At 66.5% G+C, this 57671-nt stretch carries 52 protein-coding genes (1 of these 52 running past the window's edge); 32 read left to right on the top strand and 20 right to left on the bottom strand.

The genetic code is table 11. The features are described from left to right. Positions 1-175: the end of a nuclear transport factor 2 family protein gene (locus tag M1L58_RS08210; RefSeq protein ID WP_248658514.1), read on the top strand. It extends 215 nt beyond the left edge of the window; 175 of the gene's 390 nt are visible here — the last part of the coding sequence; its start codon lies beyond the left edge, outside the window; its stop codon occupies positions 173-175. A 124-nt stretch (positions 176-299) separates the two neighbouring features. On the opposite strand, the gene M1L58_RS08205 is transcribed toward M1L58_RS08210, so the two are convergent. Next, positions 300-980, bottom strand: coding sequence for an SDR family oxidoreductase (locus tag M1L58_RS08205; RefSeq protein ID WP_248658513.1), 681 nt, complete (start codon positions 978-980; stop codon positions 300-302). 97 nt (positions 981-1077) lie between these two features. On the opposite strand from M1L58_RS08205, the gene ggh reads away from it, so the two are divergent. From ggh to M1L58_RS08130, 15 genes are all read left to right on the top strand, one after another. Then, on the top strand, positions 1078-2418 hold the full coding sequence (gene ggh / locus M1L58_RS08200) for a glucosylglycerate hydrolase (protein ID WP_248658512.1): 1341 nt from the start codon (positions 1078-1080) through the stop codon (positions 2416-2418). A gap of 90 nt (positions 2419-2508) precedes the next feature. Further along, complete coding sequence (locus M1L58_RS08195; protein ID WP_374112679.1) at positions 2509-2865, top strand: hypothetical protein; 357 nt, start codon at positions 2509-2511, stop codon at positions 2863-2865. Positions 2866-3201: 336 nt separating this feature from the next. Then, on the top strand, positions 3202-3585 hold the full coding sequence (locus tag M1L58_RS08190) for an ethanolamine utilization protein (protein ID WP_248658511.1): 384 nt from the start codon (positions 3202-3204) through the stop codon (positions 3583-3585). Positions 3586-3594: 9 nt separating this feature from the next. After that, the gene (locus M1L58_RS08185; protein WP_248658510.1) at positions 3595-4152 is read left to right on the top strand and encodes a dimethylamine monooxygenase subunit DmmA family protein; all 558 of its coding nucleotides are present in this window, start codon (positions 3595-3597) and stop codon (positions 4150-4152) included. Continuing rightward, on the top strand, positions 4149-5159 hold the full coding sequence (locus tag M1L58_RS08180) for a PDR/VanB family oxidoreductase (RefSeq protein ID WP_248658509.1): 1011 nt from the start codon (positions 4149-4151) through the stop codon (positions 5157-5159). The genes M1L58_RS08185 and M1L58_RS08180 overlap by 4 nt, the downstream gene beginning before the upstream one ends. After that, entirely contained in the window at positions 5156-6685 is a 1530-nt protein-coding gene (locus tag M1L58_RS08175) for a heme-dependent oxidative N-demethylase subunit alpha family protein (RefSeq protein WP_248658508.1), read from the top strand. Before M1L58_RS08180 ends, M1L58_RS08175 begins: the two co-directional genes overlap by 4 nt. Then, positions 6682-7671 (top strand): PDR/VanB family oxidoreductase, encoded by a 990-nt coding sequence (locus M1L58_RS08170; RefSeq protein WP_248658507.1) that lies wholly within the window; start codon positions 6682-6684, stop codon positions 7669-7671. The genes M1L58_RS08175 and M1L58_RS08170 overlap by 4 nt, the downstream gene beginning before the upstream one ends. After that, positions 7668-8693, top strand: coding sequence for a heme-dependent oxidative N-demethylase family protein (locus M1L58_RS08165; RefSeq protein WP_248658506.1), 1026 nt, complete (start codon positions 7668-7670; stop codon positions 8691-8693). The genes M1L58_RS08170 and M1L58_RS08165 overlap by 4 nt, the downstream gene beginning before the upstream one ends. Before the next feature lie 62 nt (positions 8694-8755). Further along, on the top strand, positions 8756-10117 hold the full coding sequence (locus tag M1L58_RS08160) for an ammonium transporter (protein ID WP_248658505.1): 1362 nt from the start codon (positions 8756-8758) through the stop codon (positions 10115-10117). A 216-nt stretch (positions 10118-10333) separates the two neighbouring features. Next, a complete protein-coding gene (gene glnT, locus M1L58_RS08155; protein WP_248658504.1) occupies positions 10334-11692 on the top strand; it encodes a type III glutamate--ammonia ligase in 1359 nt (452 codons plus the stop codon). A gap of 62 nt (positions 11693-11754) precedes the next feature. Then, positions 11755-12651, top strand: a complete 897-nt coding sequence (locus M1L58_RS08150) for a glutamine amidotransferase (protein WP_248658503.1) — start codon at positions 11755-11757, stop codon at positions 12649-12651. After that, the gene (locus tag M1L58_RS08145) at positions 12639-13418 is read left to right on the top strand and encodes a protein glxC (RefSeq protein ID WP_006868531.1); all 780 of its coding nucleotides are present in this window, start codon (positions 12639-12641) and stop codon (positions 13416-13418) included. Before M1L58_RS08150 ends, M1L58_RS08145 begins: the two co-directional genes overlap by 13 nt. A gap of 325 nt (positions 13419-13743) precedes the next feature. Beyond that, entirely contained in the window at positions 13744-15075 is a 1332-nt protein-coding gene (locus M1L58_RS08140; protein ID WP_006868532.1) for an FMN-binding glutamate synthase family protein, read from the top strand. Continuing rightward, on the top strand, positions 15072-16268 hold the full coding sequence (locus M1L58_RS08135; protein WP_248658502.1) for an NAD(P)/FAD-dependent oxidoreductase: 1197 nt from the start codon (positions 15072-15074) through the stop codon (positions 16266-16268). Before M1L58_RS08140 ends, M1L58_RS08135 begins: the two co-directional genes overlap by 4 nt. Before the next feature lie 51 nt (positions 16269-16319). Further along, positions 16320-17009, top strand: a complete 690-nt coding sequence (locus M1L58_RS08130; RefSeq protein WP_248658501.1) for a helix-turn-helix domain-containing protein — start codon at positions 16320-16322, stop codon at positions 17007-17009. 105 nt (positions 17010-17114) lie between these two features. On the opposite strand, the gene M1L58_RS08125 is transcribed toward M1L58_RS08130, so the two are convergent. From M1L58_RS08125 to M1L58_RS08070, 12 genes are all read right to left on the bottom strand, one after another. Next, entirely contained in the window at positions 17115-18398 is a 1284-nt protein-coding gene (locus tag M1L58_RS08125) for an MFS transporter (protein ID WP_248658500.1), read from the bottom strand. Between the two features lie 59 nt (positions 18399-18457). After that, a complete protein-coding gene (locus tag M1L58_RS08120; protein WP_248658499.1) occupies positions 18458-18943 on the bottom strand; it encodes a MarR family winged helix-turn-helix transcriptional regulator in 486 nt (161 codons plus the stop codon). Between the two features lie 165 nt (positions 18944-19108). Continuing rightward, positions 19109-21190, bottom strand: coding sequence for a PhoX family protein (locus tag M1L58_RS08115; RefSeq protein ID WP_248658498.1), 2082 nt, complete (start codon positions 21188-21190; stop codon positions 19109-19111). A 513-nt stretch (positions 21191-21703) separates the two neighbouring features. Continuing rightward, the gene (locus tag M1L58_RS08110) at positions 21704-23770 is read right to left on the bottom strand and encodes a TPM domain-containing protein (protein ID WP_248658497.1); all 2067 of its coding nucleotides are present in this window, start codon (positions 23768-23770) and stop codon (positions 21704-21706) included. A gap of 76 nt (positions 23771-23846) precedes the next feature. After that, a complete protein-coding gene (locus M1L58_RS08105; protein WP_248658496.1) occupies positions 23847-24638 on the bottom strand; it encodes an LLM class F420-dependent oxidoreductase in 792 nt (263 codons plus the stop codon). 113 nt (positions 24639-24751) lie between these two features. Then, on the bottom strand, positions 24752-26140 hold the full coding sequence (locus M1L58_RS08100) for an NAD-dependent succinate-semialdehyde dehydrogenase (RefSeq protein ID WP_248658495.1): 1389 nt from the start codon (positions 26138-26140) through the stop codon (positions 24752-24754). Between the two features lie 76 nt (positions 26141-26216). Continuing rightward, positions 26217-26822, bottom strand: a complete 606-nt coding sequence (locus M1L58_RS08095; RefSeq protein WP_248658494.1) for a helix-turn-helix domain-containing protein — start codon at positions 26820-26822, stop codon at positions 26217-26219. A 50-nt stretch (positions 26823-26872) separates the two neighbouring features. Further along, positions 26873-27859, bottom strand: coding sequence for an ABC transporter permease (locus tag M1L58_RS08090; RefSeq protein WP_248658493.1), 987 nt, complete (start codon positions 27857-27859; stop codon positions 26873-26875). Continuing rightward, positions 27856-29400, bottom strand: a complete 1545-nt coding sequence (locus M1L58_RS08085) for a sugar ABC transporter ATP-binding protein (RefSeq protein WP_248658492.1) — start codon at positions 29398-29400, stop codon at positions 27856-27858. Before M1L58_RS08085 ends, M1L58_RS08090 begins: the two co-directional genes overlap by 4 nt. Next, entirely contained in the window at positions 29397-30995 is a 1599-nt protein-coding gene (locus M1L58_RS08080; RefSeq protein ID WP_248658491.1) for an amidohydrolase, read from the bottom strand. Before M1L58_RS08080 ends, M1L58_RS08085 begins: the two co-directional genes overlap by 4 nt. 47 nt (positions 30996-31042) lie before the next feature. Then, positions 31043-32215 (bottom strand): TMAO reductase system periplasmic protein TorT, encoded by a 1173-nt coding sequence (torT, locus tag M1L58_RS08075; RefSeq protein WP_248658490.1) that lies wholly within the window; start codon positions 32213-32215, stop codon positions 31043-31045. A 106-nt stretch (positions 32216-32321) separates the two neighbouring features. Continuing rightward, positions 32322-33458, bottom strand: a complete 1137-nt coding sequence (locus M1L58_RS08070; RefSeq protein ID WP_248658489.1) for an FAD-dependent oxidoreductase — start codon at positions 33456-33458, stop codon at positions 32322-32324. Positions 33459-33823: 365 nt separating this feature from the next. On the opposite strand from M1L58_RS08070, the gene M1L58_RS08065 reads away from it, so the two are divergent. Then, a complete protein-coding gene (locus tag M1L58_RS08065) occupies positions 33824-34987 on the top strand; it encodes a MalY/PatB family protein (RefSeq protein ID WP_248658488.1) in 1164 nt (387 codons plus the stop codon). 46 nt (positions 34988-35033) lie between these two features. After that, positions 35034-35627, top strand: a complete 594-nt coding sequence (locus tag M1L58_RS08060) for a class I SAM-dependent methyltransferase (RefSeq protein WP_248658487.1) — start codon at positions 35034-35036, stop codon at positions 35625-35627. A 12-nt stretch (positions 35628-35639) separates the two neighbouring features. On the opposite strand, the gene M1L58_RS08055 is transcribed toward M1L58_RS08060, so the two are convergent. After that, complete coding sequence (locus M1L58_RS08055; RefSeq protein ID WP_248658486.1) at positions 35640-36491, bottom strand: SGNH/GDSL hydrolase family protein; 852 nt, start codon at positions 36489-36491, stop codon at positions 35640-35642. A gap of 230 nt (positions 36492-36721) precedes the next feature. On the opposite strand from M1L58_RS08055, the gene M1L58_RS08050 reads away from it, so the two are divergent. Further along, positions 36722-37306: a hypothetical protein gene (locus M1L58_RS08050; protein WP_248658584.1), complete on the top strand. Its 585-nt coding sequence runs from the start codon at positions 36722-36724 to the stop codon at positions 37304-37306. An 83-nt stretch (positions 37307-37389) separates the two neighbouring features. Here the strand turns inward: M1L58_RS08050 and M1L58_RS08045 are convergent, their stop codons facing one another. From M1L58_RS08045 to M1L58_RS08025, 5 genes are all read right to left on the bottom strand, one after another. Then, positions 37390-38739: a hypothetical protein gene (locus M1L58_RS08045; RefSeq protein WP_248658485.1), complete on the bottom strand. Its 1350-nt coding sequence runs from the start codon at positions 38737-38739 to the stop codon at positions 37390-37392. Further along, positions 38714-38953 carry a hypothetical protein gene (locus M1L58_RS08040; RefSeq protein ID WP_248658484.1) on the bottom strand — a complete coding sequence of 80 codons (240 nt, stop codon included), beginning with the start codon at positions 38951-38953 and terminating at the stop codon, positions 38714-38716. Before M1L58_RS08040 ends, M1L58_RS08045 begins: the two co-directional genes overlap by 26 nt. Further along, positions 38950-40785, bottom strand: a complete 1836-nt coding sequence (locus M1L58_RS08035) for a hypothetical protein (RefSeq protein WP_248658483.1) — start codon at positions 40783-40785, stop codon at positions 38950-38952. Before M1L58_RS08035 ends, M1L58_RS08040 begins: the two co-directional genes overlap by 4 nt. 78 nt (positions 40786-40863) lie before the next feature. Continuing rightward, entirely contained in the window at positions 40864-42579 is a 1716-nt protein-coding gene (gene ilvD, locus M1L58_RS08030; protein WP_248658482.1) for a dihydroxy-acid dehydratase, read from the bottom strand. Between the two features lie 97 nt (positions 42580-42676). Continuing rightward, entirely contained in the window at positions 42677-44185 is a 1509-nt protein-coding gene (locus tag M1L58_RS08025) for an acyl-CoA synthetase (RefSeq protein ID WP_248658481.1), read from the bottom strand. A gap of 341 nt (positions 44186-44526) precedes the next feature. On the opposite strand from M1L58_RS08025, the gene M1L58_RS08020 reads away from it, so the two are divergent. The 11 genes from M1L58_RS08020 to M1L58_RS07970 are packed head-to-tail and all read left to right on the top strand — an operon-like array spanning position 44527 to position 54308. Continuing rightward, positions 44527-45705 (top strand): thiolase family protein, encoded by a 1179-nt coding sequence (locus M1L58_RS08020; RefSeq protein ID WP_248658480.1) that lies wholly within the window; start codon positions 44527-44529, stop codon positions 45703-45705. Beyond that, entirely contained in the window at positions 45705-46451 is a 747-nt protein-coding gene (locus tag M1L58_RS08015; protein WP_248658479.1) for an SDR family oxidoreductase, read from the top strand. Before M1L58_RS08020 ends, M1L58_RS08015 begins: the two co-directional genes overlap by 1 nt. After that, on the top strand, positions 46448-47575 hold the full coding sequence (locus M1L58_RS08010; protein ID WP_248658478.1) for a hypothetical protein: 1128 nt from the start codon (positions 46448-46450) through the stop codon (positions 47573-47575). Before M1L58_RS08015 ends, M1L58_RS08010 begins: the two co-directional genes overlap by 4 nt. After that, complete coding sequence (locus tag M1L58_RS08005) at positions 47575-48753, top strand: thiolase family protein (protein ID WP_248658477.1); 1179 nt, start codon at positions 47575-47577, stop codon at positions 48751-48753. Before M1L58_RS08010 ends, M1L58_RS08005 begins: the two co-directional genes overlap by 1 nt. Next, positions 48750-49223 carry a Zn-ribbon domain-containing OB-fold protein gene (locus M1L58_RS08000; protein WP_248658476.1) on the top strand — a complete coding sequence of 158 codons (474 nt, stop codon included), beginning with the start codon at positions 48750-48752 and terminating at the stop codon, positions 49221-49223. Before M1L58_RS08005 ends, M1L58_RS08000 begins: the two co-directional genes overlap by 4 nt. Further along, positions 49223-50404, top strand: a complete 1182-nt coding sequence (locus M1L58_RS07995) for an acyl-CoA dehydrogenase family protein (protein WP_248658475.1) — start codon at positions 49223-49225, stop codon at positions 50402-50404. Before M1L58_RS08000 ends, M1L58_RS07995 begins: the two co-directional genes overlap by 1 nt. After that, a complete protein-coding gene (locus M1L58_RS07990) occupies positions 50401-51522 on the top strand; it encodes an acyl-CoA dehydrogenase family protein (RefSeq protein WP_248658474.1) in 1122 nt (373 codons plus the stop codon). The genes M1L58_RS07995 and M1L58_RS07990 overlap by 4 nt, the downstream gene beginning before the upstream one ends. Further along, positions 51522-52280: an SDR family NAD(P)-dependent oxidoreductase gene (locus M1L58_RS07985; RefSeq protein WP_248658473.1), complete on the top strand. Its 759-nt coding sequence runs from the start codon at positions 51522-51524 to the stop codon at positions 52278-52280. Before M1L58_RS07990 ends, M1L58_RS07985 begins: the two co-directional genes overlap by 1 nt. Positions 52281-52308: 28 nt before the next feature. Next, positions 52309-52797, top strand: coding sequence for a hypothetical protein (locus tag M1L58_RS07980; protein WP_248658472.1), 489 nt, complete (start codon positions 52309-52311; stop codon positions 52795-52797). Further along, entirely contained in the window at positions 52794-53222 is a 429-nt protein-coding gene (locus tag M1L58_RS07975) for a MaoC/PaaZ C-terminal domain-containing protein (protein ID WP_308221795.1), read from the top strand. The genes M1L58_RS07980 and M1L58_RS07975 overlap by 4 nt, the downstream gene beginning before the upstream one ends. A gap of 54 nt (positions 53223-53276) precedes the next feature. Continuing rightward, positions 53277-54308: an NAD(P)-dependent alcohol dehydrogenase gene (locus tag M1L58_RS07970; RefSeq protein WP_248658470.1), complete on the top strand. Its 1032-nt coding sequence runs from the start codon at positions 53277-53279 to the stop codon at positions 54306-54308. A gap of 83 nt (positions 54309-54391) precedes the next feature. Here the strand turns inward: M1L58_RS07970 and M1L58_RS07965 are convergent, their stop codons facing one another. After that, positions 54392-55246, bottom strand: coding sequence for a mycofactocin-coupled SDR family oxidoreductase (locus M1L58_RS07965; RefSeq protein WP_248658583.1), 855 nt, complete (start codon positions 55244-55246; stop codon positions 54392-54394). Between the two features lie 354 nt (positions 55247-55600). Between M1L58_RS07965 and M1L58_RS07960 the strand changes: the two genes are divergently transcribed. Beyond that, complete coding sequence (locus tag M1L58_RS07960) at positions 55601-56656, top strand: LLM class flavin-dependent oxidoreductase (RefSeq protein ID WP_248658469.1); 1056 nt, start codon at positions 55601-55603, stop codon at positions 56654-56656. A 26-nt stretch (positions 56657-56682) separates the two neighbouring features. Then, positions 56683-57588 (top strand): alpha/beta hydrolase, encoded by a 906-nt coding sequence (locus M1L58_RS07955; protein WP_248658468.1) that lies wholly within the window; start codon positions 56683-56685, stop codon positions 57586-57588. Positions 57589-57671 lie beyond the last annotated feature (83 nt).

The raw sequence follows: 57671 nt of genomic DNA, 5'->3' as shown, positions 1-57671 counted from the left end.
CCTCAAGTGGAAGAAGGTCGCCGGCGACACCGCGGTCTTCGAGTTCACCCTCGTCACCAAGACCTCTGGTCTCGCCTTCGAGATCACGCCCGTCGACATCATGGTCTTCAACTCCGACGGCAAGGTGTCGTCGATGCGCGCCGTCTGGCGTCCGGAAGACCTGACCCAGCTCTGAGCTGCACCATTTGCTGCGCTGATCTGCACCCCACTCGCTGCTCTGAGCTGCACCCCCTCGCTGCCTGAGGTGCGAGGAGCGCAAGCGACGAGCCACGAAGGCCTGGTGAGACGACTTCCGCGATTCAACCCCGGCCCGTCGGCCGCAGCACAATGTCCTGCGGGTGGGCGTCGGCCGGGGTCTGGATGGCGTGTACGACGGCGGCGGCGACCGACTCCGGGCGCAGGAACTGCGAGGCGTCGTAGTCCCGGCCTTCGATGGCAACCAGTTCGCGCTGCATGTCGGTGTCGATGCGTCCGGGGTAGACCGACGTGACCCGGAGCGTCGGCTCCTCGGCGCGTAGGGAGTCCGCGAGGGCGCGCAGGCCGAACTTGCTTGCCGCGTAGGGCGCCCAGCGTGGCTTGGCCGACCGCCCGGCGCCCGAGTTGACGAAGACGACGTGCCCTTCTGCCTGCCGTAGCGCAGGAAGAAGGAGCCGCGTCAGTTCGGCGACCGCCACGAGGTTCACCTCGAGTACGTGCTGCCATTCCTCGACCGGCGTGTCCGAGACATGCTCGAGACTGCTGCCGACACCGGCGTTGTGGACCAGCACATCCAGTTCGTTGATGGTCTCCACGGCGGCGGCGACCTCGTCGTAGTCGGTCAGTTCGACGGCGAAGGTGCTCGCACCGTCGAGTTCGGTGGCGAGGTGGTCGAGTTCGGGTGAGGGGCGTCCACCCAGCAACAGGTCATGGGTGGGGGCGAGCTGTCGGGCGATCTGGGCGCCGAGGCCGCGACTGGCCCCGGTGATCAATGCGGTGGGCACTCTGCCAACCCTACTGCGCCGGACGACATCGGCCGCGGGGTGCGCGGTGGGTCACCTCGGTGAGCACACGCGGACGTCGCGAGGCAGAATCGTCGGGGTGGCCAGGTACGGATTCACCCCAACGCAGCTGTCGGCCCGTGCCGCGTATCTGCTGCGCGGCAACGACCTGGGCACGATGACCAGTGCGGCACCCAAGCTGTACCCGCACATGTGGAGCTGGGACGCCGCGTTCGTGACCGTCGGTCTCGCACCGCTGTCCGTCGAACGCGCCGTGATCGAGATGGACACCCTGCTCTCGGCGCAGTGGCGCAACGGCATGATCCCGCACATCGTGTTCGCCAACGGCCGAGACGGATACTTCCCCGGCCCATCCCGCTGGGAGTGCGCACGTCTCGCCGAGTGCGCCCCCGACTTCCCCGACACCTCGGGCATCACGCAGCCGCCGGTTCATGCGATCGCGGTGCAGCGCATCCTCGACCATTCCCGCCGTCACGGGCGCACGACGCGGGCGGTGGCCAACGAGTTCATCGACCGCCGGTGGAGCTCCCTGGTGCGATGGCATCGCTGGCTCGCACATGCCCGGGATCCCATGGGGCGCGGCCGGATCACCATCTTCCACGGCTGGGAATCCGGTATGGACAACTCGCCGCGCTGGGACTCGGCGTACGCGAATGTTGTTCCTGGACTAAATCTTCCGCCGTATGCCCGGGCCGACCTCGACCACGTGTCCGACCTGTCTATGCGGCCGACCGACCTCGAGTACGACCGCTACATCTGGCTCGTCGAGCAGATGAAGCGCGCGAACTACGATGACGATCTGCTGCCGAAGGTCATGAGTTTCGCCGTCGAGGACGTCTTCGTCAGTGCGATCTTTGCGGTCGCCTGCGACGTGCTGGCGACGATCGGTGAGGACTACTCCAAGCCCCTGGCCGACGTTCGTGACCTGCGCGCCTGGGCAGACCGCTTCCGCGCCGGCGTCGTCGGCGCAGCCAACGACCGCAACGGTGCTGCGCGGGATTTCGACCTGCGCGCGAATTCCTGGATCACCACCGAGACCATCGCGGCGTTCGCACCGCTCATCTGCGGTGGACTCCCCCGCGACCGGGAACGCGCACTGCTCCGGCTGTTCGACGGCCCGCGCTTCTGTGGGCATCCCGACCTTCGGTACGCGGTCCCGCCGTCGACGTCGCCGATCTCGGCCGACTTCCGTCCGCGCGAGTACTGGCGCGGCCCGGTGTGGCCGGTCATGACCTGGCTGTTCAGCTGGGCGTTCGCGCGTCGCGGCTGGACCGAGCGGTCCGCGCGGCTCCGCGAGGAAGGTCTGCGTCAGGCCACCGACGGCTCGTTCGCCGAGTACTACGAACCGTTCACCGGCGAACCTCTCGGCAGCATGCAGCAGAGCTGGACCGCGGCGTCGGTGCTGGACTGGCTCGACTGAGTACACCGGGTCGACTACCTGGGAGGTAGTGGCCTACCTGCGCTTCCGCGCGCAGTCTGGAGACACGACAGTCTCTCCAGGAGGTGTCCGATGACCACTCAGCCGATTGCCACCACGATCCGCGTGCGCCACCGCCCGGCCCCGCCGCCGCGACCTGTGGCGTCGACCCCGAAGTGGCTGACCGCGGTGATGAAGTGCGACAAGGCGCTGTCGTTCTGGTTTGTCCCCGCCGGCTTTCTGTTCGCGCCCTTGCTGCTGATCCTCGATCCGTGGCCCGTTGCCCGGACCGTCACCCTCGTCGCGATCTCCCTCTGCGGATTGTGGCTCGGGGTCCTCGGGGTGTTCATGGCCGTCGGACTCGCCCACGTGTTGCGTTCCGGGGACGTGCTTCCGGACGAGTATTGGTACCGATTGCTCGACTACCACCCGCCCCGGGGCATGAAGTAGCGCCACTCTTTCCGTTCCCGCTCACCTGACAACGCTGGCTGCCGGCCTTGTCGTGAGACAGGTTGGTAGCCAGGGTGGGCGCGAACGGATTACGTGATCGGATCTCAATCTACCTGCACGTAGACCCGACAAATGATGGCGGCGCCGCTGGTGCCCGACGCGCGTAGCACACCATTACAAAGCCGTCACACTGCTGAAACACGCCACTTGTTTCATAACAGGGGACGGCGTCCACTCCCAAGAGTCACCACCGGAACACCAGATGGCCACGGAAGAGACGCCGAACCAACAACCCCTACGAGCGCGCAGCGCCCGACTGAGACATGGAGGAGCATCGTGACGATCGAGAGTGCCAAGGCCCTGGAGTTCCGCGTGACCAGCGATGGCTTCAAGGACCTGCCGAAGATGCCCGAGGCGGAGTACCCCGGCACCGAGGGCTTCATCGGCGACGTCTACGAGAACCCGGACGGCAGCCCGATGTGCAGCGGGTACTTCGAGCTCCGCCACACCGATGAGCCGCTGTACTACGAGTACGAATACGACGAGATGAAGGTCGTCCTCGAGGGCGAGTTCCTGTTGGAGAACAAGGAAACCGGCCAGAAGACGGTCGCCAAGGCCAAGGACGCGATCTTCTTCCCCAAGGGCTCGAAGATCTATTTCAGCACCCCCGACTATGCGCTCGCCTTCTACACCGGTCTGCGCGACGCCACCCTCCTCTGATCGGTGGCCATGTCGCAGATCGCGTACTCCAGCGTGCCGGTGTGGGCGCGGCCTGGTGACCTGGTCGAGCCGACGACCCCCACGCCGACCGGCAGCTCCTATCTGCTGGTCGGTGTCGGGGACGTCGCCGACACCCTGGGTCGCTGGGAGGCCGACTTACCGCCGCTGGCCACCAACCGGATCCACGGCAACGCCGACGCCGCCGCCGACCAGCTCGGGGTCGCGCTCACCGAGGCCACCGTCGGGGTCCGGGTCTGGATCGTCGCCGACGCCGGCTCGGCACTTCGGCTGCGTGCCGTCGCCGTCAAAGCCGGCCTCGAAGACGACGAGATCGAAGTTCTGGCAATCGATTCCGCCGGCCGCGTGGAGGCTGATGTGTTCTGTTCACACTGTCGGTCGGTGACCCGTGCCCGGGTGGCGATCGACGACGTCATCCCCTGCGCCGGTTGTCGGCGCGACCTGCTCGTCTATCACCACGTGTCCCGTCGGACAGGCCAGTACCTGGGCTTCATGGTCGACGCCGAGACCGCCCAACCCCTGTCCACCGGTGAGGAGGTCGAACTGTGAGCATCACAGTCGCAGCACCTGATTCGGCCGAAACCGCCGCAACGTCGACGAGCCGCGCCGACCGCGCGGCCACGATGCAACTCGTCGTGACCGCGCTCGACGCCACCGTCGCCGGCATCCGCAGCATCACGCTCGCGGACCCGAACGGTCGCGCGCTCCCCGGTTTCGTACCGGGCAGCCATCTGGTGGTGCACGCGGGTGAGCACACCAATGCCTACAGCCTGACCGGCGACGGCACCCACCCCATGCAGTACTCGATCTCGGTCCTCAAGGTCGACGACGGCAACGGCGGATCCCGCTGGTTGCACGAAGAACTCGCCGTCGGACACCTGCTGACCGTCGGGCTCCCCCGTAGCGCCTTCGCACCGATCGCCCGCGCCCGCAAGCACCTGCTGGTCGCCGGCGGGATCGGGATCACCCCGATGGTGTCCCACCTGAGGGCCGCCGTGCGTTGGGGACGCGACGTGCAGTTGCTGTACGTGTTCCGCGAGGAAGCCGCCGCCCACCTCGACGACGTCACGGTGCTCGCCCGGGCCCGTGCCGAACTGTTCACCGACCGTCTCTCGTTCACCGAGCGCCTGGATGAAGCGCTTCGTGCCCAGCCGGTCGGCACCCACCTCTACGTCTGCGGACCGTCGGCGATGATCGACGCCGTCGTCGGTGCGGCGATCGCGGCCGGCTGGCCCGAGTCCCGAATCCACTTCGAGCGCTTCGGCATAGACGCACTCGATGCCGGTGACCCCTTCCGCGTCGAGCTCACCGAATCCGGCCGGAGCATCGACGTCCCGTCCGGGACGAGCATGCTCGAGGCCCTGGAAGAGGTGGGCGTCGAGGTCCCGAATCTGTGCCGGCAGGGCGTGTGCGGCGAATGTCGCATCCCCCTGTCCGGCGGATCACCCATCCACCGCGATCTCTACCTCAGTGCCGAGGAGAAGTCCGCCGGTGACGCCATCATGCCGTGCGTCTCCCGCGCCGCCGACGGTTGCACCTTGGAGGTTCCCCTGTGACAAGCACACTCGACAACGTGGCCGCCGAGACGGCGGCCGACCTGATCGCCGGCTTCCCGTTCCCCTTCCTCGAAGACCGGTACCGATACAGCACCAACGTCGAACCAGCCGAGCAACCCGTCACGACGCCCGCGGGTCAGTGGGGCACCGCCGTGGTCGACATCGACTGCGAGTACCGCGCGGAACTCGACCAGCGCGCGGTGATCCTCGCCGCCGACCCGACCCGCCACGCCGTACTCCCCCACATGCTCCCCGCGGCGTGGGACGCGATGTTCACCCTCATGCGCGAACTCGACGCCGCGTATCCGGAGCAGATGCAGCTGCGCTCGACGGGACCCGACGAATGGTTGTGGCGCAACGGCATCCTCGGGATCGAACAACACTTCCGCTACGGGGACGCGACCACCCTCCCCGACGAACCGTTGCGGTACATCACTTCTCAGGTCCAGGAGGATATCGCCCTCCTCGACCAGCGCAACGACCAGCTCTTCGTCGACGCCGGCGTGGTGACCTTCGCCGCCGACTGGAGTTTCGGCTTCGACGTCGGCATGAGCTTCCTCGAAATCCACGGGCCCGTCCCGCGGGTGCGCAAAGAGGGTGTCATCACCCGAGCACACGAATTCCTCAAACGCCTTCAGCCGCACCAGCCCTACCGGCGGACCAACTGGACACTTACCATCGATCGTCGCCTCGACGTGTCGACGGAGCTCTACCCGGAGTGGGGCCCCGACCGCGAGAGCATCCAGTTCGTCGACGATGCCGAGTTCGGTCGCCGCGTACACCTGCGCGTCGAGGTGCAACACCTGATCCGCCTGCCCGACTCGGGCGCGGTCATGTTCCTGATCCGCACCTACATGCTCCCCCTGGAGCAGCTGGCCACCGTCGACCCGTGGCGGCGTCGTGCCGCCGAGGTCCTGGCCGAGCTGCCCGCGGACATGGCCGAGTACAAGGGCATCATCAAGTACCGGGATCGCGCGGCGCAGTGGTTGCGCGACGCCGCACCGACCCCGCCGGCACCGACCGGCCCGGGCATGCCGGTCTGGCCGGCCACTCCCCCGGCGATCGACACCACCGGGGCCGCTTTCCTCGTGGTCGCCATCGGCGACAGCGCCGAGACCGCGCACGTCTCGCGCAACTGGGTCGCGGCGGCCGAGGCCGTCGGCGCCACCCGGCTGCTCGTGCTCGACACCCTCACCGACGAGCAGGATCGTGCGGCCCTCGACGCCGCACTCGGCGAAGCACTCACCGGCACCCGGGTCCTCGTCACCGGCGGCCAGTACGACGTGATGACCGCCCTGGCGATCGCGCGCGAGGCCGGAGCCGTCCCCGCCGAACTGTCGTCCTTCGTCGTCCACACCCGCGATCTGCCGCTCTACTGTGCGCACTGCCGCAACACCTTCCGCGTCGAGGGACGTGCCGGCGGGATCGTCACCTGTCCCGGTTGTGCTCGGGATCTGGAGATCCACGAGCACCATTCGTCGACGATGGGCAGCTTCCTGGCGTCGGCCGCGGGAGGTGATGCATGACGGCACCAGCCATCCCCGCACACCTGCACCCGGGGTATGCGACCGCGCCACGTCCGATGCGCGTCGCCGCCGTTCGACGACTGACCGGGGACATCACCCACTTCCGGTTCGCACCACTCGCCGACGCCCCACAGGTACTGACGCCTTACCAACCGGGTAGCCATCTCATCGTCACGGCCGGTGACCACCGCAACGCCTACTCGCTCGTCGACGACGGTATGTTCCCGAACACCTACGGCATCTCGGTCCTGCGCCGCGGCGCCGGTGGAGGCTCGGATTGGTTGCACGACAACCTCACCGAGGATGCGATCGTCGAGGTGGAGGGGCCCCGGTCGATGTTCGCGCCGATCCTCGACCAGCGGGGAGCGCTGCTGGTGGCCGGCGGCATCGGCGTCACCCCGGTCTTGTCGCACGCTCGGGCGCTGGCGCGGGAGGGGCGTCGTGCCGACATCGTCTACTCCTACCGGCCCGGCAGCGGCGCCCACCTCGACGATCTCCGTGCGCTCGCCCAGCAACCCAACGTCACCCTGCACGAGGTCTCGGGGATCGACGCCACGACGGAACTGCTCGCCGAGAGATTCCGGTCGCAACCGCTCGGGACCCACGCCTACGCGTGCGGACCGGCCACCCTGCTCGACACCTACACACAGCTCGCCGCGCAGGCCGGATGGCCCACGGCGCGAGTTCATCTCGAACGATTCGCCGCACCCGAACAGGAGCCCGGCGACCCGTTCACCGTGACGCTCTCCTCGACCGGTGCCCGGATCGACGTCCCGGCCGGGGTGTCCCTGCTGCAACGACTCCTCGACAGCGGCGTCGAGGTGCCCAACCTGTGCCGCCAGGGTGTCTGCGGCGAATGTCGAATCCCCGTGCGCGCAGGCGCCATCGAACACCGCGACCTCGTCCTGTCCGACGAGGAGAAGGCGCTCGGCGACGCGATGCTGTGCTGTGTCTCACGGGGCCAGAGCATCGAGGTGGACCTGTGACCACAGAAGCGATCCCGACCGCATCGGCCCGCGAGTACCTGTCCGGCCCGGTGGACCACCTGTCCAATCTGCCGTGGCCGTTTCCCGACGACCTCGAAGAGTTCTCCTACAGCGTAAACGTCGAACCCGCCCGCAACCCCCGTCGCACCCGTGCCGGCGAATGGGGAAGGCGCCTGGTCGATCTCGGCGGTGCGGAATACCCGGAGATGATGGCCGAACGCCGCCGGATCCTCGACAGCGACCCGTCACGCGTGCGGGTTCGCGCCGGTATGGAGGTCGCCTGCTGGGACCTGTTGCTCTACTACCTGCGCGACCTCGGCATCTCGTATCCCGACATCATGCACCTTGACGAGTACGGTGACGGCAGGTTCCACTGGCGCAACGAGATCCTCGGCACCGACCAGGAATTCGTGCTCGGCGACCCCGACTCGCTGCCCTACGGGCCCATGGAGTTCCTGGCGCGTGAGGTGCCCGACGACCTCCTGCTCGTCACCGAACGCGACGGGCGCCTGTACTTCGACGCCGGTGTGGTGACCTTCGCCGCGGCGTGGTCGGTCTCCTTCGATGTCGGTATGGACATGTACGAGATCCACGCCCCGGTCCCGCGCATGCTTCGCGAGGGCATCGTCGCCCGCGCCGAACAGTTCTTGCGCAATCTACCGGCGGATCAGGTGTACCGCAGGGTGAACTGGACTCTCTCGGCGTCGGATTCGCACAAGCTCGACGTCAGTCTCGAAGAGCTGCCGGCCTGGGCGGGTGACGTCCCGGGCATGATCGCCGACGGCGATTTCGGCAGGGCACGCCTGCGAATCGAGCTGGAACACTTCGTCCGGTTGCCGATGTCGGGTGCCGTGACGTTCAATATCCGGACATTCATGGCCTCGCTGGAGGATGTGAAACGAATACCCGAGTGGGCCAACCAATTGGCGACCGTCATCGAGACACTCGGTGAGGACATCGCCGCCTACAAGGGATTCCTCGACTATCGCGACAACGTCGTCGCCTATCTACGCGGTCAATGACGCCCGTGAGCTGCTGGTGTAAGTAACCCGGACCTCAGAGTCTCCGAACCGAAAGATCGCCCATGGAACCGATACTCGCGGCTAACGCCGACCTGGCCTGGATGCTGGCGGCCTTCGTCTTCGTCCTGTTGATGTTCCCCGGCCTCGCCTTCTTCTACGGCGGCATGGTCGGCTCCAAGAACGTCCTGAACATCATGTCGATGGTCATCTCCACTCTCGGGATCACCGCTGTGCTCTATGTCGTCATCGGTTACGGACTCGTGTCCGGCCCGTCGGTGGGCGGTTGGGGCCTCATCGGCAACCCGACCGACTTCATCGGCTTGACCAACTGGTTGACCGACGACGCATCGGGGGCGACCCAGACGCTGTACTTCGCGGCCTGGTTCATCCTGTTCGCCGCCATCACCATCGCCATCGTGGCCAGCGGCGCTGCCGGCCGCATGAAGTTCTCGGCGTGGCTGGTCTTCGCGCCGATCTGGCTGCTGGTGGTGTACTTCCCCCTGGCCCACTGGGTCTTCTCGGCCGACGTCGACGACGACTACAAAGGCGGCTTCCTGCTGAACAAGCTCGAGATCGTCGACTACGCAGGCGGAACCGCGGTCCACATGAACTCCGGCGTCGCCGCGCTCGCACTCGCCGTCGTGCTCGGTGCCCGCAAGCGTCGCATGGAGCGTCCGCACAACGTGCCGATGACCATGCTCGGTGGCGGCATCCTGTTCTTCGGATGGTTCGGTTTCAATGGCAGCTGTGCCCTCGGCGCCAACTTCCTCGCCCAGTCGGTCATCCTGAACACCCTGCTCGCCGGGTCCGCCGGCATGATCGGCTTCGCGATCATCGAGAAGTGGCGTGAAGGTCATGTCACCTCGCTGGGCATCATCACCGGCGTCGTCGCAGGTCTGGTCGGTATCACCCCGGCGGCCAGCAGCATGGCCCCGCTCGGTGCCCTGCTCGTGGGCATCTTCGCCGCCGCGGTCGTCGCTTTCCTGCTCAGCTTCAAGTCGAAGCTGAAGGTCGACGAGACCCTCGACGCCTTCGCCGTACACGGCATCGGCGGCATCGTCGGTACCTTCTGCATCATCCTGTTCGCCACCGATGCCGCTCCGGCCGGCGTCCAGGGCGTCTTGTTCGGCGGCGATCCCGAGATCATCTGGCGTGAGCTCGCCGGTATCGCGATCACCTGCACCTACTCGTTCGTGATGACCTGGCTCATCGCGAAGGGTCTCGACAAGGTGATGGGGATCCGCGTCGACGACGAGACCGAGATGGTCGGCCTCGACACCGTCCTGCACGCCGAGACCGCCTACGAGATCCCCAGCGCGAGCGTCGGTCATCCGGGCGGCGGCCTGGGCTCGCTGTTGCCGTCGGCAGCCGCCGATTCGGTGGAGAAGTCGATGCCTTCCTCGACTCCGCCCGCGCAGGTCTGACCGCGCGGAGAAAGTGAGCAACGGCCCGGGGCCCACCGTGAGAACGGTGGGCCCCGGGTCTTTTTCGTCCCGTCACATGAGGCGCCGAAACGACACCGACCGCTCACTCGGCGGAAACAGGGACGAAACAAACGGCCGGTCTACTAGCGGTAGACATTGATTCACACGAGTGGACAATCGGACAAGCACCACCTAGAGTCGACCCCGGAGCGCATCATGACCACCACCGAAACCCCCGACCCCAGCACCCTCGCCGACCTGTGTGCGGCGAACGAGATCAAGTTCATCCTCGCCATGTTCGTCGACCTCCGCGGCAAGCCGTGCGCCAAGCTGGTGCCGGTCGAGGCCGTCGACGAACTCGCCACGGAAGGTGTGGGTTTCGCAGGTTACGCGGTCGGTGCGATCGGCCAGGAACCCAAGGATCCCGACCTCATCGCGGTCCCCGACGTCAGCTCCTTCCTCCCCATCCCGTTCATCAAGGAAGGCCTCGCCGTCGTCCAGTGCGACCCGCACGTCGAGGGCAAGCCGTGGCCGTTCGCGCCGCGCAACATCCTCAAGACCCTGATCGCCCAGACCGCCGACGCCGGCTTCGAGCCGTGGGTGGGCGCCGAGGTCGAATACTTCCTGCTCAAGCGCGCTGACGATGGTTCGCTCGTCACTGCCGACGCGGCCGACGACTCCGACCAGCCGTGCTACGACGTCCGCGGACTCACCCGGATGTACGAACACCTCACCGCGGTGTCCACTGCCATGAACCAGCTCGGCTGGAGCAACTACGCCAACGACCACGAGGACGGCAACGGACAGTTCGAGCAGAACTTCAAGTACGCGGATGCGCTGACCACCGCCGACCGGGTCGTCGCCCTGCGCTACCTCCTCTCGGCCATGGCCGCCGAGAAGGGCATGATCGCCACTTTCATGCCGAAGCCGTTCGCCGACCGCACCGGCTCGGGACTACATTTCCACCTCTCCCTCACCAAGGGCGGCGAGCCGGTCTTCCCGCAGGTCAGCGACGACGATCGCGGACTCGGCCTGTCCGACACCGCCTATGGGTTCATCGGCGGCATCCTCGAGCACGCGCCGGCACTGCAGGCCGTGATCGCACCGACCGTCAACTCCTACAAGCGAACCGGCGCCACCGCCACCCGCTCGGGTGCGTCCTGGGCGCCGCGCAAGGCCACCTACGGTGGCAACGACCGGACCCACTACATCCGCGTTCCCGACGACCAGCGCGTGGAACTCCGCGGCGGCGACGGATCGGCCAACCCATACCTGGCCGCAGCCGCGTTGCTCGGTGCCGGCCTGGACGGCATCAAGCGGAGCCTCGACCCCGGAGCCGTCGGCGGTGCACCCAGCCACATCGCCGAACTGCCCCTCACCCTGCTGCACGCGGTCGAGGCCTTCGAAGCCGACGCCGTCGTCGCGGGCGTGCTCGACGCCGCACTCCCCCAGGACTGGCCGGAAGACCAGGGCAGGGTGTCGACCTACTTCTCGAACCTCAAGCGCGAGGAGTTCTTCAACTGGCACGCCGCGGTCTCCCCGTGGGAAGTCGACCAGTACCTCACTGCCTTCTGACGCGACCGAACCCGGCCGCCGAACCACATCCCAACTCCCCCTTCGACGTAAAGGATTCGACAATGTGCGGAATCGTCGGATTGCATCTGCGTAATCCCGATCTTCATCCCCGGCTCGGCGCCATGCTCGCCGAGATGCTCGGTGAGATGCAGGATCGCGGCGCGGACTCGGCCGGTATCGCGGTTTACGGCAACCCCGAGTGGGCGCCTCCCGGCCACGGCTGTGTCTCGCTGCTCGAACTCGACGTCCTGCCCGACGAGGTCTCGTCGACCCTGAGCGCGGCGCTCGGTGTGCCCGTCGCCGCCCAGCTCGTCGACGCCACGCTGGTCGCGTCGGCGCCGGTCGGTGCCGAAGAACTCCTCGGCGCGGCCCGTGCCGCCTACCCGGACGCGCTGGTCGCCGGCTTCGGCTCGGACCTCACCGTCCTCAAGGGTGTCGGCGCACCTCGCGACCTCACCGAATCCTGGGGCCTGGCAACTGCTTCCGGTTGGCAGGGCGTCGGCCACACCCGGATGGCCACTGAGTCGGCGGTGACCCCGTCCGGTGCTCACCCCTATGCCGTGGGTCCGGAGCAGTGCCTGGTGCACAACGGCTCGTTCGCCAACCACGCCACCATCCGACGCGAGTTGCGTGCCCAGGGTGTCGAATTCGACAGCGAGAACGACACCGAGGTCGGCGCCCGCTTCGTCGCGCACCAGCTCGCCGCCGGCAAGGACGTCGAGACCGCCCTCAAGGAGGTGTGCGCCAACTTCGACGGCTTCTACACCCTCGTGGTCTCCAACCGCGACTCCTTCGCCGTCGTCCGCGACGCCATCGCCTGCAAGCCCGCGGTGATCGCCGAGACCGACGACTGGGTCGCGATCGCCAGCGAGTACCGCGCCCTCGCCAAGCTGCCCGGCGTCGAGAACGCCCGCATCTGGGAGCCCGAGCCCGAGGTGGTCTACGCATGGACACGGTGACACTCCCACAACCAGGGATCCTCGAACAACCCGGGACGCTCGATCCCACCACCTCCCCCACCGACACGGCGAAAGCTGAGACGATGAGCCCCAACCACCACTTCGATCTCGCGAACACCCCACTGCGAGAGATCAACTCGGCGCTCCACGATGACATCTCCGGTGAGATCGTCATCGACAACCCCGCCGGCGCCCACAGCGTCGCGGCCGGCGTCAACGCCCCGGTCAAGATCACCGTCAACGGTCACGTCGGCTACTACGCCGCCGGCATGAACCAGCAGGCGGAGGTCACCATCAACGGCAACGCCGGCACCGGTGTCGCCGAGAACATGATGAGCGGCAGCGTCATCGTCAAGGGCAACGCCTCGCAGTCGGCCGGCGCCACCGCACACGGCGGCCTGCTCGTTGTCGAGGGTGACGCCGCGGCCCGCTGCGGCATCTCGATGAAGGGCGTCGACATCGTGGTCGGCGGCAACGTCGGGCACAACAGCGCGTTCATGGCACAGGCCGGCCGCCTGGTCATCCGCGGCAATGCCGGTGACGGCCTCGGCGACTCCATCTATGAGACCCGCATCTACGTCCGCGGCGAGGTCGCCTCGCTGGGCGCCGACTGCATCGCCAAGCCGATGCGCGAGGAGCACCTCGAGGAGCTCGCCGGCCTGCTCAAAGCCGCAGGGTACGGCGACGACGATCTGACCGCCTACACCCGCTACGGATCGGCCCGCGAGCTCTACCACTTCAAGGTGGACAACGCTTCTGCCTACTGAGCCATCCCCTCGCTCCCTTCAGGTGCGAGGAGCGATAGCGAAGCCATCCCCTCGCTCCCTTCAGGTGCGAGGAGCGATAGCGAAGCCTTCCCCTCGCTCCCTTCAGGTGCGAGGAGCGATAGCGAAGCCTTCCCCTCGCTCCCTTCAGGTGCGAGGAGCGATAGCGAAGCCACCCCCTCGCTCTCTTGAGGTGCGAGGAGCGATAGCGAAGCCACCCCCTCGCTCCCTGAGGTGCGAGGAGCGATAGCGACGAGCCACGAAGGGCTGGCGACCCCCCCTCGAATCCCAGCCCCTCGCGCCGACACACACCGAAAGAGACATCACCATGACCGAGAACCTCAGCGTCGAGCAGCGCGGACTCCGTGAATCCGCCACCTACGACCGCACCACCATCGCCGCCATCCAGCGGGCCGCCGAGACCGGTATCTACGACATCCGCGGCTGGGGTGCCAAGCGCAAGCTCCCCCACTTCGACGACCTGCTTTTCCTCGGCGCCTCGATGTCGCGCTACCCGCTCGAGGGTTACCGCGAGCGCTGCGACACCGACGTCGTCCTGGGTGGCCGCAATGCGAAGTATCCGCTGCACCTGTCGACCCCGGTGACGATCGCGGGCATGAGTTTCGGTGCGCTGTCGGCCGGCGCCAAGGAGGCTCTGGGCCGAGGGGCGTCGGAGGTCGGTACGTCGACCACCACCGGTGACGGCGGCATGACCCCGGAGGAGCGCGGTCAGTCCAAGCACCTCGTCTACCAGTACCTGCCCTCGCGTTACGGCATGAATCCCGACGACCTGCGCAAGGCCGACGCCATCGAGGTCGTCCTCGGTCAGGGCGCAAAGCCTGGCGGCGGCGGAATGCTGCTGGGGCAGAAGATCTCCGAGCGCGTGGCCGGCATGCGCACCCTCCCGCAGGGCATCGACCAGCGCAGCGCCTGCCGGCACCCGGACTGGACCGGTCCCGACGACCTCGCGATCAAGATCAACGAGTTGCGCGAGATCACCGACTGGGAGAAGCCGATCTACGTCAAGGTCGGCGCCAGCCGCACCTACTACGACGTGAAGCTGGCGGTGCACTCCGGCGCGGACGTGGTCGTGGTCGACGGCATGCAGGGCGGCACCGCGGCCACCCAGGAAGTCTTCATCGAGCACGTCGGCATCCCGACGCTCGCCGCCATCCCGCAGGCCGTGCAGGCACTGCAGGAACTCGGGGTGCACCGTGAGGTCCAGCTGATCGTCTCCGGCGGCATCCGCAACGGCGCCGACGTCGCCAAGGCGATGGCTCTCGGCGCCGACGCCGTCGCGATCGGCACCGCCGCCCTGATCGCGTTGGGCGACAACGATCCCCGCTACGCCAAGGAGTACGAGGCACTCGGCTCGGCGGCCGGCTACTACGACGACTTCCAAGACGGTCGCGACCCGGCCGGCATCAGCACCCAGGACCCGGAACTGTCGGCGCGATTCGACCCGGTCCTCGGCGGCAAGCGCCTCGCCAACTTCCTGCGGGTCATGACGATGGAGGCCCAGACCATCGCCCGCGCGTGCGGCAAGGCGCACCTTCAGCACCTCGAGCCCGAGGACCTCGTCGCCATCACGATCGAGGCCGCGGCGATGGCACGGGTGCCGATGGCCGGAACCAACTGGATTCCGGGGAGTGGGCTGTGAGCGCGGCAAACACGACCGCATCGGTCGTCATCGTCGGTGGCGGCCTCGAAGGCGCCGCCACCGCATGGGCACTCGGTCAGCGCGGCATCACCGATGTGGTGGTCTGCGAACGTGACACTGTGGGCGGCGGGATGACCGGCAAGTCGTCGGGCATCGTCCGCTGCCACTACGGCGTCAGTTCGCTCGCCGCGATGGCGGCGGTGGGCCTCGAGGTCTTCGAGAAGGCCGAGGAGATCTTCGGTACCGACATCGGCTTCCGACAGACCGGCTATGTCGTCGGCGTCGGCGAGGCGAACGTCGAGAACCTGCGGAAAAGCCTTGCGGCGCAGCGGGAGGTCGGCGTCCAGACCGAGGAGATCGACGCCGCAGAGGTCGCAAAGATGTGGCCGGCAGCCGATCTCGAACCGTTCGCGGCGTTCGGGTGGGAGGAGCGCGGCGGTTATGGCGATGCCTACCAGACCGCCCAGGCATTCGCGGCAGCCGCGCGTGCCACCGGCATCAAGATCCGCCAGGGCACGACGGTCACCGAGCTGGTCGTCGACGGGGGCCGGGTCACCGGCGTCCGCCTGGCCGACGGCTCGACGATCTCCGCCGACACCGTCGTCGTGGCGACCGGTGTGTGGTCCAAGCCCTTCCTGGCACCGCATGGCATCGACGTCCCGATCTCGGTCCATCGCGAACAGATCGTGATGATCCATCCGGGGGAGGATCTCGGTGAGGTCCCCGTGTTCTCCGACCTCGTCTCCCTGCAGTACGTCCGCCCGGATGTCCGCGGTGAGATCCTGTTCGGCAACAGTGATCTCAAGGAACTGCAGACCGCAGACCCGGACAACTACAGCAACCGCGTGGACAGCGACTTCGTTGACCTCACCGTGGACAAGGTGGGTACCCGATTCCCCGGGTTCACCGAGCCGGCGATCACCAGCAGCTACGCCGGTTGCTACGACGTGACGCCGGACTGGAATCCGATCATCTCCCGGGGACCGCTCGACGGCCTCGTGCTGGCGGTCGGGTTCAGTGGCCACGGCTTCAAGATCTCACCGGCGGTCGGCAGGCTCGTCGCCGATCTCGTCGTCGACGGACACAGTTCGGACCCGCGAATCCCGGAGTCGGACTTCCGCTTCACCCGGTTCGCCGAGGGCGACCCGCTGAAGACGAGGTTCCCGTACGTGGGAGCAGGAGAGATGCGCTGAGCGTTCCCGAGCGGTGTGCACGGGGGTGAACCGACGAGAGGACGCGACAACATGTGTCAGACAGTGAACGACCTCGCTCACTATGCTGGCGAGGTGACCGACGACCCTTTGATCCGTAACCAATCTGGCATCGCACGGGAGCGCCCCGTCGACCAGTCGGTCGAGGAACTCGAGCTCGAGACTGCCATCGCGCACAACGTGCGCCGGCTGCGTCGTCAGCAGGGACTGTCGGTGGGTGACATGGCGACCCGCGTCGGCATCTCCAAGGCGATGCTGTCGAAGATCGAGAACGCTCAGACCTCGTGCAGCCTCAGCACCCTCGCCCGCCTGGCCACCGGTTTCGATGTCTCGGTGACGTCGTTGTTCCGCGGCGCGGAGATGGAGCGGTCGGCCGTCTTCGTGAAGGCGGGGGAGGGCAACGAGATCATCCGTGAGGGTTCACGCGAGGGGCACGAGTACGAGTTGCTCGGATCGCTTCGCGGAGAACACAAACGACTCGAATGTCTGCTGGTGACCCTGACGGAGAAGTCGGTGACCCAGCCGCTGTTCCAGCACGCCGGTACCGAGTTCCTGTACGTCCTCGAGGGCGTGATGGACTACGCGCACAGCCGGTCGGTGTACCGGATGCATCCCGGCGATGCCCTCCAGCTCGACGGCGAAGGAGCGCACGGGCCGGTCGAACTCGTCGAACTGCCCGTGCGCTTCCTGTCGGTCATCGCGTTCCCCGACTCCGCGGTCTGACGCCCCTGCTCCTCGAGTGGCCCGGAGCTTGCGGAGGGCGTACACCCTGTTCCTTGAGTAGCCCGGAGCTTGCGAAGGGCGTATCGAAAGGACTCGTGCCCGGCCTCAGAACTCCTCGGCTCCGATGAGCGCGGCGTCGGGAGAGACCTTGTGCTTGTTGGTCTTGACCAGTGCCACCGCACCGAGTGCGACCGCGCAGTAGCCGACGGCGAACCACCACGGGGCGACGTCGCCGAACCATTCGGCGAGGTAGGAGACCAGGACCGCGGCGACCGCCGCACCCGCCCAGCGCAGGAAGCTGAAGCCGGCGCTGGACACCGAGCGGGGGGTGTCGTTGCCGCCCGAGGCCATGGCGAGGTCGGTGAACAGGGTGTTGAGGATGCCCGAGGGAAGACCGGACAGGACGACCGCGAGACCGATGAGCCAGATCTGGTCGGACAGCGTTCCGACCGCGGCGAGGGCCATGACGATGCCGTAGCCGGTGATCGCGACGAGCACACCACCCTTCTCGCCGACGACCCGGGCGAGCGGGGTAGCGACGAACACACCGGCGATTGCGGTGAGCAGGCCCCAGCCGAAGAAGACCAGGCCCGCGTGAATGGGCCGGAGTCCCATGGCGATCGGTGCCCAGGCGATGACGGTGAACAGGGCGCCGGTGTAGAAGGCCGACCCGATACCGGCGATGGTGAGCGTGCGATTGCGCAGGGCCTTGAGCGGATCGACGATGCTGACCCGGGCACGTTCCGACCGCGGGCCGTCGGAGGGGAGCATGATGGCGCACAGCACGGCGCCGACGAACATGAGCAGCGCGGTGCCGCCGAAGGGGGCACGCCAGCTCCATTCACCGAGAGTCGCCCCGAGCAGGGGGCCGACGGCGAGGCCGATCCCCAGGGCCGCCTCGTACATCATGATCGCGCCCTGCCTGCTGCCCTTGGCGGAGGAGACGATGAACGCGAGCGCGGTGGCAAGGAAGAAGGCGTTACCCAGGCCCCAGAGCACGCGGAAGGCGATCAGCTGATCGATGTTGCTCGCGAAGACCGAGACGCCGGCGGCCACGACGATCATCACCAGGCCGACGGTCAGTGTCCGCTTGGGGCCGAAACGGTAAGCGGCCCAGCCGGTCAGCAGCATGGCCACACACTGCACACCGACGTACACACCGAACAGCAGGGTGAGCTTGTTCGCGGGAGCGTTGAGCGCCTGGGCGATGCTGTGCAGGATCGGGTCGACGAGACCGATGCCCATGAAGGCGATGGTCGCCGCGAACGCGGTGATCCACACGGCGCGGGGCTGCATGCGGAACATGGCGAGGAGCGAGGTGTTCTGCGCGTCGTCGGCGTGTGTCGGGTTCGACGCGCCGGTGGCGGCCTTGTCTTCGGTGACGGTCATTTGGGTCCTCTGAACGGGGGCTGGTTGTCGGAGACGGGGGACGTGGATCGGGCGAGGGGTCAGTTCTCGGCCGTCTTGGCATCCACCGCCGCTGAGGTCTGTGCGGGGTGATGATCGAGCTCGTCGCGGAGCGCTTGCAGTGCCGGAGCGGCCGCGGCGAGCGCTTCGAGATGTTCGGGGCTCAGGTTGGCCAGGGCGTCGGTGAGGGCTACGTCGCGGCCGAGGCGGATCCGTTCGACCAGTTCGCGACCATGGTCGGTGAGATCGACGAGTACGGCACGACGATCGGCAGGATCGGGTCGGCGTTCCACCAGTTCGTGCTTGGTGAGTCCGTCGATCACCGACGTCGCGGTGGGCATCCGGATCGACTCACGTTCGGCGAGCTCACCCATGCGCATCGGGCCGTGATCGGCCAGGACGTTGATCGCCGATGTCTGGGCGGCGGTCAGTTCGACGACAGGTGTGCGTCGTCGAAGCGACAGGTAGAGCCGCGTGATGCTCGGCCGGAGGGCCGAGGCGAGTCGAGCGGCATCTGGAACAGTCACATTTCGAAACTCTAATACTTAGACGCTCGAAGTAATACCTCGCGACGCTGTGAGATCGACGACACCAGCCCGGCCCAGGTCGGCCAGGCGAGAGCCTGCGGGTGCCCGATCCTTCGCTGGTTGAGTAGGCGAGGAGCCTGCGACGAGCCGTATCGAAACCGCCGGTCAGACCCCGATCGCGGTCCCACCGTCGCGCCAGATCGCCACCACTGCGGGCCGGGGCTGGGAGTTGCCACCGTCGGGCCAGTGGGATGCGGGGTTGTCAGCCGAGTGGTCATCGAGCTCACCGGGGTGCTGCACGGCGACGAGGATGCGGTCACTGTCGATGACCGGCCCGCAGGTCTCGGCACCGATCGGGACGGTCAGGAATTGTTTGGTCTCGCCACGGCGGGCGCCGTCGAGTGCGACGGCGAACAGTCCGTCGTTGGATCCGAGGGCGTTGCCGTCGGTGGAGATCCACAGGTTGCCGTGCGGATCGAAGGCCAGGTTGTCCGGGCAGGAGATGGGGCTGACCTGCGTCTTGTCGAAACCGCCGTAGTAGGTGTCGGCGGCGGTCGGGTCACCGCACACCAGCAGCAACTCCCAGGTGAACTCGGTACCGGCGTGGTCGTCGGAGATCTCGATGATCTGCCCGTTCTTGTTCTCGTTGCGTGGATTGGCCGCGTCGACGGGCGCCTTGCCGTCGGTGCCGCGGTCGCTGTTGTTGGTGAGGGCGCAGTACACCTTGCCGGTCATGGGGCTCGGCTCGATGTCCTCGGGCCGGTCCATCTTGGTGGCGCCGACGGCGTCGGCGGCCTGACGCGTGAACACCGCAACCTCTGCCGGCGACATCCCGGGCACATGCGAGCGGGCCGATCCGTCGGCGTTGCTGGTCAACAGCGGCTTCCACGACCCCTTCCCGGCGAACTTGCCCGAGGCAGGTGGTTTGCCGGACTCGTCCGGGGTGTCCCCGGTGAAGGTCGCCACGTACAGCGTGCCCTCGTCGAGGATGCGAATGTTGTGCTCGCGTGCGGTCTTCGAGAGTCCGCTCTTGATCTTGCGGGACGAGACGAACTTGTAGATGTACTCGAACTTCTCGTCGTCGCCGCTGTAGGCGACGACGGTGCCTCGGTCCGGGCAGTTCTTCACGACGTGGATGTTGGCCGATTCGTGCTTGCATCGACCCAGCGAGCTGTGTTTGACGGGGGCGGCTTTGGGGTCGTGGGGATCGACTTCGACGACGTACCCGAATCGGTTGGCCTCATTGGGTTCGACGGCGAGGTCGAAACGCTTGTCGTACCGGCCCCACTGGTGCTCGTCGTCATCGTCGGCGAAGGAGTAGCGGTCGAGGCGTTCGGCCGCCTTCGGGTCGGTGACCTTGCTCGCGTTGGCGAAGTAGTTGTTGAAGTTCTCCTCACCGGAGAGCATGGTGCCCCACGGCGTGAGACCGCCGGAGCAGTTGGCGAAGGTGCCCAGGATCGTGGTGCCGGCCGGATCCGCTGCGGTCCGGACGAACTCGCTGCCGGCGGCCGGGCCGGTCAGTCGGAACGGGCTCGACGCGGTGAGTCGCTGATTGCGCGGTCCGACAACGGGTTCCAGGGCTCCGGTGCCGTTTTTGGCGACTACCTCTACGACGGCGATACCGACCGCGGCCATCGCGATCCGCGCCTGCTGCTCGGTGGGTGCACCCTCCCGGTAACCGGTGAACATGAACGGCTCGGTGGGGTACTCGAGGTTGGCGACGAGGTAGAAGTGTCCGGGGACGCCGTCGACGGGGATGAGTCCGGCGAAGTCGTTGTTGAAGCCGAACTGTTTGGCCTGCGCTTCGGGGGTCTGCGCGGCGAAGTCGAAGTCCGGGGCGCCGGGCAGGACGGGGTCGCCCCAGCGGATCACGACTTTCTGGCGGTATCCGTCCGGGATCACCACCGCGTCCTCGGTGTTCGCCGGGACGGCGGTGAACTTCATGCCCGGCAACGGTTCTCCGGTAGCTGCACCACTCGTCGGCGACCCGGTACCGGAACCGCTGTCACCGCAGGCTGCGAGCACGGATGCCGCACCGACCGCGACCGCCGTACCCGCAGAGGTCTTGAGAACACTTCGACGAGAGACCGCGGTACGCACGACGTCGCGGAAGTACGCGTTGTCGCTGGAGTTTCCGGGGTCGGACCGGCAGGCGTCGCCGCACTTGTAGCGGCAGGTCACATGGGCACGGGACGACCTGCCGGCATCGCGACCGGCGGAGGTGAACAGCGGCAACTGGATTCGCACCCGCAGGACGCTAAGAGAGCCAGACGAACCGCCGGGTGCTCAGAAGTGAACGGAAACCGAACGCGCGGTGGCTCTTCTGCTCCCTGAGGGTGCGGGCGGAGCCGATCCCTTGCTCCCTGAGGGTGCGGGCGGAGCCGATCCCTTTGCTCCCTGAGGGTGCGGGCGGAGCCGATCCCTTGCTCCCTGAGGTGCGAGCGAAGCCGATCCCTTGCTCCCTGAGGTGCGAGCGAAGCCGACCCCTTGCTCCCTGAGGTGCGAGCGAAGCCGACCCCTTGCTCCCTGAGGTGCGAGCGAAGCGAGCCACGAAGGGCTGGCGACACGACCTCGCCTGCCCTTCATGGCTCGTCGACTTCGATACGCTCCTTCGTCGCAACTCAACCCGGCGGCTTGCGCTCCTCGCACCTCAGGCATCGGACCTGGGGTGCGCCTCGCTCTTTCGGATCAGGGAGCGAGAGGGTGGTGTCCAGGGCACGACTCTCGGGGAGCAATGGGTGCCGCGGCCGGCGGAGCTACTCAGAACCGCCCGCCGGTACCGATCCGTCCCGACGATCCGGACCCTCCGAAAGAGCCGGGACTGCGTCCGCCACTGCTGAATCCACCGCCGAAGCCGCCGGGGTAACCGCCCCGGTATCCGCCTCCGCGACCGCCGCTGACGGTGCCGCGCAGGAAGCTGTCGACCAGGATGCCGCCGAGAACCGCACCTGCGGACGACGATCCGCTGGACCGCGGCTGCTGCGACTGCTGCCAGCTCACGACGTCGCCCTGGGCGGCCATCAGCGCCTGGTCGGCGAGAGCGCCGGACTGGCGTGCCGCGGAGGTCGCCGCGACCGGGTCGGTTCCGGCGGCCTCCTGCGCGGACCGGAGAAGTCGCTGGGCCTCGGCCAGACGGGTCCGGGCGGTGGACTGGACGGCGCCGCGTCGGGTGCCGATGAAGTCCGACGCCGCGGTCACCTTCGCGGTCGCCGATTCGAGGGCCGCGGTCAACACCTGTGCGCTACGGGTGCGTTCGGCCGCGGAGTCCCGCGCGGCGTCGAGCGCGTCGTCGAGATCGGCGTCTGCGTCGACCAGCGCGGTGAACGTACCCAGGGGGTCGGCATCGAAGCCGGTGCGGGCCGCGTCGAGAGCGGTTCGTGCGGCCGCTGCGGCAGTCGCCAGTGCGGGACCGCCGTCGGCGGTCAGCGAGGCGGCCTCGGCGAGCTCGCCCTCCACCTCCTCGATCAGCGCAGGCATCCGGGACTGCGCGGCCGCGATGTTCGCATCGGCGTGATCGATCGCGTCGAGGAGCACGGTCGCCTGCTCGATGGATCCCTCGGCCGAACGGATGGCCGCGACCGCGGGACCCTGCTGCCCGACCGGTGCCGCACTCGCCGCACGACCCTGATCGGCGGTCGCCTCGGCGAAATCGATCTGCTGCCGGGCCAGTTCGACGTTCGACAGGATCGAGGCGAGTGTCTGCTCACCGTGCTTCTCGGTCAGTTCGGTGAGCTGCTGCGACGCCGGGTCGAGACGTGCGCGCAAGCCGATCAGCTGCTGGGTGATCGCGTCGAAGCGGGCGTCGGCGTTGATCAGCAGGTTGCGCATCGCGTCGAAGGCCTCGACCTGGTCGTCGAGCGCGGCGTCGGCCTCGGTGCACGAGGTGATGATCTCGACGAGCATCCTGCGGCGCTCGTCTTCGGTCTCCGGGACGTCGTCGTCGAGTCGCTGACGGATGGTGAACGACTGCGCGAGATCGCGTTTCGCCCGTTCGAGAGCCTTCGTGAACGGTGCGGTCTCGGCATGGCCGAACTCGTCGACAGCCAGCCGCAGTTCCTCTTCACTGGTGCGGATGGCGTTGTCGAGATCGGTGAGGACCTCGCGAGACCACGGATCCAGCACGTCGAGCGGTTGTTCCTCGAGTTGGTCGACGGTCAGTTCCTGTTCGCGAAGCGCTTCCAGGCTGCTGTCGATCCGACGCTGCTTGCGGCGCCGCGAATACAGGTATGCACCGCCACCGCCGACCACGACCGCTCCGCCGACGACACCGGCGGTGATGACCCCGGTGTAGCTGGGGTCGAGGGCATTCGAGAGCCCGTTGATCGCGCCCAGGCCGGCCTGCGCCCAGTTGCCCTCACGAAGCTGGGGGACGACGTCGTTGGTGGCGACGTCATCGAGGGTCGACTGGTCGAGCCCGCCGATGTCGTCCGGGGCGAACATCCGGTAGGAGCGGTCCTCGGTCGCGACCGCCAGCAGGGCGTCGTGGTCGCCGAGTTCACTGGCGATGGCAGTCCGGTCGGCCCACTGTTCGCTGGTGAGGCCGTCGAAGCTGCGGACGTACACGATCCACATCTGGATGTCGTGCTTGTTGTACAGGTCGTCGGCGGCATTCTCGAGTTCGGTCCGCTGCTCCGGCGTGATCACCTCGGCCGAGTCGACGACGTAGGTGGGCAGGCGGGCGGGCGGTTCGGCGGCGGCCGGGCCGGCTCCGACACCCGCCAGCAGCAGGGTCATTCCGAGCGCGAGACCGACTGCGCCGAGAGCTGCGGAGAGGCGACGCGTCAGGACGTGTCCCCACCCACCACGAATCGCAGGTTCCCGATGCATGATCACAAATTTAACCAGCGGCCGCATTCGGGTGAGTGTATGTCCGTCCTTGACCTCGATGGGTACCGGCACGTGCTCAGCGTCGAGCGTCGCGCCACCGGCACAGGGCCTCGACGGCGGTGAGGTCGTAGTCGGGGCCCGTCACGCCGACGGTGAGCAGACTGATGCCTTCGTCGGCCAGCGCGTCGGCACCGCGGAGCAACGCGTCGACGTCGCCGTCGAACTGCACCGCCGACGACCGTTCGATGGTCTCCGGGTCGCGTCCGACCGCAGCGCAGTGCTCGGCGAGCACCTTCGACTTGTGGCGGTACTGCTCGACGTCGTTGAAGCCGTGCCAGGCGTCGGCGTGTTCGGCGATGTACCGCAGCGTCTTCTTCTCGCCGCTGCCGCCGACGAGGATCGGGATGTCGCGGGTGGGCGCCGGGTTCAGCTTGCCCAGACGCGACTTGATGCGCGGCAGCGCCGCACCGAAGTCGTTGAGGCGCGAGCCGACGGTGCCGAACTCGTAGCCGTACTCGTCGTAATCCTTCTGGAACCAGCCGGCGCCGACACCGAGGATCAGACGTCCGCCGCTGATGTGGTCGACGGTGCGGGCCATGTCGGCGAGCAACTCCGGATTGCGGTAGGAGTTGCAGGTCACCAGCGCGCCGATCTCCACCCGAGATGTCTGTTCCGCCCACGCACCGAGCATCGTCCAGCACTCGAAGTGCTCACCCTCCGGCGCGCCGTACAGGGGATAGAAGTGATCCCAGTTGAAGGCGACGTCGACGCCCGCATCCTCGGCGCGGCGAACCGCGTTCCGGATCAGGCCGTACTCAGGAGCGTGCTGGGGCTGGATCTGGACACCGATACGAAGAGGGAAGGCCATGGCGACCAGTCTGCCTGCTTCCGGCGGCGGCGTCGACGTCTGGAGCTGTCAGCACACCGAACGGCCGCCGCGCGTGTCCCGCCCGCCGAAAACCGACTGCGAGCGGGCCGGTGTCAGAAGGGCCAGTCGACGCTGAGGTACTGCGCCTCCTGGAACGCGCGGAGACCGTCGCGAGCTCCCTCTCGTCCCAGTCCGCTCTGCTTGAAGCCGCCGAACGGAGCTGCGGGGTCGGAGACGACACCGCGGTTGATTCCCACCATCCCCGCCTGAATCCGTTCGGCAAACGCCATCGCCCGCAATGTGTCTCCGGCAAACACGTAGGCGGCGAGGCCGTGCTCGGTGGCATTGGCCAAGGCGATCACTTCGTCGTCGTCCTGCCACGTCACCACCGGAGCGACCGGACCGAACAGCTCCTCGCTCAGGATCGGCGATCCGGGTGCCACATCTGTGAGGACGGTCGGTGCGACGAAGTGCCCGGGGAGGTCTGGTAGCGGCGCCTGCCGGACCACGCGCGCGCCGCCGGCGACTGCGGTGTCGACCTGGGTGGCCAGGCGGTCACGCTCTCGCGCACTGATCATCGGCCCGATGGCCGAACCTCGGCGGGGGTCGCCGACCGCAAGGTCGCCGACTCGCCCGGCGAGGAGGGCGACGTAGTCGTCGGCCACAGTTCGGTGCACGAGTATCCGGTTCGCGGCCGTGCACGCCTGGCCGCCGTTGCGGAACTTGGCGATCATGGTTCCGGCGACGGCCTGCTCCAGATCTGCATCCTCGGTGACGATCACGGGCGCGTTGCCCCCGAGTTCCATGGAGCAGTTGACGATGCGGTCGGCTGCGGCGTGCAGGAGGAGACGCCCCACACGAGTCGACCCGGTGAATGACAGTTTCCGCACGCGCTCGTCACCGAGCCACGTGTCGACCACCGGTCCGGGGTCGGTTGTCGTGACGGTCGTGAGGACACCGTCGGGGAGATCTGCTCTGGTGAGGAGGTCGGCGATCGCCATTGCCGTCAACGGGGTTTCGGCCGCCGGCTTGAGCACGACCGAACATCCGGCGGCCAAGGCGGGCGCGACTTTCCTCGTGACCATGGCGGCGGGGAAGTTCCACGGTGTGACGAGGGCCGCCACGCCGACCGGACGATGGGTGACGATGTTGCGGCTGCCGCCGGAATTGGCGACGCCGAAGGTTCCCTCGGATCTGACCGCCTCTTCCGCGTACCAGCGGAAAAACTCTGCCGCATAACGAATCTCGGCATGGGCGTCGGACATCGACTTGCCGTTCTCCTGGGACACCAGGTCGGCGAGTGAGTCGGCGTCCTCGATCATCATCCGGTGTGCTCGCATCAAGATGTCCGAGCGGTCACGTGGTGCCCGTGACGCCCAGGAATCCAGGGCGTGATGGGCACGCCGGACGGCCTCACGGGCTTCGGCGGGACCCATGTCAGGGACCTCCGCGACGGACGCCAGGGTGGCCGGGTTTTCGACAGTGAACGTGCGGAGCTGCACGAGGGGGCTCCTCTGGGTATGCGGGCGTGCCCGGGCGCATCGCAAGTGGCGGGCTCGGGCGAGGACGGGTTCGGGCTCAGGCGGTGGCCGAGATCCACAACCAGCGGACCGCGACCTTGCCCGGATTTCGATATGAGTGAGGTATGCGTGGATCGATGAGGAGAGCTTCGCCGGCGCGCAGCAACCGAGTCGTGTCGCCCGTGTCGAACTCGAGCTCACCATCGAGAACGAGGATCAGTTCCTCTTCCTCCGAGTGCTTGTACGGGGCCACGCGAGACCGGTCTCCCGGTTCGAGGATCGCTTCGAGCACCTGAATCGTCTTGGCGTTCTCGGGTGTTATGTAGCGATCTCGGTAGACCCCGGAGGGATGCACTGCGTGTCGGTGGGGCTCTCGTCCGCCGGGATCCGGGGAGCTCTCGTCTGCGGGCTGGTCGGGGCCCGGCATCAAGGCCGACATCGGGATGTTGAGCGCGCCGGCGATTCGTAGCAACGATGTGAAGGACGGATTTGTTCGTCCGCGCTCCACCAGCGACAGGAAACCGATGGAGAGTCCGGTCTGCTCTGCGAGCTGCCCCAACGTCATCGAGCGCTTCTTGCGATTCCGCCGTACTTCCGCACCGAGCTGTTCGGCGTCGTCGGGGCCGCTCGTCGGGGCCTCGGACGGAGGGGGTGGAGTCGACATGTCGCAGTCAGCCTACATTCTCGCCGACGAGATCGAGCAGCTCAGCCGGGTCACAACGACTCCCTCAGTCGTTCCAGTCCGACCGCGCAGATGAGCACGGTGCCGATCACGAGTTGCTGGACGTAGCTGGATACGTGCACCAGATTCATGCCGTTGCTCAGCACGCCCAGGAACAGGACACCGACGACGACTCGCCAGACCTTGCCCTCACCGCCGAAGAGCGAGGTGCCGCCCAGCACTGCGGCGGCGATCGAGAGCATGACGTAGCTACCGCCGAGGGAGGCCTCGCCGGATCCGACGCGAGCGGTCAGCAACACGCCTGCGAAGGCGGCCAGCACCGAGCAGAGCACGAAGCCGATCATGACGCTACGACGCACGTTGATACCCGCTGCGCGTGCGGCTTCCGGATTGCCGCCGACGGCGTACATGTCCCGGCCCAGACGTGCCCGGCCGAGGAGCACTGTGATGATGATCATCACCACGACTCCGAGCACGACCGGCACCGGTATTCCCAGAACCTCGCCGGTGCCGAGAACATCGGAGAACTGCAACGGGATTCCGGTGACGGGAGCGCCGTTCGAGACGATGAGCGCCAGTCCGGTGAGGATGGATGTGGTCCCGAGGGTCGCCATGAAGGACGGCACTCGCCAGAACGCGACGAGTGCACCGTTGACGAGACCGATCGCGACACCGAAACCCAAGCCGACCAGAAGTCCCACGGCGACACTCGCCTCCGGGACGACTTCTCGGGTCACGGTCGCGACAAGGACACTCGTTGCTGCCACCGTCGCGCCGACGGACAGATCGAGTTGGGCGTGGATGAGGACGATCATCTGGCCCAAGGTGATCAGCAGCAGGAAGACGGACTGTCGCGCCACGTTCACGAGATTCGAGCTCTCGACGAATTGCGGTTCGAGTACGGCGAACAGTGTCACCATCGCGACGAGCAGAACGGGAAGAAGGTAGTCGTACAGAAGTGGGCGTAGGGAACGTCGCCCGGAGCGGACATTGGTCAGCGCTGAGGCAGCAGCGGTCATGCGACCGACTCCTTTGTTGTCGTGGAGGGAAGAGAAGAGGGTTCGGGATTCGGGGTCGCCGTAAGGCCGAACATGGCGCGCCCGACGCGGTCGGCATCGATCTCCTCGCCCGTGAGATGGGCGGTGATCCGGCCTTCGGCGACGACGTAGATGCGATCACTCACACCCACGAGCTCGGTCAGGTCCGAGGAGATCATGATCACTCCGCAACCGCGGTCCGCGTAAGAACCGAGGAGCCGATAGACGTCGGCCTTCGCACCGACGTCGATACCGACGGTCGGTTCATCGAAGATGTGGACGTCGGAGTCGCGCAGAAGGCCGCGTGCGAGAACAGCTTTCTGTTGATTCCCACCGGAGTAGGACTGGGCTCGGCGCTCCACATCGCGCGGCCGCATGTCGAGCTTGTCCGCGAACTCGCGGCACCGTTGTTGCTCGTTCTTCGCCCGGATCAGACCGTTGGTTGTGAGACCTCCGGCACGATGAGCGCCCAGGGTCATGCTCTCGCGTATCGCCCGCATCGGAACGAGCCCCTCGCGCCGACGGTCGGCCGGGTAGTACACGAGCCCGCGCCGCAGCATCTTCGACGGTTGTGCCGGTCGAACATCGGAGCCACCAACTCTGAGACGGTCGACAGTGGATGGTTCGAGACCGAAGAGGGCACGTCCGATGTCGGACTTTCCGCAGCCGATCAGTCCGGCGACGCCGACGATCTCGCCACGCCGAACATGCACGGTGACGTCGGTCAACAACCGCGTGTTCAGTCCCTCGACGCGGAGGACTTCCTCCCCGGGGGTGCGAGGGGTGTGCTGGTAAAGGGTCTCCGCCGGACGTCCGATCATGCTTTCCACCAGTTCGTTTTCGATGATCGGACGTTCGGAGGTGTCTACGTATCGGCCGTCCCGGAGGACCGTCACCCGGTCGGCGATCTCGGTGACTTCCGCCATGCGGTGACTCACGTAGAGCACTGCCACCCCACGGGCGCGCAGACCGTCGACGATCGTGAGCAGACGACGGCTCTCCTCGTGTCCGAGTGAGGCGGTCGGCTCATCGAGGATCAGCACACGAGGCTCGTGTCGTAGGGCGCGCGCGATCTCGATCAGCTGTTGCTCGGAGCGTGCCAGGGAACGCGCCGGCCGGTCGAGGTCGAGCTCGACCCCGAGCATTTCCAGCGCTTCGGCGGCCTGGCGTCGGACGTCTTTCGGGTGCACGAAAGCGCGCGAGCCGGGGGCTTCGCCGAGTACGACGTTCTCGGCCACCGTCAACGACGGCACGATACTGAGCTCCTGGAACACGGTGCGGATGCCGACGGATCGGGATTCCTTCGGGTTCTTGAACCGGACCACTCGGTCGTCGACCCTGACCTCACCCGCTGAGGGTTGATGGATACCCGCCAGCACTTTGATCAGTGTCGATTTCCCGGCGCCGTTCTCACCCATGAGTGCATGGATCTCGCCTGCCCGGATGTCGAAGGAAACGTCGGCGAGCGCGGTCACCGGACCGAAGCTCTTCCCGACCGCCTCGAGGGTCACGACGGCGCTCACGCGTATGCCTCCTCGAACTCGAGTACGCCACCGATCCAGGTCCGCGTGACACGGATGTCGGCGATGTCGTCCACACCGACGGCGCGGGGATCGCGGTCCAGCGTGATCAGGTCGGCATGAGCGCCGACCTCGATGGTTCCGACGTGACCGCTCATCGCGAGTGACTCGGCCGCGGACAGGGTGTGGCACCGGAGGGCTTCGCCGACCGTGATCGCCTCGTGGGGTTCGACTCGGCGTCCCCAGTATCCTTTTCGTCCGACCGCTGAGGCGATGGTGGCGAACGGGTTGCTTGCTCCGGCCTCGCCACCGATTGCGACGTCCGAGCTGAACGCCGGCCAGATGCCCTCGTCGAGAATCGTCCGCAACGGCATCCGTCCACGGGTTCCGGTGGTGGGGAACAGCATCGGGACGAAATCGGCGATGAAGTTGGTGAGGAACCCGGGCTGCATCACCGGGAGGACTCCGGTGTCGCGCCAGCGTCGGACGGTCTTCTGGGGCTCTTCCAGCACGTTGCCGAGATGTTCGATCCTGACGCCTCCTCGGCGTATCGGTCCGGCCGCCGAAACCGCGTCGAGAGCCTCTTGTTGTGCACGAGTGCCGTTGGCGTGGATGGCGAGTTGGACGCCTGCGGCCTGGGTCGACTCGAGTGCGGCGATCAACGCGCTGCGCTCGAGGTTGAGCTTGCCGTGATAGCCGGGATGCGGAGCGTGGTCACAGGAGTACTCGGTCAGACTCGCCGCATTCCTCGCCGAGTAACCGCCGTCGGCGAAAACCTTTGTCCCGCATGCGATCAAGCGTCCACCCAGATCCGCTTCCCGGACCCACTGCAACGCTTGGTCGTGTGGGGCGAACGAGGGGGCCATGGCGTAGAGACCGAACCTGGCCGGTACCGCGGCGCTTCGCGAGGCTGCGGCGAGAGCGTTCAGATTCCGCTCCGACTCAACCATTTCACCGATCGTCGTGACCCCGTACCTGAGGAACTCCGACCGGTACACGCTGGTGAACGCGTCGACGAGTTCTTCGTGATCCGGTTCGGGAATACCGAGGTGGCGATCGATCTCGCCGACCACCCCGGTTGGGCGTCCGGCCGAGTCGAGTTCGACGACCGGGCGCCCCCACAGGCCCTCGGTGCTTCCCAGGAACCGCTCCACCCGAACGAGTTCCAGGGCTGCCGAGTTGAGCACCGAGACGTGACCGCCGCAGTGCACCACGATCGGGTGGGTTCGGGACACGGAATCGAGTTCGTCGCGAGTGGGTAACCGGCGTTCGGCGAGTTTCTGGTCGTAGAACAGATTGCCGTAACCCACCAGCCAGGGACCGCACAGTCGGCCTTCACGGAGGCCGTCGCTCAGTGCGTCGAGCGCCTCTGGGATCGTGCGAACGGTTGGCACACGGCAGTCGACCGCGCGTGCGCGTGCGGCTGCGTACTGGGAGAAGTGTGTGTGGGGATCGACAAAGCCCGGAGCGAGAACACCGTCGACCTCGGTCACCTCGGTTCCCAGGCCGACGAGGTGGCGGAGAAGATCATCGCCGCCGAGTTCGGCGATGACCCCGTCGCGGACCACCACAGTCGTGATGTCGGAACGAGCTGACATCGCGAGAACTTTGCCGTGTAGTACCAGTTGATCGCTCGTGTCGGCATTCACTGGGCGGCCTTCAGAGCGTAATTCGGCCGGAAGCTCTTCGGGGCGAAGCTACCGTTCATGTCGAAATCGTCGATGTTGGCCAACTCGCCTTCAGCCGAGCCGCAGACCACCACCGGAACGGGCGCATATCGCTCGACGGCACCGGGAGCAGGCAGATCCTCGAGCACGCGGACGGCGTAGTCCACTGCCATCTGCCCGATGAGGCTGGACTGTTCGGAGGGGCCGCAATTGGCCCGGCCGGCGCCCATCAACTCGACGAGTTCGGGAGTCACGTAGGTGCTGTAGACGCCGATCCGGTCGGCCAGTCCGCGCTCGCCGAGAACCTGCGTGGCCGCTTCGGCCATGACCGCGTTGCCCACCAGCGCATCGATGTCGGGATTGGATGCCAAGACGTCCTCGACCAGTCTGAGCTGCACTTCTTTTCCGGTGTCCCCGTACTTGACGTCGGCGACGGTGACCTGGGAGCCCGCAATCGTGGCCTCGAACCCTTCACGGGAACGCTCGGCCCAACCGGCGCCCGCCGGGCCGGGGAGCAAGGCTACGCGCATCGGCCGATCGAGGGAGACGAGGTGCTCAGCGATCAACCGGCCCATGTCGACGTAGTCCTGGAGGACATGGCCCGCAACCTCGTTGCTGGACACCCCGTTTCCGACGTCGATGACCGGGACGCCGGCCGCGACAGCATCTTTCACGGCGTTGTTCAGCGAATCGAAACTCACCGCGCTGAGAAGGATTGCGTCGGCACCTGACGACACGCAGTTCTCGACCTGCGAAACCTGTTCGGAGAGATTGCTGTAGCCGCCGGCGTCGCTGGTCGACAGCCCGACCCCGAGTGACTTCGCCTGGCTCACCTCGCCGTAATTGATGCCGATCCAGGTCGAGTCCTTCATGTGGGGGAGGACCGAGCACAATTGCCACGGTTTGGTGACCTGATCACGGGCGAGCGACGTGTACTTGCCCGTCGAGCTCGGTCCGACGCACCCGGCGGGATCGACGCCGGGTCCGGCGCAGTCGGTGAGAAGGGCGTCGACATTCCAGGATTGACCGGATGTGTCGATCTCCCGGATCGCGTCGGATGAGCTGCCGTCTTCTGCACATGACGTGATCAGGATGGTGCACCCGGCAAGCACCGCAGAGGCTCGCGCGAGTCGGGTCAGGGGGAGACGCATGAGACAAACTCCTTACGAACAGCCGTGATCAGGAGGGTTCACGGGTTTCAGAATGGGGACGAACGACGGCACTGAGCGACTCTGACCAGACCGTGGGACGGTGAGCTCACCAGGTCTTGGTGAGCTCACCTTCGGGGAATTGCTCGGCGGCGAAGTTGATTGCCCCCTGTGCGGACCGCGTGCTCAGGAAGCGCCGGACGACGCTCGATCGCACATCGAGCAGGTTGGACGGCCAGCGGGTGCCGACGCGACCGTAGATGCGCGAATACGCCTGCACCCCGTCGCTCAACGACCGTTGTTCGCTCTCCCACATACGCAGTGCTCGGTCGATGGAGTGGCTCTGCCCGATGGCCAACGCGAGTGCAACCGCATTCGTCATGGCCACGCACGCGGCCTGCCCGAGGTTCGGAGACATCGCGTGGGCGGCATCGCCGAGCAGTGCGGCGCGGCCGGTGTACCAATCGGATACGTGGACGTCGTAGAACGGCGCCCAGCGACCTTCACCGTCGGTAGGGATTCGTTCCAGTTGGGAGCGGAAGTCCGGGAAGCTCTCGATCCACGTCTCCGGGTCGAACGGCTGCTGACGTCGGCCGGCAACGTCGTCTGCGGGGCAGCAGAGGAACACGTAGGTCTCCTCCGGTGAGCAGGGCACGACCCCGATCCGCCGGCCCCCGTTCCACTGCTCGATCGCGCGGTGAACCGGGTCGTCGCTGGTACGAGGGATGAGATGGCGACCTCCGCCGTCGCGGAGGTCGACCATCTTGGTGCGCAGTCCGAGTGACTCGCGCACACGGGAGTAGACGCCGTCGGCGCCCACCACGAGGTCGGCAGGGTAGTGGGTGCCATCTGAGCCGATGAGCGTACCGCCTGACTCTGCGCCTGCGATCGGTGATTCGGTCCGTATGTCGACGCCAAGGCTCATCGCGGTGTCGACCAGAGATCGGTGGAGGTGGCGGCGGCCCACGGTGTACAGACGCTTGTTCCGCAGCCACTCGGTCTGGAGGGTTCGGCCGTGGTGATCGCGCAACGTCGGCTCGTCGAGGCGTTCCGCTCGGGCGACGACCGTATCGTAGGCGCCGATGGATTCGAGTGCCCGCAAACCGTTTTCCCACAAGTAGATTCCGGCGCCGATCTCTCGGAGCTCTCCGGTCTTCTCGTGGATGCGAACGGTCCAGCCGTTGCGCGCCAGCGCAGAGGCCAGGACGAGTCCGGACAGGCCGGCGCCGGCAATCTCGGCATGCATAGGTGTGTCTCCTTAGGGATTGAACGACAAATGAGGTCACGAGGGGATGGGCGGCAGGGCGTGCCGCTGTCAGAGCTGCGAGTGTCTTGCGTTGACAGCGCAGCGATACGGTGAGGCGGTGTCGGGCAACGCTCCACGGAGTCGAACCGCGACGCTGGGCGGCGTTGCCAGTTTTACTGACAGTAAAAATCCTAACTACATGAGCTTGCTGTCGGCAATAGCATTCGCAGGAGTTTTTACTGCTGTAACAATTCCGTTGATCGGCGACTGCCAGCGTCAATGGGCAGCCGAGCACGGATCGGATGTTCGCCGACGATGTAGGTGTCGGTCGGTGGTGGCTGTACGAAGCTGGTACCAAAGAGCCTGTGACACCCAGACCCGCCGCACCGTCGCTGGACGAACTCCGGCGCCGCACCAGCTCGAAATGGTCGACCCACCCCGACGACGTGTTGCCGCTGTTCATCGCGGAGATGGACTACCAGCTCGCACCTGTGGTCGCGGAGGCGATGATCGACCGCATCCGGGCGTCGGACGTCGGTTACGCCGGCGATTCGGGCGGCGTGGGAACGGCTTTCGCGGGTTTCGCGGAGCGGCGGTGGAACTGGCAGCTGAGCGCGGATGATGTCACGCTGACCACCGATGTGAGCGTCGTGATCGTCGAGTCGTTGCGGGCGGCAATACGTCCGGGTGACGGCGTCATCCTGATGCCGCCGGTGTATCCGCCGTTCTTCGAGCTGATCCCGGAGGCCGGCGGAACCGTCGTCGAGGTGCCGTTGCTCGACGATCCCGGGTGGCGGATGGATCTCGACGGCATCGAGGCGGCGTTGAAGGCGGGTGCGCGGGCAGTTCTGTTGTGTCACCCGCACAATCCGGTGGGCCTGGTCCACGACGCGTCCGACCTGACGCGGCTGGCCGACCTCGCGGCGTCCTACGGTGCGACGGTCGTCAGTGACGAGATCCACGCGCCGCTGGTGCATCCCGGCGTCGGGTTCGTCCCGTTCCTCGCAGTGAGTGACGTCGCCCGTGAGGTCGGCATCGCCGCTCATTCGGCCAGCAAGGCCTTCAACCTGGCGGGGGCCAAGTGCGCGTTGACGGTGGCCACCTCGGACACGGGCCGGGGGATCGTCGCGCGTCAGCCCGACGAGGTGCAGTACCGCACGTCCATCCTCGGCCGCGCCGCCACCGAGGCCGCCTTCGCTCGGGGCGACGACTGGCTCGACGCCACCCTGGAGGTCATCGGCGAGAGTCTCGACCTGCTCGATCAGCTCCTGGCCGGACATCTACCGGGCGTCGGTTATCGGCGGCCGAATGCGTCGTACCTGGCCTGGCTCGACTTCCGCGACGCCGGACTCGGCGACAACCCCGGGCTGCCGATCCTCGAGCACGGAAGGGTCGCGTTGCACTACGGGCCGGCATTCGGCGCGCAGGGAGCGGGCTTCGCACGGTTGAACGTCGCGTGTTCGCCGGAGGTGCTGACCGAGGCGGTCGAACGGATCGCCCGCGTCGTCGCCAATCCACCTGTTTCCTAACTCGAAACCGCGCCTGCTGCCGCGGTCGGCTGCTATGAATCTCAGAATGGACAACGACCGGGCAGCCGAGTGGGACGAGCGATACGGCAATGCCGAGAGACTGTGGACCGCGGACGTCAATCCCGCGCTGATCACCGAGACCGAAGGCCTTCCGCCGACCACCGCGCTGGACGTCGGTTCGGGGGAGGGTGCCGACGCCCGCTGGCTGGCGAAACGCGGCTGGCAGGTGACCGCGGTCGACATCTCACAGGTGGCGCTCGACCGGGCGCGCGAGATCAGCGGCGATCTGCCGATCACCTGGACACACGCCGACCTCGTCCTCGATCCCGTTCCCGGCGGCGACTACGGACTCGTCGCGCTGCACTACTTCCCGATCCCTGTCGAGGACATCGAGGTCGCGCGAAAACTCGTCGCCGCGGTCGGGCCGAGAGGTTCGTTGCTCGTCGTCGCCCATGCGCCGGAAGGCGTGCGGGCACACGGGTTCGATCCCGACGACTACGTCCAGCCCGGCGGTTTCGCCGACCTCCTGGACGCGGGATGGGAGATCATCACCGACGACACGCGTGAACGCGGCAAGGCGGCCGGCGGAGGGCACCACACACACGACGTGGTGTTCCGTGCACGACGAGCCCACCAGTAATGCCGGCGCAGGTCAGTCGAGTGCGGCGCGCACCGCGTTCGCGACCTGCTGGTGGCCCTTCGCGTTCGGATGAAGGCGTATCGCAGCGACCGGATTCGTGTACGGCTCCACCCACCTCGTCGACTGGGACTTGCACGAGTCATGCCCGACGCTGGGGCCATAGGTGTCGACGAAATCGACGTTGGCCAACTGGGCCTGGGTCTTCAGCATGGTGTTCAATTCGACCTCGAGGCGGTCGAGAAACGCGGTGTCCCCGGCGGAGAACGGGTTTCGGCCGGGACAGTTGCCCTGCTTCGGGTACACCGCCGGATATCCGACGACGAGGATCTTCGCGGAGGGCGCGCGGCTCTTGATCCCGGCGATCGCGGTGGCGATGTTGGCGGCCGTCACCTGGATCTCCGCGGAGTACCGACCGAGGGTCCGCGCCTCACACGGTGCGAGCTGCGAACTGCCCGAAGCCGTTTGCGAGCAGTCGGCGATGCTGCCCGAGTACACATTTCCGTCGTTGTAGCCGATCTGCATGGTGACGAGATCCGTCGTCGAACTCAGACCGTCGAATTGCGGTGGCTGACCGGCGGTCTGGCTCGTCGTCAGGTGCCGGGTCTGGGCACCACCGCAACTCATGTCCTTGAGCCGAAAGCCCTCCGCGTCGGCGACCAGGTTCGGGAAGTTCTTCGTGGACCGCCCACATCCGCTCGGTCCTCCTGCCGACGGGGGAATCCCCGCGCCGGCCGAGAACGACGCGCCGAGGGCGACGTATTCGGTGGGGTCATCGGCGAGCGCGACCGCGGTTGCTCCGGCTATCAGTCCGGCCACGGAGGCCAACGCAAGGGCGAGTGTTGTTGTTCGGCGACGTAGACGCATGGGTCGAGAGTGACCGTCTGCGTACTGGAGTGAACTCGCGGTGACTGCTTCGTGAGTGAACCGAGATGTCCTCGACATCAAGCAAGTCGGACTTTGTCACTTGATCAGAGGTAAACGCTGAACACGGCACATCGGACTTTACGTTCGATTTACCGTGACGTTGGCGCAGTGGGATTCAACCGACGACGTTCCTGCGTCCCTATCGGGGAGGTTTCTTGAATAAATCATCAGTGCGCGCCCTGTGCGCGACGGTATTGGCGACAGGCGTGATGGCGGGCGGAATGACCGGCGCCGGAGCAGCATTCGCCGAAGATGCGGGTGGACTGATCCTGCCGGGGGTCAACAACGGGGACTGCACGGCGACCATCAAGGTCACCAACTTCACGAATTCGACCTTTTTCCAGCCGGATTGGTGGTTCGAGCAGGAGAACGACCCGGCCATGGTGAACGCGACGACCATCCCGGCCGAGATGCCGGCCCCGTGGCATGAGTCCTCAGGAATTCAGTGGCCGATGGCGCGCTGGGTGGGCGATCCGCCGTTGGCCTCGGGCCTCGGTCCGGGGGTCGACGGCTGGGGCAACGGCAATCTCTACAGCCGGAACGCGCAACCCGACGGGTTCGTCACACAGCGGACGATCGACCTCAAGACGGTGACCGGTGCGCCCGAGCCGTCGGCGGAGGGAACGAAGACGATCTGGTTCCGGATCAAGACCGGGCCCCAGACCGCAGATCAACTACCCGCACCGCAGAAACTGGTCGTCGAAGGCTGCCGCAGCTCGAGCGGTGGGCTGGACTTCGGCTCGCTCAGCCTCTAGTTACTCGTTGCCGACGGAGACCAGATTGCGTTCTGTCGCGCCTACCGCGACACGACGCAATCTGATCTCGAGCTGGGGTCGCTCTACCCGCCGAACAGCAGGTACAGCCCGAGGAAGGTGTAGCAGACCATCGTCACCATCATGGTGAGCTGGCCGGTCAGCTGATGCCGTCGGGGAAGTAGTCGCAGCGAGGCGTCGTGGGCCGCGGCGACTCCCATCATGTGTCCGCCGACGACGAAGAGCACCTTCAGCGTCACGGTGAACGTCGGGTGATCGGACATGATGTACACCGGGTGGGAATCGCTCAGCCACAACAGGTTCCAGCCCCGCCCCAGCGGATCGCCGAGAGCCAGGAGCGCTTCCTGCCCCTGTTCGACGAGGGACTGCAGATAGTGGGCGAGGATGTACCCGATCACGATCGGGATGAGCGAGTGCGCCATCAGTCCGGGCAGCCGGCGCCGGAGATCGGGTGACACCCCGCCGACGGCGCGGGCGGCCGACCAGAAAGTCACCACGACCACGCCGATGAACACGAGCAGACCGGCGGTTGAGAGGAGCGTCGTGACCATCTGGCTTCCGTCGGCGCGCTCGTCGACGAACTCCTGCCACAGCGGGATCGCCGAGAAGCTGTCGAAAGCGGTCGACCCCAGCAGGATCGCCAGGACGGTGACGGTTCCGGGCAGGACCGGCAGCGTGGTCAGCGAGTTCATCGGACTGCGCACGATCACCCTGCCGTCGGCGTTCTTCGCGAACGGTGCGAGTCGGGAGGCCACGGTGCTGTACACCGCGAACGGGTCGGCGTTGTCAGCCCACCGCAGTCCACAGACGAAGCCGCCGACGAGTGTGATCACGACGTAGAACAGCAACCAGAACCGCACGGCCGCCACTGATCCCGGCTCCGGGGAGGCCAGTTCCAGCCAGACGAAGGCGAACAGGCCGAACGCGGCCGGCCACCAACCCAGACGTCGGGGATAGGCCTTCCATCCGACAACTCGGGGGCCGAGGACGGCACCGACGACGCGCAGCACGGTGCGGATCGGCGACAGGAGCCGCCAGACCGGACCGACCAACGCTGACAGCACCGTCATCCCGACCCACAGCAGCACGTAGAACGCACCGGGAAGCGGATTCTCGTCGGTGTCAGGACCGAACGCGGCGAGCACCAGCCACAGTGTCAGTACCAGGGCGGCGACGGAGATCACGCCTCGAACCCACGAGTTGTCTACGAGCGCCGTCACCCACGACGGCAGTTCGCGCCCGGCGTCGCCCTGCCCGTACCGCGGTGTGCGCCAGGCGAATGCGATAACCGCGAACGAAATCGTCAATGCCCAGGCGCCGGCGATCAGCACAGTGGTCAGCGGGACCGGCAGGTACTCCGAACCGCCCAGACCGTGGGCGAGCAGGGTTTCAGTCGGCCTCACGGTCGGGGGCATCGGCCTCGTTCCGGGTGGGTGGGACGGTGTGGTCGGGATCGGTGGGGCTCTCGGAATCGAGGGTGTCCTCGTCATCGCCCCGACGACGGTCGTGGATTGCGATCGCGACGATGACGCCCACCAGGATGAACGCCGGGATCACGGCGGGCAGCGCCAGGATCAGGGGATGTGTGGCGAGGTGGTGGACCACCACATCCGGTCCGGTGGTGATCATGGTTGTGATTGCAATTCGTGTTCTCGCGCGCTCGTGGTCGTCTCGCGGGAGTTGACCCGCCCGGCGCCCCACGACAACGCGGTGATGAGCAGCAGTGTGCACACCAGCACCACCAGCGAGGCGACGCCGAACAGCCATGACGGGTAGTCGAACGTGCGCTCGCGCTGGAGGATCGAGATCTCCGCGACGAACGGTTTCGTCGATGTCAGTTGCGCCGGCTCACCTTCTGCGCCGATCGCGGGATCGGCCGGCAGATAGACCGGCACCCCGGCCATCGTGGTCCCATCCTGTACGCGCAGGATCGTCTTCCATGATCCCGAGACGGGCATCGGTTCGGTGGACCGGAAGTGGTTGGGGCCCACACGTTCGAGCCGGTCGATGACGATGCCGCGGTCGTTGTCGGTGCCGCCCTGCCAGGACATCAACGTGACCCACTCCGGATCGCCGCTGATCGCATCGGACGGGTCTAGGTAGACCTCGGCCGTCACGTTCTGGTCGGCCGCGGCGTTGGGCCCGGCCGGGGTCAGGACGACGCGGGCCGTCATGTCGGCCGGTACCGAGACCCGCAGACCGTTCGCGACGGCACCGCCGACCACCAGCACAGAGAGCACAACGGCGGTGATGCTGATCCAGCGTCGTGGCAGGCGTTCACCGACGGAGACGGTGCCGAGCAGCGCACCGCACAGCCCCATGACCACGCCCACCGGGATGGCCATGGCCAGCGCTTCGCCCCACATGCCGGTCACCCACGGGAACGGGTAAGCCGCCGCGATCCACCAGGATTCGATCCAGAGGCCGACGGTCGCGACGCCCAGGCCCGCCACCGCGCCGTAGAGCACACGACGTTTGAACAGCGGCGTCAGCGCGAGCAGCTCGATGACCACGGCTGCGCCCAGGTACAGGGGGAACACGTTGATCGGCGCGCCGAGCGCGGGACCGACGACGACCGCGACGACGCCGCGCAACAGGATCGCGAAGACCGCGGCGACGAGCGCACTGCCCGGTCCGAGACTGATCCGGGCGGCGACCAGCGCGAACGCCCCGGCACCGGCGATCATCATCGGCTGTAGCACCAACCGGAACTGCTCGACGCCGAAGTCGTATTCGATCTGGAAGACCGACATGCCGATGACCAGACCGCCGAAGGCCAGGCAGCGGACGATCCATTGCCCGCGTCCGTCCGGTGGGAGGTCAGGGCCCATCGCGGCCCTGCCCTCGCGGTCGAGGATGACGACCGCGATGAGCGACAGCCCGGCACCGCCGATCAGCATCAGGTGCGTCGGACCCCAGAGGGTGACGTCCTGGCCGAAGATGCGGTGCCAGACGTCGTCCAGGGGGAAGCCGACCAGGGCGTAGAAGCCGCAGCCCGCCAACAGGATTCCGCCGACCGGCGCGTACCAGTGCCGGGTGATCCGGATGGCGGAGGCGCCGGGCTTGTCGAAGGGCAGGAAGACCGACAGCATGCCGGAGATGAACAACAGAAACAGGCCGACCAGGATGAAGTAGTGCGCCGGGTTGGCGAGGGGTCCCTCGTCGCGACCGTCACCGATGTGCAGGCTGACGTCCCACAGGAAGCCGAACAGGGCGCAGATGATCGTGCTGGTGAACAGGAAGATCGGCAAGGCCGCCCATGGCGGTCGGTTGACGCGCCGGGCTGCCCACTCCGAGAGGGTGGTCAGCCAGGTGATCTTCCGTGTCCGGTGCAGGTACCCGATCCAGAGGAGCCCGATCGACACCACCGCGGCCACTGCCGACATCAGGAACACCTGGTCGAGTGCCGCCCCTCCGCCTTCCGCGGCGAGGTGGAGGTTCGTGACATCGCTTGTTGTCATGAACGAAGTATGCACATTTCATCCATGTCCCGGGAGGGCTTGGTCAAACCTGCGCGCACGATCTGCGCGCAACGCGTGTCAGCGGCAGACGGCACCCTGCGACGCCGACGTGACCAGCTTCGAATACTTCGCCAGAACCCCGCGGGTGTACCGCGGCGGCAGGGGAGTGAACTCCTTGGCGCGGGCTTCGAGTTCGGCGTCGTCGACCAGCAGGTCCAGGAGGCCGCGTCCGACGTCGAGCCGGATGCGGTCACCGTCGCGGACCAGGGCGATCGGTCCGCCGTCGACTGCTTCGGGCGCGACGTGACCCACGCACAGTCCGGTGGTGCCGCCGGAGAACCGGCCGTCGGTCATCAGCAACACGTCCTTGCCGAGGCCGGCGCCCTTGATGGCGCCGGTGATGGCCAGCATCTCGCGCATGCCCGGTCCGCCCTTGGGGCCTTCGTAGCGGATGACGACGACGTCGCCGGCGGTGATCGTGCCGTCTTCGAGGGCGTCCATCGCAGCGCGCTCGCGGTCGAAAACCCTTGCGGTGCCTTCAAATGCGTCGGAGTCGAACCCGGCCGACTTCACCACCGCACCCTCCGGGGCCAGCGAGCCCTTGAGGATGGTGATGCCGCCGGTCGGATGGATGGGTGACTTGGTGGCCCGCAGGACCTGCCCGTCGGGATCCGGCGGCGCGATGTGCGCGAGGTTCTCCGCGACCGTCTTGCCGGTCACCGTCAGGCAGTCACCGTGCAGCAGCCCGGCGTCGAGCAGCGCCTTCATCACCACCGGCACACCGCCGATGCGGTCGACATCGGTCATCACGTGCCGGCCGAACGGTTTGACGTCGGCGAGGTGGGGGACGCGGGCGCCGACGCTGATGAAGTCGTCCAGCGTCAGTTCGACCTCGGCCTCGTTGGCGATGGCGAGAAGGTGGAGCACCGCGTTGGTGGACCCGCCGAACGCCATCACCACGGCGATCGCGTTCTCGAAGGCCTCGCGGGTCATGATGTCGCGGGCGGTGATCCCGCGACGCAGCATCTCGACGACGGCCGCACCGCTCTGCCGCGCGAACTGGTCGCGACGCTTGTCCGGGGCGGGGGGAGCGGCGCTCCCGGGGAGTGACATCCCGAGTGCCTCGGCGGCGCTCGCCATCGTGTTCGCCGTGTACATACCGCCGCAGGCGCCCTCACCCGGGCAGATGGCGCGTTCGATGGTGTCGACGTCCTCGCGGCTCATGAGTCCGCGGGAGCACGCGCCCACCGCCTCGAAGGCGTCGATGATGGTGACCTGACGTTCCGAGCCGTCGGACAGCGTCGCGTATCCGGGCAGCGTGGACCCGGCGTAGAGGAACACCGAGGCGAGGTCGAGGCGGGCGGCGGCCATGAGCATGCCGGGCAGGGACTTGTCGCAGCCGGCGAGCAGGACCGAGCCGTCGAGGCGTTCCGCGCTCATCACGGTCTCGACACTGTCGGCGATCACCTCGCGGGAGACCAGCGAGAAGTGCATGCCCTCATGGCCCATGGAGATGCCGTCGGAGACCGAGATGGTGCCGAACTCCAGCGGATAACCGCCGCCTTCGTGGACTCCGTCCTTGACGGCCTTGGCCAGACGGTCGAGGGAGAGGTTGCACGGGGTGATCTCGTTCCACGACGACCCGACACCGACCTGGGGTTTCACCCAGTCGTCGTCGCCCATGCCCACCGCGCGGAGCATGCCGCGGGCGGCGGTTTTCTCCAGGCCGTCGGTGACGTCGCGACTGCGAGGTTTGATGTCCACGTCGTTGCCTGTGCTGGTGCGCTCGGTCATGTGGTCCACGGTAGTGGTCCGCAGACGAGATCAGGCTGCGTTTCATCTCGCCGAACGGGCTGAAACGCAACCTGATCTCGATGAACACCAGATGTTTCTAGGCGCGCAGTTCGCGCTTGAGCAGCTTTCCGCTCTGGTTGCGCGGCAGTTCCTCTACGAACTTCACCAGCTTCGGGACCTTGAACGGCGCGAGCCGCTGCTTGACGTGGTCGATCAGCTCGGCCTCGGTGACGACCGCCTCGGCGCGCAGCACGACGACTGCGGTGATCGCCTCGATCCACTTGTCGTCCGGGGTGCCTATGACGGCGACCTCGGCCACGGCGTCGTGGGTGTAGATCGCGTCCTCGACCTCGCGCGAGGCGACGAGGATGCCGCCGGTGTTGATGACGTCCTTGATGCGGTCGACGACGGTGACGTAACCCTCCTCGTCGCGCGTGACGAGGTCGCCGGAGTGGAACCAGCCGTCTCGGAAGGCCTCTTCGGTGGCGGTCGGGTTGTCCCAGTAGCCCTGGCACAGCTGCGGCGAGCGGTACAGGATCTCGCCGGGTTCACCGACCGGCACGTCGTTGCCGTCGGCGTCGACGACGCGGGTCTCGACGAAGAACACCGGCCGTCCGCACGAAGCGGGTCGGGCGTCGTGCTCCTCGGGGCGGAGAACCGTTGCCAGCGGACCGATCTCGGACTGACCGAAGCAGTTGTAGAAGCCGAGGTCGGGGTAGCGCTCGCGGAGGCGCTGCAGGACGGTGACCGGCATGATCGACGCGCCGTACTGTGCCTTGCGCAGCGACGACAGGTCGCGGGTCTCGAGGTCGGGGTGCGCGGCCAGCGGCACCCACACGGTCGGCGCCAGGAACAACGAACCGATCTTGTGTTCCTCCACGAGACGCAGGATCTCGGGGATGTCGGGTGCGGGCATCAACCGGATCGTGGCGCCGACCGCCAGGTACGGAACCATGAAGACGTGCATGCCTGCCGAGTGGTACAGCGGCATGCAGATGAGGGGATTGTCATCGGACTTGAGATCCAGCGCGATGATCGACGAGGTGTACTCGTGGATCAGGGCACGATGGGTCATCATGGCGCCCTTGGGCTTTGACGTCGTGCCCGAGGTGTAGAGGAACTGCACGAGGTCGGTGTCCTCGACCGAGACGTCGAGTGCGGGAACGTCTCCCGTGGTTGCGATCGCGAACAGTGAATCGTCGGCGTCGCGCAGGGGGAGCACGAACTCGGCCGGTACGACGTCGATGACGGCGTCGAGGTTCTCGGTGAGAGCCGGGTCGACGAGAACGGCCCGGGCGCCGGACTGCTCGAGCAGGTAGCTCAGTTCGCCGGCGCGCAGGGCGTAGTTGATCGGTACGTGGACGAGCCCGGCACGCGCCGCGGCGAGATAACCGATCACGTAGGCGTGCGAGTTGGTGCCGTAACCGGCCACGCGATCACCCTTGGTCAGACCGAGGGAGAGGAGGTGACCGGCGGCGCGGGTCACGGCGTCGTCGAGCTCGCGGTAGGTCAGGGTGTCGTCGCCGAAATGGAGGGCGGCGCGGTCGGGGAATCTCGCGGCAGTGCGGCGCAGCACTCCGTCGACGGTGTTCGAAGTGGGGGTCATCACATCAACAGAATGACGGTTGAGCGGAGCGTCGTGGCACGCACCCCGTTCCTCGTCAACGGATGTTGGTGTGGGCAAGGCGCCGGTGGACGAGACCCCAGGTACCGCGCCGGGGTGACCGGCGCGGTACCTGGCGGTCTATCTCGACGCACGTCCCACGCCAGGACTGTGCGTACGCGGCGCCTCACACAGATAACCGGTTGGCGACCGGAACAGCGAACTTGCGACACGTTTGTGTTGCGCATTGCGACACCGCTGTATGGCTTTCTTTTCTTAGCGTTGGCGCCACAGATGTACTCGTGGGCCGCTTGGCCCCAAACATGAACGGGAGATTTGGCCACATGGGGTCAGCAGTGATCGTCGATATCGTTCGAACAGGGTCCGGCAAGGGTAAGCCTGGCGGAGCGCTATCGCAGATTCACCCGGTGAACTTGCTCGCCGAAACACTACGAGCGTTGTTGGAGCGCAACGACCTTGATCCGGCGACGATTGACGACGTCATCGCCGGTTGCGTATCGCAGGCCGGTGAACAGGCCCTCAACATTGCCCGGACAGCCATCCTGGCTGCAGGCATTCCGGAATCAGTCCCGGGTACGACCGTCGACCGGCAGTGCGGTTCCAGCCAGCAAGCCGTCCACTTCGCCGCACAGGGTGTAATCGCCGGTGCCTACGACATCGTCGTCGCCTGTGGTGTGGAGTCGATGAGCCGAGTGCCGATGGGCTACAGCTCGGTCGATCAGGACCCCAACCGCGCACCGCTCGCCGCGCGCTACCCCGACGGCCTGATCGGACAGGGTGTCTCAGCAGAACTGATCGCTGCTCGGTGGAACATCGACCGCGAAGCCCTGGACCAGTACTCGGCCCGCTCGCATCAGCTGGCCGCGCAGGTCACCGAAGCCGGCGGCTTCAAGAACGAGATCATTCCGATCACCGTCGACGGCCGCGTTCACGATGTCGACCAGACCATCCGCGCATCCACGACCGTCGAGGGACTGAGTGGGCTCAAGCCCTCATTCGCCAACGATGAGCTGCACAAGCGGTTCCCGGAGATCAACTGGAGCATCACCCCCGGCAACTCCTCGCCGCTCACCGACGCCGCGTCGGCGGTCCTGATCATGAGCGAGAAGAAGGCCTCCGAACTCGGCCTCACCCCGCGTGCGCGGTTCACCGACTTCGCGGTCACGGGCAGCGATCCGCTGCTGATGCTGACCGGCGTCATCCCCGCGACCGAGAAGGTTCTCGCCCGCGCAGGTATGTCAATCGACGATTTCGACGCCTACGAGGTCAACGAAGCGTTCGCGCCGGTGCCGCTGGCCTGGCAACAGGATCTGAAGGCCGACCCCGAGAAGCTGAACCCCCGCGGCGGCGCCATCGCCCTCGGACACGCGCTCGGCGCATCGGGCATCCGACTGCTCGCCACCCTGGTCAATCACCTGGAGGCCACCAGCGGACGCTACGGGCTGCAGACGATGTGTGAAGGCGGCGGGATGGCCAACGCGACGATCATCGAGAGGCTCTGATGACCATCGGCAAAATCCAACCCGACTTCGCCGGCTCGACGGTCGTCGTCACCGGCGGCGCGCAGGGAATCGGCTACGAGATCGTCTCCTACTTCCGCGACGCAGGCGCCAAGGTCGCCGTCCTCGACTATGACGCCGCTCTGCTCGACAAGGCGTGGGGCAGTGTCGACAATGTGCACACCGCGGCGGTCGACGTCAGCGACGGAGACGCGGTCGCGGCGGCGATCGACGGCGTCGTCGCGTGGGCCGGCGGCGTCGATGTCGTCGTCAACAACGCGGGAATCGCGCGCGACGCGGTGGTGTGGAAGCTGACCGACGATCAATGGCGTTCGGTCCTCGACGTCCACTTGACCGGCACCTTCATGGTTACGCGCGCCGTCGTTCCGCACATGCGCGCTGCCGGTGCGGGACGCATCATCAACGTCACCTCCTATACCGGTATGCACGGCAACATCGGTCAGGCCAACTACGCGGCAGCCAAAGGTGGCATCATCGCGTTCACCAAGACCGTGGCCAAGGAAGTCGCACGATTCGGCATCACCTGCAATGCCATCTCGCCCAACGCGTCCACGGCGATGGTTGCAGCCGTGCCGGCGGACAAACTGGCGGAGATGACCGCGAGCGTTCCGGTCGGTCGCTTCGCCGACGCCGCGGAAATGGCACCGGCAGTTGGCTTCCTGGCGTCCGAGCAGGCGGCCTATGTCACCGGCGTCGTGCTGCCCGTAGACGGCGGGGTGTCGATGTGACCAGACTCAACCCGTCCGCGGCCGCAATCGACCCGGTTCCGATCCTCGGCCTGGCCACCACCGACCTCGTCGTGGAATCCGATGCCATTCTCGATGAACTCGTCTTCGACGCCGTCTCGCGCGCGTTGAAGGAGGCCGGCATCCGGAAGCAGGAGGTCGACCTGTCGATCACTGCATCGATGGACATCTACGACGGCCGCAGTATCTCCAGCGGCCTGACCAACGCCGCCTCGGGTGGCTACCTCGGTCAGTCGTATCGCCTCGAGGGAGACGCCGGTCAGGCCATCGTCGCCGCCGCCCAGACGATCGCCGCCAACGACGCCGACGTCGTGGTAGCCGTCGGGGTCTACAACCCCGAGGTGTCGGCGGCCGATCGACGCGCTTTCGTCCAGCAGATCTCGAACTACGGCTTCGAACCACACTTCGACAGGCCCGTGGCCCTCACTTCCGAGGTCGCCTTCGGAATGCATGCGGTACATGCGCTGAGCCACGGTCATGTCGACCGTGAGGCGCTTGCGGCGTTGTCGGCCGAGGAGATCACCCGCGGCGCTGGGTCCGCCCGCGCCGTTCGGAGCCGCGCGGTGTCAGCAGCCGACGTGCTGGCCGCCGACCACATCAACGGCCCTCTCACCGAGCTGATGTTGCCGGCGGACTCGACCGGAGCGATCGCGGTCGTGCTCGGGTCACTCGCCCGCGCGCGGCGTTCCCGCAATCCTCGTGCGGTGCTCACCGGCTGGGGACAGTCCACGGGTGACACGACCGCGAGTCCCTCGTGGTTGAGCGATCCCGCCGCTCCGGCGAGACGTGCTGCGAGCGAGGCCTATCGACGAGCCGGCGTCACTGACGTCGCCGACCAGATCCAGGTAGCCGAGGTCACCGCAGCATCTCCGGCGATGCACCGGCCCGTGCTGGACGCTCTCGAGCTCGGCGAGTCCATCACGGTGAACCCTTCAGGCGGAGTGCGTAGTTCCTACCCCGGCGTCGCCAACGGGGCGCTCCGGTTGCTCGAAGTCGTCCACGCGCTCGAAGACACCGATGCGACCGTCGGGGTCTCGCATTCCAACGACCCGCTGACCGGTCCGATCGCCGACACCACCACGGTGTTGGTCGTGGAGGGAATCTGATGACAACACGTGCGTTCATCGGCGGCGTCGGGATCACCGAGGCCACCTCGCCGCGTAAGCAGACGTCGTCGGACGTCGAGTTGGTCCAGCAGGCGGTGTGGGGTGCCCTTGACCACGCGGGAATCACACCGGCAGCACTTGACGGGCTCGTCATCGGCAACATCGACGGCTTCGAGGGTACGGTCCTCGGCGCCAAGCACCTGGTCCGGCGACTCGGACTCGGAACGGACCTCCCCGTGTCGGTCGTGAACACCGGCGGCACGACGGGCGGCAACCTGATGCAGGTCGCTGCCCGTCAGGTACGAGCGGGTGACCGACATCGAGTCTTGTGTATCGGTGGCCCAACGTTTTTCGGCGCCGTCGATCTGCAGTCGGCGATCAACACCAACTCGCCGATGGTCGTGGAACAGCCCCTGGGCATGGGGGCCTACCACATGGGCGCGTTCTACCCCAGTGCCTACCAGCGCCGGTACGGCGCCACCGTGGAGGACTTCGCGTTCAGCGCAGTGCAGGACCACGAGCACGCCTCACGAAACCCGTTCGCGCACTTGAGGAACACGGTCACCATCGACGATGTCGTCTCCTCGCGACCGCTGTCGAGCCCGATGACGATGGCGATGGTGTGTCCAGTGTCCACGTCGGCGAACGCGCTGCTCATCTGCTCCGAGGACGCCATCGCCGACGTGCGCCCCACCCCAGTACTCATCGGGGCGATGGCCACCAGCAGCGACCCCTACCTCGGTGGCGGCAAGAGCGACTTCGCGGCCATGGAGAACCTCGCCATCCTGGCCCGAAAAGTCTACCGAATGGCCGACATTCGCGATCCCCTCGCCGATTTCGATGTGGTCGAGGTCTTCTCCCCCTACGCCCCGATGCAGCCCATGCAGCTCGAGGCGTTGGGTTTTGCACCCCCTGGCGGTGGTATCGATCTGCTGCGGTCCGGGGCCACCCGCATCGACGGGCAGATCCCGGTGAACCTGTCCGGCGGACCGTTGTGCACCAACGCAGGTGTCGCTGGCGAACTCGCCCCGTACGTGTACGTCGCGCTGCAATTGATGGGCGACCCTCCCGAGGCCATGCAGGTCGCCGGCGCACGACGCGGTCTGGCTCACGGCACCGGCGGCACCTTCTTCCAATTCGAGAATCTGGCTGTACTGGAAAGGCACGAGCGCTCATGACCATCGACACCACCCCGCGGACGATCACCACTCAGCGGGTCCACTGGGATCTGGACTACGACGTGCATCTGGGCCGCACGTGGGGCCGGTTCATGCAGGGCCTCACCGACAAGCAGATCCTGGCCAACTCGTGCCCGGAATGCTCGCGTGTGTTCGTCCCGCCGCAGGCCTACTGCGAATCCTGCTTCGTCGCCACCGACCAGTGGCAGGAACTCCCGCCCGAAGGTGAGGTCGAGGTGTTCACCGTCGCATGGCACGGCTTCCGCGGCGGCCCCAAGCCTCCCTACGCAATCGCCGGCATCCGACTCGACGGCGCGAGCACGCTGCTGATGCACTACGTCAGCGGTCTCGACCTATCCGACCCCGCCGCGGTCGCCGAGCAGCTCCCGCCCGGCACCCGGGTGCGTGCGGTGTGGGCGGAGGAGCGCACCGGTCAGATCCTCGACATCGCACACTTCGAGCAAATCTGATGACCGACCTCACCACGATCACCACGGCGGTCGAAGACTTCCTGGCGGCACACGATCCCGCGTCTACTGACCGGCTGGAGTTCCTGCGGGCTCAATTCGATGCCGGTCTGGCGTGGGTGCACTACCCCGAAGGTCTCGGCGGCCACGGGTGGGACCGCACACTGCAACCCGCTGTGGATCGTCTGCTCGCCGAGGCCGGCGCACCGACAAATGAGCCGCACCGCAACATCATCGGACTCGGCATGGCCGCGCCCACCCTGCTGCGGTTCGGCTCCGAAGACCAACAGAAACGATGGCTGCGCCCGCTGTGGACCGGCGAGGAGATCTGGTGCCAGCTCTTCAGTGAACCCGGCGCGGGCTCGGACCTGGCCAACGTCGCGACGAGCGCCAAACAGTCCGGCGGCTCCTGGGTCGTCAACGGACAGAAGGTCTGGACTTCGCTTGCCCACGACGCGTCGTGGGCGATCCTCGTCACCCGAACCGATCCCGGCCAGCCCAAACACAAGGGCCTGACGTTCTTCGTCTGTGACATGAACGCCGAGGGCGTCGACGTGCGGCCGCTGCGCCAGATCACCGGCGAGAGCGAGTTCAACGAAGTCTTCCTCGACAACGTGTCGATCCCCGACGACCAACGGCTCGGAGAGATCGGCCAGGGTTGGGCGGTCACGCAGAACACCCTCATGAACGAGCGCGTGGCCATCGCGGCCGGCACCGTGCCCCGCGAGAGCGGCGCGATCGGTGAATTGACGAAGGTGTGGCGAGAGCGTCCCGAGTTGCGAACCCACGGACTGCACGACCGGGTCCTGCGATTCTGGGTGGAGGCCGAAGCCGCCAGGATCACCGCCGAACGACTCGGTCAGCAACAGGCTGCCGGCCAGCCGGGTCCCGAGGGGTCCGGCTCCAAAATCGCCTACGCGCGACTCAACCAGCAGATCGCCTCACTCGAGCTGGAGCTGCTCGGGGCCGAGAGCCTCCGCTACACCGACTACTCGGCTCGCCGTCCGGTGATCGTCACCCATGCGGAGAGTCCCGCGGGCTGGCGCTTCCTGCGCGCCAAAGGCAACTCGATCGAGGGCGGTACCTCGGAGATCATGCGCAACATCATCGCCGAGCGCGTCTTGCATCTACCGGCCGAACCCCGCGCAGACAAAGACACGCCGTGGAAGGACCTACCCCGTTGACCATCACCACGCCAGAGACCGGTGACCTGCTCTACAACGAGATCGAAGACGACCTCCGCGAGAGCGTGCGCTCGCTGCTGGACAAGAAGTGCGAATGGACAGCGGTGTTGTCCCGCACCGAATCCCCCGACACCGTCGACACCGCGCTGTGGAAGACATTGGCCACCGAGGTCGGCGTCGCTGCCATGCCGATACCGGAGGATCTCGGTGGCGCCGGAGGTAGCTGGCGCGAGGCAGCTGTCGTCGCCGAGGAGCTGGGACGCGCGGTGGCTCCCATCCCGTTCCTCGGATCAGCCGGCATCGCGACCGCGCTGCTGCTGGAGCTACGCGCCGAGGACTTCCTGAGCCGGCTCGCCGCAGGTGAGCAGACAATCGCACTCACAATCCCCTTCGCCCACGCGCCCCGGGCCGTCGAGCATGCGGTGACAGTCTCCGACGACCGACTGCGCGGCAACGTGACCGGCGTCGCCGACGCGCGGGTGGCGGACGTGTTGCTGGTGCCAACCGCGGACGGCCTGTTTGCAGTCGAGACCGCGGCGGAGGGTGTTCGCGTCGACGAGATCGTGTCCCTGGACATGACCCGCCCGCTGTCCGACGTGACCTTCGAGGGCGCACAGGCCACCCTCATCGCCGAAGCCGGCGACGTCCTCGACGCCGCGCTGGTGCGGGCACTGCACATCGGAGCGACGCTGCTGGCCGCCGAACAACTCGGACTCGCCGAACGGTGCCTGGACTTGACGGTGGAGTATCTCGCGACCCGTCGCCAGTTCGCCAGACTGCTGGGGTCCTACCAGGCGCTGAAGCACCGACTGGCCGACCTGTGGGTGCAGATCACCCAGGCACGCGCCGTGGCACGCTACGCCGCCGAGTGCGCCGCGACCGACTCCCCTGACCTGGCGATCGCCGTGGCGCTCGCGCAGTCCATCTGTTCTGAGGTGGCACAGCAAGCAGCCGAGGAATGCATTCAGCTCCACGGTGGCATCGGCTTCACGTGGGAACACCCCGCGCATCTGTTCCTCAAGCGCGCCAAGGCCGACGCCATCGGACTCGGCACAGCGGACTGGCATCGCAGCGCGCTGGCCACCCTCGTCGACCTTCCCGCACCAGGAGCGAACTGATGGCCATCGACCTGAACGGTATGACCGCCGTCGTCACCGGCGGCAACAACGGGATCGGTCGCGCGCTGGCCGTGGGCATGGCCCATGCGGGCGCGAACATCGCTGTGTGGGCGCGTAATCCGGATCGAACAGCTGACACCGTCGCCGAACTCGAGAGCCTCGGTGTGAAGGCGTTGGGGGTGGGTTGCGACGTCACCGACGAGAACGCGGTCACCCAAGCCATGGTCCGCACCGTCGAGACCCTCGGGCCGTTGGGATGTTTTGTCGCCAACTCCGGTATCTCCGTGGAAGAACCGCTGGCCGAGATGTCGCTAGACACGTGGCGGCGCGTCCTTGCAACCAATCTCGACGGGTCGTTTCTGTGCACCCGCGAGGCCGCACGCCAATTCATCGCTCAGGATTCCGGGGGTTCGATGGTTGTCGTGTCCTCCACAATCAGTCGCTACGGCGGCACGGGGATGGCGGCATACGCAGCGAGTAAGACAGGATTGGTCGGGCTGGGACGGACTCTTGCCGTCGAGCTCGCCCGTTATCGGGTGCGCTGCAACATCCTCATCCCTGGTTGGACCAAGACATCGATGAACGAACATCTGCAAGCCGACGAAAGGTTTGTTCGCGCGACCACCGGGCGGACCCCGGCTCGCCGGTGGGCCGAACCCGAAGAGTTCCACGAGGTCGCCGCGTTCCTCGCCGACCCTGCGCTGACCTTCCACACGGGCAACGAAATCGTTGTCGACGGCGGATACACGATCTTCTGATCCGTTACCGCACAGAGGACTTGATCTCATGACCGATACTGTGAACGACCGATCGGCGACCCGCGTTGCTCCACTGATCCCGATCGAGCAACTCGCGGATACCCTCGACGGACGGCAACTCCCGGGGGCGTCGCTGACGCTCGAAGAGTACGAGAGTGCACTCGCGGATTACGCCCTCGAGGCAGAGGCCGATGACTCCGGTCACGCACACCCCTTGTGGCTGCTGATCCTGGCGTTGCGCGGGATGGGAATCAGCGTCAACGAGTTGTGCGACCTCGCGGCGAAGCGCCCTCAAGACACACTGCTGTTCGGCACGTGTGAACTGAACCAACACCGTCCGTTATCAATCGGCCGCACCTTCACGGTGAGCGCGAAGGTGCGGCCGGTCTCGAGGAAAACATCTCGGGCAGGCGGGGTCCTCGACTTCGTCACCATCGACACGATCGTCCACGCCGACCTGGACGGCAAGGTAGTCGGCGACATCGTGACCGGCTACATCTTCAAGCGGGAGGCATGATGGGCCACGCAGCACTGCCCGCGGTGGGCGACGAGGTCCCGAGCTTTCGGGTCGATGACATCAGCGCAGACAAAATCAAGATCATGGCTTTGATCCTTCGTGACCCCAACCCGATTCACTTCGACACCGATGCGGTGCGTGCCGCCGGCCTCGGCGACCGCTACGTCAATCAGGGGGGCGTGACGATGGCCTACGTCATCAACCTGTTGACCCGGTGGACCGGTTCACGGTCGTCCGTACGCAGCATCGCGTGCCGCTTCAACTCCAACGTCTTCGCCGGAGACTCCGTGGAGCTGGGCGGCACCGTCATCGGCGTGCAGAGCGTCGGCGACGAGACTTTGGTCGAGTGCGAGATCTGGGCGCGGCGAGCAGATGACGTCGGTGCAGTGGTCGCCATCGGAGGGACCGCGGTCGTTGCCTGGTGAGGGCACACCGGTTTCGAATACGCAAGGAAAGGGGCGAGCGATATGTCGCAGACGATGAGCGCTCTGCAGTACCGAGACATCGGTGCTCCGCTAGAGATCGTCGACATAGCCCGGCCGACACCGGGTCCCGGCCAGGTTGTGTTGCAGGTGACCGCCGCAGGTGTCTGTCACTCCGATCTGCACATCATCGAAGCATCCGCCGCCGACTACCGCTTCGGGCCCTTGCCGATGACTCTCGGGCACGAGGCTGCTGGCACCGTCGCCGCTGTTGGTCCGGGCGTCGAGCACTTCAAACTCGGTACACCGGTGCTCGTCTACGGGCCGTGGGGATGTGGAGTGTGCCACGAGTGTTCCTACGGCCGGGAGAACTACTGCACACACCCTGACGGCGTACGTCCACCGGGGATCGCTGTCGACGGTGCCATGGCGGAATACCTCCTGGTCGACAGCGAGCGACACCTGATCCCCCTCGGCGATCTCGATCCCATCCAAGCGGTGGCTCTCACCGATGCCGGTCTGACGTCATATCACGCAGTCAAACGAGCCCTCCCCCGCCTGGGTGCCGGCTCATTCGCCCTCGTGATCGGAGTCGGCGGACTGGGGCACATTGCCATCCAGATCATCCGCGCACTAGGCGCGGCGAGAGTCATCGCCGTGGACATCTCTCCGGAGAAGCTCGACCTCGCTCGAACGATGGGAGCCGACCATGTAGTCATCGGTGATTCCGCAGCGGAACAGACCATCCGCTCGATCACCGCTGGACGAGGCGTCGACGCGGTCTTCGACTTCGTCGGTTCCCAAACCACAGCCGAGATCGCCGGACGCGTGGCCGGAACCCACGCGGAGATCACCGTGGTAGGAGTGGGCGGCGGCGCAGTGCCTGTCGGATACCGACGCCTAGCATTCGAAGCCAGTGTGCGCAGCACTTTCTGGGGCAGCCGAGGTGAACTGTGGGAGGTCGTCGACCTGGCACGCACGGGCCGACTGCAGGTGGAGGTGGAGACCCATCCTCTAGCCGACGCGGCTGAGGTATATGCACGACTCGCGCGCGGCGAGGTGCTCGGACGAGCTGTCGTCGTGCCATAAATCTCTGACGATATCGCCGGTAGCAACCGGGCTGCGGGTCGGTACCGCTGGTACCCAACCCGCAGCCCGTATCCGTGCGTCTGTCAGACCGAATGCGGAATACGGTATGGCGCAGTACCTCCGGCATCGACGACGTGTGTGGTGCCGGTGACGTAGCGCGCCTCGTCCGAAGCCAGGTACAGCACGGCGTTGCTGATGTCCTCGGGCTCGACCCATGGCACCCGCAGCCCGTTCATGTGGATGAAGCCCTCAGCGGCCTTTGCCTCGTCCATGCCCTCGACGCCAGGGAAGAACAAGTTATAGATGGCCTCGTTGTTGATCATCGGCGTGTTGACGGTGGTCGGGTGCACCGAGTTCACGCGAATGTTGTGCGGAGCCAGTTCCACTGACAACACCCTCATCAGGCCTGTCACACCGTGTTTCGCTGCTGTGTAATGAGCGAGGTTGGCATACGCGATCAGGCCGGCCACCGAACTAGTCAGGATGATCGACCCACCTTGGCCGCGCTCGATCATCGACGGGATCGCCGCCTTGGCGGTCTTCCAGGTACCGGTTAGGTTGATGTCGATCATCTCCTGCCACTGGTCCTCGGTCAGTTCCCATGCCGGGCCGTAGCTGGCGATGCCCGCGTTGGCGACGACGATGTCGATGCCTCCGAACTCGGCCACGCCATCGGCCACAACACTCTGCAGACCGTCCAGATCGCGAATGTCTGCCTGTCGATGCAGGATTCGACGATCTTCCTTTTCAACGAGTCTCGCGGTCTCTTCCAGGTCGTCGAGTTCACCGGTCGCATACGGAGCGGTCCCCACCGGTGCGCAGATGTCCACGGCGATGATGTCGGCGCCCTCTTGCGCCAGTCGGATGGCGTGCGCGCGCCCTTGGCCGCGAGCCGCGCCGGTGACGAGCGCGACCTTGTTCGTCAGTTTTCCCATCATAAACTCCCTGCTGTTGTGGCCGATGGTGGCAAAGAACCTGCGGTGCAGGCCATATCGCGACCATAAGGTGATGCCAGTCACGGAGTGTGTTGCATTCTGAGACACCTCGCCTGGGCCATTGATGCGCCCGTCAGGCCTGACGGAATTGATCGATCTGTGAAATGTAGCGGGATGGGACAACTCGACCCCTCGATCTGCTGCGAATCTGAGAACCGCCAAGTGAGTGACAGGCATCACAGCCCAGAAATGCGGGCGAGACGGCCTCACTCGTCGCATCACCACACGCGGCGGCCAAATCAGAGCAACCCCGGCGTCCGCGCCGACTCTCTACTAGGAGTGCACGTGAAGGTCCACATGACCAACCTGATCCAGAACTACAACAACGCACGCCCGGATTACGAAGTCTTCAAGGACCAGCTCGAGCTGTCCATCCGCGCCGACCAGGATGGCTACGAAAGCATCGGCTGCGTCGAGCACCACTTCGACCCCGGCTACTCCATGTGCCCGGACAACACACAGTTCCTGTCCTACCTCGCCGCGGTCACAAAGACCGCCAAGATGCACACCACCGCGGTCATCCTCCCGTGGAATGACCCGATGCGTGTCGTCGAGAAGATCGCTCTACTCGACAACCTGTCGGATGGTCGTGCAATGTTCGGCATGGGCCGCGGTTTGGCACGTCGCGAGTACGAAGGCTTCGGCCTGGATATGAACGAGTCACGCGAGCGGTTCGACGAAGCCGCCGAGATGATCCTCCGCGGTCTCGAAGAAGGCTTCGTCGAGAACGACGGCACCTTCTACAAGCAGAAGAAGGTCGCGGTCCATCCCAAGCCGCTGGGCACCTTCAAGGGACGTACGACCATGGTCGCGATGAGCCCCGATTCGGCAATTGCCGCTGGCAAGCTCGGAGTACCCATGCTTGCCTTCATCCAGGGCCCGATGGAAACCATGCACATGCCGATGATCGAGGACTACCGAAAGGCCTTCAAGGACACCCACGGTGGTGAAGCACCGCCGCCGATGATGATCGATCTCACCTACTGCCACAACGATTCCGAGCACGCGCGCCAGGTCGCCTACGAGGCCTGCGTCAACTACTACATCACCTGCGTCGAGCACTACGAGTTCGGTGGCCGCCACTTCGAACACACCAAGGGCTACGCCTCATACGCTGCAGCCAAGGAAGCGATCGACGCCATGGGCATCCAGGCGGTAGCCGACGTGTACGCCAACGCACAGATCTGGGGAACACCCGAGGAGCAGATCGCCAAGCACGAGGAACGCAAGGCCATCGTGGGTGACTACGAGATCATCTCGGTCTTCCAGTACGGCGGCATCCACGGCCAGGCCGCAGCCGACTCCTACGACCTCTTCACCCGCGAGGTCAAGCCGAAGCTCGAAAAGATCTGACCACCATCCTCAAGGGAGAGAAACCAATGACAAGTCCTGAACTGACCCGTGCCCGAGAACTGCTCGGCCACCTTGTTTCCGAGCCGGAAGCCACCATGGACGACTTCCGCCGACTCTACGAGGAAGTCCTCGCCAACTTCGAGGTCCCGGCCGACGGCGTAGTCGAAGCGGTCGACGCCGACGGGGTTCCGTCCTACTGGGTGAGCGCCCAGGGAGCGGATCAAGACAAAGTTGTTCTCCTCGTCCACGGAGGCGGATTCTGCATGGGTAGCGCGACTGGCTACCAGGAGTTCGGCTACCGCATCTCCAAGGCCTCGGGCGCTCGCGTGCTAGTCGTCGACTACCGACTCGCGCCGGAGAACCCCTTCCCCGCCCCGATGGACGACGTCGTCACCGCCTACCGCTGGGCTCGGCAACAGCCCGGTGTCAGCAGCGTCGCTTTCGTCGGCGACTCCGCGGGCGGGAACCTCGTTGTCGCCGCATTAGTCAAGCTGCGGGATGACGGCGACGTCGCTCCCAGCGCGGCGGTCGCGTGCTCGCCGCTCGTCGACCTCGCCGGGGAAGGCTCGTCGTTGACCGAACGTGCGCACCTCGACCCGCTGCCGGCTGCCACCCTGGTCCAGGCCATGGGTGGCGCATACCTGGCTGGCAAAGACCCCAAGGACACGCCGCTCGCTTCGCCGCTCTACGCCGACCTGCAAGGTCTGCCTCCGATTCGTGTGCTCACCGGCACCCATGAAGGGTTGCACGACGACGCGATCCGGCTAGCGGAGAAGCTCCGGGACGCCGGGGTGGACGTGGAGCTCGAGATCGGTGAGGAGATGATCCACATCTGGCCGCTTTTCAGTTTCCTCCCGCAGGCGCAGGATTCGACAGACAGGTTGGGCGCGTTCTTGCACAAGCACCTGGCCTCCTCGCCGGCGCAGGTCTGACCACGAAGATCGGCCCCGAATCCACAAGGGTTCGGGGCCGATCTAGTTCGACTGTTGCAGGGCGGTCTCCGGCCAGAGCTAGA

Origin of the sequence: Gordonia sp. C13 (assembly GCF_023218005.1) — a bacterium.
Classification (GTDB): domain Bacteria; phylum Actinomycetota; class Actinomycetes; order Mycobacteriales; family Mycobacteriaceae; genus Gordonia; species Gordonia namibiensis.
This window is presented reverse-complemented; position numbering and strand designations above follow the sequence as displayed.

Excerpts from the sequence above, each read along its gene's own strand:
- glnT (WP_248658504.1), top strand. The coding sequence starts at position 10,334 with ATGACCACCACCGAAACCCCCGACCCCAGCACCCTCGCCGACCTGTGT.
- M1L58_RS08040 (WP_248658484.1), bottom strand. The coding sequence starts at position 38,953 with ATGATCACCACCGGACCGGATGTGGTGGTCCACCACCTCGCCACACAT.
- M1L58_RS08185 (WP_248658510.1), top strand. The coding sequence starts at position 3,595 with ATGTCGCAGATCGCGTACTCCAGCGTGCCGGTGTGGGCGCGGCCTGGT.
- M1L58_RS08170 (WP_248658507.1), top strand. The coding sequence starts at position 6,682 with ATGACGGCACCAGCCATCCCCGCACACCTGCACCCGGGGTATGCGACC.
- M1L58_RS07980 (WP_248658472.1), top strand. The coding sequence starts at position 52,309 with ATGACCGATACTGTGAACGACCGATCGGCGACCCGCGTTGCTCCACTG.
- M1L58_RS08080 (WP_248658491.1), bottom strand. The coding sequence starts at position 30,995 with ATGTCAGCTCGTTCCGACATCACGACTGTGGTGGTCCGCGACGGGGTC.
- ilvD (WP_248658482.1), bottom strand. The coding sequence starts at position 42,579 with ATGACCGAGCGCACCAGCACAGGCAACGACGTGGACATCAAACCTCGC.
- M1L58_RS08060 (WP_248658487.1), top strand. The coding sequence starts at position 35,034 with ATGGACAACGACCGGGCAGCCGAGTGGGACGAGCGATACGGCAATGCC.
- M1L58_RS07965 (WP_248658583.1), bottom strand. The coding sequence starts at position 55,246 with ATGATGGGAAAACTGACGAACAAGGTCGCGCTCGTCACCGGCGCGGCT.
- M1L58_RS08045 (WP_248658485.1), bottom strand. The coding sequence starts at position 38,739 with ATGCCCCCGACCGTGAGGCCGACTGAAACCCTGCTCGCCCACGGTCTG.
- M1L58_RS08025 (WP_248658481.1), bottom strand. The coding sequence starts at position 44,185 with ATGACCCCCACTTCGAACACCGTCGACGGAGTGCTGCGCCGCACTGCC.
- M1L58_RS08095 (WP_248658494.1), bottom strand. The coding sequence starts at position 26,822 with ATGTCGACTCCACCCCCTCCGTCCGAGGCCCCGACGAGCGGCCCCGAC.
- M1L58_RS08160 (WP_248658505.1), top strand. The coding sequence starts at position 8,756 with ATGGAACCGATACTCGCGGCTAACGCCGACCTGGCCTGGATGCTGGCG.
- M1L58_RS08130 (WP_248658501.1), top strand. The coding sequence starts at position 16,320 with ATGTGTCAGACAGTGAACGACCTCGCTCACTATGCTGGCGAGGTGACC.
- M1L58_RS08005 (WP_248658477.1), top strand. The coding sequence starts at position 47,575 with ATGACAACACGTGCGTTCATCGGCGGCGTCGGGATCACCGAGGCCACC.
- M1L58_RS08035 (WP_248658483.1), bottom strand. The coding sequence starts at position 40,785 with ATGACAACAAGCGATGTCACGAACCTCCACCTCGCCGCGGAAGGCGGA.
- M1L58_RS08145 (WP_006868531.1), top strand. The coding sequence starts at position 12,639 with ATGGACACGGTGACACTCCCACAACCAGGGATCCTCGAACAACCCGGG.
- M1L58_RS07985 (WP_248658473.1), top strand. The coding sequence starts at position 51,522 with ATGGCCATCGACCTGAACGGTATGACCGCCGTCGTCACCGGCGGCAAC.
- M1L58_RS08015 (WP_248658479.1), top strand. The coding sequence starts at position 45,705 with ATGACCATCGGCAAAATCCAACCCGACTTCGCCGGCTCGACGGTCGTC.
- M1L58_RS08000 (WP_248658476.1), top strand. The coding sequence starts at position 48,750 with ATGACCATCGACACCACCCCGCGGACGATCACCACTCAGCGGGTCCAC.
- M1L58_RS07955 (WP_248658468.1), top strand. The coding sequence starts at position 56,683 with ATGACAAGTCCTGAACTGACCCGTGCCCGAGAACTGCTCGGCCACCTT.
- M1L58_RS08125 (WP_248658500.1), bottom strand. The coding sequence starts at position 18,398 with ATGACCGTCACCGAAGACAAGGCCGCCACCGGCGCGTCGAACCCGACA.
- M1L58_RS08020 (WP_248658480.1), top strand. The coding sequence starts at position 44,527 with ATGGGGTCAGCAGTGATCGTCGATATCGTTCGAACAGGGTCCGGCAAG.
- M1L58_RS07975 (WP_308221795.1), top strand. The coding sequence starts at position 52,794 with ATGATGGGCCACGCAGCACTGCCCGCGGTGGGCGACGAGGTCCCGAGC.
- M1L58_RS08110 (WP_248658497.1), bottom strand. The coding sequence starts at position 23,770 with ATGCATCGGGAACCTGCGATTCGTGGTGGGTGGGGACACGTCCTGACG.
- M1L58_RS08090 (WP_248658493.1), bottom strand. The coding sequence starts at position 27,859 with ATGACCGCTGCTGCCTCAGCGCTGACCAATGTCCGCTCCGGGCGACGT.
- M1L58_RS07995 (WP_248658475.1), top strand. The coding sequence starts at position 49,223 with ATGACCGACCTCACCACGATCACCACGGCGGTCGAAGACTTCCTGGCG.
- M1L58_RS08070 (WP_248658489.1), bottom strand. The coding sequence starts at position 33,458 with ATGCATGCCGAGATTGCCGGCGCCGGCCTGTCCGGACTCGTCCTGGCC.
- M1L58_RS08195 (WP_374112679.1), top strand. The coding sequence starts at position 2,509 with ATGACCACTCAGCCGATTGCCACCACGATCCGCGTGCGCCACCGCCCG.
- M1L58_RS08140 (WP_006868532.1), top strand. The coding sequence starts at position 13,744 with ATGACCGAGAACCTCAGCGTCGAGCAGCGCGGACTCCGTGAATCCGCC.
- M1L58_RS08150 (WP_248658503.1), top strand. The coding sequence starts at position 11,755 with ATGTGCGGAATCGTCGGATTGCATCTGCGTAATCCCGATCTTCATCCC.
- torT (WP_248658490.1), bottom strand. The coding sequence starts at position 32,215 with ATGCGTCTCCCCCTGACCCGACTCGCGCGAGCCTCTGCGGTGCTTGCC.
- M1L58_RS08055 (WP_248658486.1), bottom strand. The coding sequence starts at position 36,491 with ATGCGTCTACGTCGCCGAACAACAACACTCGCCCTTGCGTTGGCCTCC.
- M1L58_RS07960 (WP_248658469.1), top strand. The coding sequence starts at position 55,601 with ATGACCAACCTGATCCAGAACTACAACAACGCACGCCCGGATTACGAA.
- M1L58_RS07970 (WP_248658470.1), top strand. The coding sequence starts at position 53,277 with ATGAGCGCTCTGCAGTACCGAGACATCGGTGCTCCGCTAGAGATCGTC.
- M1L58_RS08105 (WP_248658496.1), bottom strand. The coding sequence starts at position 24,638 with ATGGCCTTCCCTCTTCGTATCGGTGTCCAGATCCAGCCCCAGCACGCT.